This is a genomic window from Micromonospora sp. NBC_01655, from assembly GCF_026339755.1.
Lineage (GTDB): Bacteria > Actinomycetota > Actinomycetes > Mycobacteriales > Micromonosporaceae > Micromonospora.
This window is the reverse complement of record NZ_JAPEQF010000001.1, coordinates 2,926,301-2,982,887: the sequence shown is the minus strand read 5'-3', so window position 1 is coordinate 2,982,887 and position 56,587 is coordinate 2,926,301. Positions and strand designations below refer to the sequence as shown.

General features: G+C 69.3%; 56 protein-coding genes and 5 pseudogenes (2 of these 61 cut by a window edge). 26 read left to right on the top strand and 35 right to left on the bottom strand.

The annotated features are described in order from the left end of the window. From OOK41_RS14095 to OOK41_RS14075, 5 genes are all read left to right on the top strand, one after another. On the top strand, positions 1-350 hold the 3' portion of the coding sequence (locus OOK41_RS14095) for a hypothetical protein (protein WP_266265215.1). 253 nt of this gene lie to the left of the window's left edge; 350 of the gene's 603 nt are visible here — the last part of the coding sequence; its start codon lies off the left edge, out of view; it ends in the stop codon at positions 348-350. A gap of 2 nt (positions 351-352) precedes the next feature. Then, positions 353-694: a nuclear transport factor 2 family protein gene (locus OOK41_RS14090; RefSeq protein ID WP_266265213.1), complete on the top strand. Its 342-nt coding sequence runs from the start codon at positions 353-355 to the stop codon at positions 692-694. A gap of 192 nt (positions 695-886) precedes the next feature. Continuing rightward, the gene (locus OOK41_RS14085; RefSeq protein WP_266265211.1) at positions 887-1,717 is read left to right on the top strand and encodes a TIGR02452 family protein; all 831 of its coding nucleotides are present in this window, start codon (positions 887-889) and stop codon (positions 1,715-1,717) included. Positions 1,718-1,907: 190 nt separating this feature from the next. Next, positions 1,908-3,917 (top strand): hypothetical protein, encoded by a 2,010-nt coding sequence (locus tag OOK41_RS14080; RefSeq protein ID WP_266267825.1) that lies wholly within the window; start codon positions 1,908-1,910, stop codon positions 3,915-3,917. A 32-nt stretch (positions 3,918-3,949) separates the two neighbouring features. After that, the gene (locus tag OOK41_RS14075) at positions 3,950-4,345 is read left to right on the top strand and encodes a hypothetical protein (RefSeq protein WP_117672512.1); all 396 of its coding nucleotides are present in this window, start codon (positions 3,950-3,952) and stop codon (positions 4,343-4,345) included. A 297-nt stretch (positions 4,346-4,642) separates the two neighbouring features. On the opposite strand, the gene OOK41_RS14070 is transcribed toward OOK41_RS14075, so the two are convergent. Both OOK41_RS14070 and OOK41_RS14065 read right to left on the bottom strand, forming a co-directional pair. After that, the gene (locus OOK41_RS14070; RefSeq protein WP_266265209.1) at positions 4,643-4,801 is read right to left on the bottom strand and encodes a hypothetical protein; all 159 of its coding nucleotides are present in this window, start codon (positions 4,799-4,801) and stop codon (positions 4,643-4,645) included. Between the two features lie 432 nt (positions 4,802-5,233). Next, the gene (locus tag OOK41_RS14065; RefSeq protein WP_266265208.1) at positions 5,234-5,425 is read right to left on the bottom strand and encodes a hypothetical protein; all 192 of its coding nucleotides are present in this window, start codon (positions 5,423-5,425) and stop codon (positions 5,234-5,236) included. A gap of 424 nt (positions 5,426-5,849) precedes the next feature. Here OOK41_RS14065 and OOK41_RS14060 point away from each other — a divergent pair, with 424 nt between their 5' ends. The 3 genes from OOK41_RS14060 to OOK41_RS14050 are packed head-to-tail and all read left to right on the top strand — an operon-like array spanning position 5,850 to position 7,172. Further along, positions 5,850-6,083: a transposase gene (locus tag OOK41_RS14060; protein ID WP_266267824.1), complete on the top strand. Its 234-nt coding sequence runs from the start codon at positions 5,850-5,852 to the stop codon at positions 6,081-6,083. Next, complete coding sequence (locus OOK41_RS14055) at positions 5,984-6,280, top strand: hypothetical protein (RefSeq protein WP_266265206.1); 297 nt, start codon at positions 5,984-5,986, stop codon at positions 6,278-6,280. The genes OOK41_RS14060 and OOK41_RS14055 overlap by 100 nt, the downstream gene beginning before the upstream one ends. A 40-nt stretch (positions 6,281-6,320) precedes the next feature. Then, the gene (locus OOK41_RS14050) at positions 6,321-7,172 is read left to right on the top strand and encodes an ATP-grasp domain-containing protein (protein WP_266265203.1); all 852 of its coding nucleotides are present in this window, start codon (positions 6,321-6,323) and stop codon (positions 7,170-7,172) included. A gap of 105 nt (positions 7,173-7,277) precedes the next feature. Here the strand turns inward: OOK41_RS14050 and OOK41_RS14045 are convergent, their stop codons facing one another. From OOK41_RS14045 to OOK41_RS14035, 3 genes are all read right to left on the bottom strand, one after another. Beyond that, positions 7,278-7,790, bottom strand: coding sequence for a DDE-type integrase/transposase/recombinase (locus OOK41_RS14045; RefSeq protein ID WP_266265201.1), 513 nt, complete (start codon positions 7,788-7,790; stop codon positions 7,278-7,280). Positions 7,791-7,821: 31 nt separating this feature from the next. Beyond that, positions 7,822-8,283: a DUF5956 family protein gene (locus OOK41_RS14040; protein ID WP_243640130.1), complete on the bottom strand. Its 462-nt coding sequence runs from the start codon at positions 8,281-8,283 to the stop codon at positions 7,822-7,824. Positions 8,284-8,382: 99 nt separating this feature from the next. Then, complete coding sequence (locus OOK41_RS14035; RefSeq protein WP_165878260.1) at positions 8,383-8,646, bottom strand: hypothetical protein; 264 nt, start codon at positions 8,644-8,646, stop codon at positions 8,383-8,385. A 550-nt stretch (positions 8,647-9,196) separates the two neighbouring features. On the opposite strand from OOK41_RS14035, the gene OOK41_RS14030 reads away from it, so the two are divergent. Continuing rightward, positions 9,197-10,543 (top strand): helix-turn-helix domain-containing protein, encoded by a 1,347-nt coding sequence (locus OOK41_RS14030; protein ID WP_266265197.1) that lies wholly within the window; start codon positions 9,197-9,199, stop codon positions 10,541-10,543. A gap of 871 nt (positions 10,544-11,414) precedes the next feature. Here the strand turns inward: OOK41_RS14030 and OOK41_RS14025 are convergent. Beyond that, positions 11,415-11,987, bottom strand: coding sequence for a hypothetical protein (locus OOK41_RS14025; RefSeq protein ID WP_266265195.1), 573 nt, complete (start codon positions 11,985-11,987; stop codon positions 11,415-11,417). A gap of 167 nt (positions 11,988-12,154) precedes the next feature. Between OOK41_RS14025 and OOK41_RS14020 the strand changes: the two are divergent. After that, positions 12,155-12,247, top strand: a pseudogene (locus OOK41_RS14020) (IS5/IS1182 family transposase); the annotation flags it as partial. A 37-nt stretch (positions 12,248-12,284) separates the two neighbouring features. Here the strand turns inward: OOK41_RS14020 and OOK41_RS14015 are convergent. Continuing rightward, positions 12,285-13,097 (bottom strand): annotated as a pseudogene (locus tag OOK41_RS14015) (IS5 family transposase); the annotation flags it as partial. Positions 13,098-13,140: 43 nt separating this feature from the next. Then, positions 13,141-13,581, bottom strand: a complete 441-nt coding sequence (locus tag OOK41_RS14010; RefSeq protein ID WP_266265193.1) for a hypothetical protein — start codon at positions 13,579-13,581, stop codon at positions 13,141-13,143. Positions 13,582-14,019: 438 nt separating this feature from the next. On the opposite strand from OOK41_RS14010, the gene OOK41_RS14005 reads away from it, so the two are divergent. Continuing rightward, positions 14,020-14,856 carry an IS5 family transposase gene (locus tag OOK41_RS14005; protein ID WP_266265192.1) on the top strand — a complete coding sequence of 279 codons (837 nt, stop codon included), beginning with the start codon at positions 14,020-14,022 and terminating at the stop codon, positions 14,854-14,856. Between the two features lie 56 nt (positions 14,857-14,912). Here OOK41_RS14005 and OOK41_RS14000 read toward each other — a convergent pair whose 3' ends face one another. Then, positions 14,913-16,625 carry an ISAzo13 family transposase gene (locus tag OOK41_RS14000; RefSeq protein ID WP_266262960.1) on the bottom strand — a complete coding sequence of 571 codons (1,713 nt, stop codon included), beginning with the start codon at positions 16,623-16,625 and terminating at the stop codon, positions 14,913-14,915. A gap of 409 nt (positions 16,626-17,034) precedes the next feature. Continuing rightward, a complete protein-coding gene (locus OOK41_RS13995; RefSeq protein ID WP_266265190.1) occupies positions 17,035-17,574 on the bottom strand; it encodes a DUF6528 family protein in 540 nt (179 codons plus the stop codon). 786 nt (positions 17,575-18,360) lie between these two features. Between OOK41_RS13995 and OOK41_RS13990 the strand changes: the two genes are divergently transcribed. The 7 genes and pseudogenes from OOK41_RS13990 to OOK41_RS13960 all read left to right on the top strand — a co-directional run bounded on the left by OOK41_RS13990 (position 18,361) and on the right by OOK41_RS13960 (position 22,905). Next, on the top strand, positions 18,361-18,588 hold the full coding sequence (locus OOK41_RS13990) for a hypothetical protein (RefSeq protein ID WP_266265188.1): 228 nt from the start codon (positions 18,361-18,363) through the stop codon (positions 18,586-18,588). 76 nt (positions 18,589-18,664) lie between these two features. Further along, positions 18,665-19,201: a hypothetical protein gene (locus OOK41_RS13985; RefSeq protein WP_266265187.1), complete on the top strand. Its 537-nt coding sequence runs from the start codon at positions 18,665-18,667 to the stop codon at positions 19,199-19,201. Beyond that, on the top strand, positions 19,092-19,760 hold the full coding sequence (locus OOK41_RS31905; protein WP_323136260.1) for a tyrosine-type recombinase/integrase: 669 nt from the start codon (positions 19,092-19,094) through the stop codon (positions 19,758-19,760). The genes OOK41_RS13985 and OOK41_RS31905 overlap by 110 nt, the downstream gene beginning before the upstream one ends. Beyond that, positions 19,757-20,008, top strand: a pseudogene (locus tag OOK41_RS13975) (helix-turn-helix domain-containing protein); the annotation flags it as partial. The gene OOK41_RS31905 and the pseudogene OOK41_RS13975, both read left to right, overlap by 4 nt. A 76-nt stretch (positions 20,009-20,084) precedes the next feature. After that, positions 20,085-20,318 (top strand): hypothetical protein, encoded by a 234-nt coding sequence (locus OOK41_RS13970; protein WP_266268066.1) that lies wholly within the window; start codon positions 20,085-20,087, stop codon positions 20,316-20,318. After that, a complete protein-coding gene (locus OOK41_RS13965; protein ID WP_266268065.1) occupies positions 20,285-21,241 on the top strand; it encodes a hypothetical protein in 957 nt (318 codons plus the stop codon). Before OOK41_RS13970 ends, OOK41_RS13965 begins: the two co-directional genes overlap by 34 nt. Positions 21,242-21,936: 695 nt before the next feature. After that, the gene (locus OOK41_RS13960; RefSeq protein WP_266265184.1) at positions 21,937-22,905 is read left to right on the top strand and encodes a pentapeptide repeat-containing protein; all 969 of its coding nucleotides are present in this window, start codon (positions 21,937-21,939) and stop codon (positions 22,903-22,905) included. Positions 22,906-23,214: 309 nt separating this feature from the next. Here OOK41_RS13960 and OOK41_RS13955 read toward each other — a convergent pair whose 3' ends face one another. Then, positions 23,215-24,084 (bottom strand): hypothetical protein, encoded by an 870-nt coding sequence (locus OOK41_RS13955; RefSeq protein WP_266265183.1) that lies wholly within the window; start codon positions 24,082-24,084, stop codon positions 23,215-23,217. Between OOK41_RS13955 and OOK41_RS32045 the strand changes: the two are divergent. After that, positions 23,991-24,392: pseudogene (locus tag OOK41_RS32045) on the top strand (glycosyltransferase); the annotation flags it as partial. The gene OOK41_RS13955 and the pseudogene OOK41_RS32045 overlap by 94 nt on opposite strands. 179 nt (positions 24,393-24,571) lie before the next feature. Here OOK41_RS32045 and OOK41_RS13950 read toward each other — a convergent pair. The 5 genes from OOK41_RS13950 to OOK41_RS13935 form a co-directional block, all read right to left on the bottom strand. Further along, entirely contained in the window at positions 24,572-25,669 is a 1,098-nt protein-coding gene (locus OOK41_RS13950; RefSeq protein ID WP_323136259.1) for a DUF6882 domain-containing protein, read from the bottom strand. Beyond that, entirely contained in the window at positions 25,561-26,406 is an 846-nt protein-coding gene (locus OOK41_RS31900; RefSeq protein ID WP_323136165.1) for a hypothetical protein, read from the bottom strand. Before OOK41_RS31900 ends, OOK41_RS13950 begins: the two co-directional genes overlap by 109 nt. Before the next feature lie 212 nt (positions 26,407-26,618). Beyond that, positions 26,619-26,912, bottom strand: a complete 294-nt coding sequence (locus OOK41_RS13945; protein ID WP_266265178.1) for a hypothetical protein — start codon at positions 26,910-26,912, stop codon at positions 26,619-26,621. 960 nt (positions 26,913-27,872) lie between these two features. Then, complete coding sequence (locus OOK41_RS13940) at positions 27,873-29,738, bottom strand: ABC transporter permease (RefSeq protein ID WP_266265162.1); 1,866 nt, start codon at positions 29,736-29,738, stop codon at positions 27,873-27,875. After that, positions 29,738-30,466 (bottom strand): ABC transporter ATP-binding protein, encoded by a 729-nt coding sequence (locus tag OOK41_RS13935; protein WP_266265159.1) that lies wholly within the window; start codon positions 30,464-30,466, stop codon positions 29,738-29,740. The genes OOK41_RS13940 and OOK41_RS13935 overlap by 1 nt, the downstream gene beginning before the upstream one ends. Before the next feature lie 106 nt (positions 30,467-30,572). On the opposite strand from OOK41_RS13935, the gene OOK41_RS13930 reads away from it, so the two are divergent. Beyond that, entirely contained in the window at positions 30,573-31,244 is a 672-nt protein-coding gene (locus tag OOK41_RS13930; protein WP_266267823.1) for a phosphotransferase family protein, read from the top strand. Positions 31,245-31,838: 594 nt separating this feature from the next. Here OOK41_RS13930 and OOK41_RS13925 read toward each other — a convergent pair. Then, positions 31,839-32,852 (bottom strand): hypothetical protein, encoded by a 1,014-nt coding sequence (locus tag OOK41_RS13925; RefSeq protein WP_117672531.1) that lies wholly within the window; start codon positions 32,850-32,852, stop codon positions 31,839-31,841. A 67-nt stretch (positions 32,853-32,919) separates the two neighbouring features. Here OOK41_RS13925 and OOK41_RS13920 point away from each other — a divergent pair, with 67 nt between their 5' ends. The 3 genes from OOK41_RS13920 (at position 32,920) to OOK41_RS13910 (ending at position 34,794) form a co-directional block, all read left to right on the top strand. Further along, positions 32,920-33,501, top strand: coding sequence for a TetR/AcrR family transcriptional regulator (locus OOK41_RS13920; protein WP_266265157.1), 582 nt, complete (start codon positions 32,920-32,922; stop codon positions 33,499-33,501). Between the two features lie 469 nt (positions 33,502-33,970). Beyond that, complete coding sequence (locus OOK41_RS13915) at positions 33,971-34,264, top strand: hypothetical protein (protein ID WP_266265156.1); 294 nt, start codon at positions 33,971-33,973, stop codon at positions 34,262-34,264. After that, positions 34,162-34,794 carry an IS701 family transposase gene (locus tag OOK41_RS13910; protein WP_266267822.1) on the top strand — a complete coding sequence of 211 codons (633 nt, stop codon included), beginning with the start codon at positions 34,162-34,164 and terminating at the stop codon, positions 34,792-34,794. The genes OOK41_RS13915 and OOK41_RS13910 overlap by 103 nt, the downstream gene beginning before the upstream one ends. A gap of 382 nt (positions 34,795-35,176) precedes the next feature. Here OOK41_RS13910 and OOK41_RS13905 read toward each other — a convergent pair whose 3' ends face one another. The 4 genes from OOK41_RS13905 to OOK41_RS13890 all read right to left on the bottom strand — a co-directional run bounded on the left by OOK41_RS13905 (position 35,177) and on the right by OOK41_RS13890 (position 38,317). Next, positions 35,177-36,064, bottom strand: a complete 888-nt coding sequence (locus OOK41_RS13905; RefSeq protein ID WP_266265155.1) for a hypothetical protein — start codon at positions 36,062-36,064, stop codon at positions 35,177-35,179. Between the two features lie 101 nt (positions 36,065-36,165). After that, positions 36,166-36,399, bottom strand: a complete 234-nt coding sequence (locus OOK41_RS13900; RefSeq protein WP_266265153.1) for a hypothetical protein — start codon at positions 36,397-36,399, stop codon at positions 36,166-36,168. 381 nt (positions 36,400-36,780) lie between these two features. Further along, positions 36,781-37,419 (bottom strand): transposase, encoded by a 639-nt coding sequence (locus OOK41_RS13895; RefSeq protein WP_266265152.1) that lies wholly within the window; start codon positions 37,417-37,419, stop codon positions 36,781-36,783. Next, positions 37,301-38,317 (bottom strand): LuxR family transcriptional regulator, encoded by a 1,017-nt coding sequence (locus tag OOK41_RS13890; protein WP_117672538.1) that lies wholly within the window; start codon positions 38,315-38,317, stop codon positions 37,301-37,303. The genes OOK41_RS13895 and OOK41_RS13890 overlap by 119 nt, the downstream gene beginning before the upstream one ends. A gap of 192 nt (positions 38,318-38,509) precedes the next feature. On the opposite strand from OOK41_RS13890, the gene OOK41_RS13885 reads away from it, so the two are divergent. Continuing rightward, positions 38,510-42,553 carry a S8 family serine peptidase gene (locus OOK41_RS13885; protein ID WP_266265150.1) on the top strand — a complete coding sequence of 1,348 codons (4,044 nt, stop codon included), beginning with the start codon at positions 38,510-38,512 and terminating at the stop codon, positions 42,551-42,553. A 178-nt stretch (positions 42,554-42,731) separates the two neighbouring features. Beyond that, on the top strand, positions 42,732-42,911 hold the full coding sequence (locus tag OOK41_RS13880; RefSeq protein ID WP_266265149.1) for a hypothetical protein: 180 nt from the start codon (positions 42,732-42,734) through the stop codon (positions 42,909-42,911). Here OOK41_RS13880 and OOK41_RS13875 read toward each other — a convergent pair. The 3 genes and pseudogenes from OOK41_RS13875 to OOK41_RS13865 form a co-directional block, all read right to left on the bottom strand. After that, positions 42,879-43,058 (bottom strand): hypothetical protein, encoded by a 180-nt coding sequence (locus OOK41_RS13875; RefSeq protein WP_117672542.1) that lies wholly within the window; start codon positions 43,056-43,058, stop codon positions 42,879-42,881. The genes OOK41_RS13880 and OOK41_RS13875 overlap by 33 nt on opposite strands. A gap of 78 nt (positions 43,059-43,136) precedes the next feature. Then, positions 43,137-43,942: pseudogene (locus OOK41_RS13870) on the bottom strand (transposase family protein). A gap of 140 nt (positions 43,943-44,082) precedes the next feature. Next, on the bottom strand, positions 44,083-44,508 hold the full coding sequence (locus tag OOK41_RS13865; RefSeq protein WP_266265145.1) for a hypothetical protein: 426 nt from the start codon (positions 44,506-44,508) through the stop codon (positions 44,083-44,085). 219 nt (positions 44,509-44,727) lie between these two features. On the opposite strand from OOK41_RS13865, the gene OOK41_RS13860 reads away from it, so the two are divergent. Continuing rightward, entirely contained in the window at positions 44,728-45,168 is a 441-nt protein-coding gene (locus tag OOK41_RS13860; RefSeq protein WP_266265144.1) for a hypothetical protein, read from the top strand. Positions 45,169-45,305: 137 nt separating this feature from the next. Here the strand turns inward: OOK41_RS13860 and OOK41_RS13855 are convergent, their stop codons facing one another. From OOK41_RS13855 to OOK41_RS13805, 11 genes are all read right to left on the bottom strand, one after another. After that, complete coding sequence (locus OOK41_RS13855) at positions 45,306-45,587, bottom strand: hypothetical protein (RefSeq protein ID WP_266265143.1); 282 nt, start codon at positions 45,585-45,587, stop codon at positions 45,306-45,308. A 518-nt stretch (positions 45,588-46,105) separates the two neighbouring features. Beyond that, the gene (locus tag OOK41_RS13850; RefSeq protein WP_266265140.1) at positions 46,106-46,759 is read right to left on the bottom strand and encodes a choice-of-anchor M domain-containing protein; all 654 of its coding nucleotides are present in this window, start codon (positions 46,757-46,759) and stop codon (positions 46,106-46,108) included. Beyond that, on the bottom strand, positions 46,756-47,403 hold the full coding sequence (locus OOK41_RS13845) for a choice-of-anchor M domain-containing protein (RefSeq protein ID WP_266265138.1): 648 nt from the start codon (positions 47,401-47,403) through the stop codon (positions 46,756-46,758). Before OOK41_RS13845 ends, OOK41_RS13850 begins: the two co-directional genes overlap by 4 nt. Positions 47,404-47,553: 150 nt before the next feature. Continuing rightward, positions 47,554-47,691 carry a hypothetical protein gene (locus OOK41_RS13840; RefSeq protein ID WP_266265136.1) on the bottom strand — a complete coding sequence of 46 codons (138 nt, stop codon included), beginning with the start codon at positions 47,689-47,691 and terminating at the stop codon, positions 47,554-47,556. Positions 47,692-47,754: 63 nt separating this feature from the next. Continuing rightward, a complete protein-coding gene (locus OOK41_RS13835) occupies positions 47,755-48,696 on the bottom strand; it encodes an anchored repeat-type ABC transporter permease subunit (protein WP_266265133.1) in 942 nt (313 codons plus the stop codon). Further along, positions 48,696-49,439 carry an anchored repeat-type ABC transporter ATP-binding subunit gene (locus tag OOK41_RS13830; protein WP_266265131.1) on the bottom strand — a complete coding sequence of 248 codons (744 nt, stop codon included), beginning with the start codon at positions 49,437-49,439 and terminating at the stop codon, positions 48,696-48,698. The genes OOK41_RS13835 and OOK41_RS13830 overlap by 1 nt, the downstream gene beginning before the upstream one ends. After that, positions 49,436-50,428 carry a choice-of-anchor M domain-containing protein gene (locus OOK41_RS13825; protein ID WP_266265129.1) on the bottom strand — a complete coding sequence of 331 codons (993 nt, stop codon included), beginning with the start codon at positions 50,426-50,428 and terminating at the stop codon, positions 49,436-49,438. Before OOK41_RS13825 ends, OOK41_RS13830 begins: the two co-directional genes overlap by 4 nt. Further along, entirely contained in the window at positions 50,428-52,029 is a 1,602-nt protein-coding gene (locus OOK41_RS13820) for an anchored repeat ABC transporter, substrate-binding protein (protein WP_266265126.1), read from the bottom strand. The genes OOK41_RS13825 and OOK41_RS13820 overlap by 1 nt, the downstream gene beginning before the upstream one ends. Before the next feature lie 154 nt (positions 52,030-52,183). Next, positions 52,184-53,776 (bottom strand): TIGR03773 family transporter-associated surface protein, encoded by a 1,593-nt coding sequence (locus tag OOK41_RS13815; protein WP_266267820.1) that lies wholly within the window; start codon positions 53,774-53,776, stop codon positions 52,184-52,186. Between the two features lie 273 nt (positions 53,777-54,049). Continuing rightward, positions 54,050-55,126 (bottom strand): DUF916 domain-containing protein, encoded by a 1,077-nt coding sequence (locus OOK41_RS13810; protein WP_266265124.1) that lies wholly within the window; start codon positions 55,124-55,126, stop codon positions 54,050-54,052. Between the two features lie 128 nt (positions 55,127-55,254). Beyond that, positions 55,255-56,587 carry the 3' portion of a choice-of-anchor M domain-containing protein gene (locus OOK41_RS13805; protein WP_266265122.1) on the bottom strand. Its footprint extends 140 nt past the window's final position, so the window shows 1,333 of its 1,473 coding nt (coding positions 141-1,473); its start codon lies beyond the right edge, outside the window; the stop codon is at positions 55,255-55,257.

The following is a 56,587-nucleotide window of genomic DNA, read 5'->3' as shown; positions in this document are numbered from 1 at the left end:
CCGACGAGCGCGGGATGTGCGCGTTCAACACGATCTACCCGGGCTGGTACGCCAGCCGCACCGTGCACATCCACCTCATCGCGCACCTCGGCGACCGCTCGGTGACCACGCAGCTCTACTTTCCCGACACGGTCACCGACGAGGCTTTCAGTCGCCCGCCCTATCAGGGCCGGCCGCAGCGCGACACCATCAACGCCACCGACAGCATCTTCGCCGACGGCGGTGAGCAGATGATCCTGGACCTGCGAGGAGATCCGACGACCGGCTACACCGGGGTCCTCTGCGTCGTCCTCGACAGGCAAGCGCGACCTGCCTCGGCTGCGGGTCCTTCGGCGGAAAGCGACGGTTGATCGTGGCCAGCACGGAGCAGATCAGGGCCACCATCGAGGCTCACCTCGCCGCCGTCGGCGCCGCCGACGCTACCGCGCTGGCAGATCTCTACACACCGGATGCCCGCCTGCATGACCCCGCTGGCGGACCCCCAGTCACCGGCCGAGCGGCCATCGAGCAGCACTTTGCCGGCGTGCTCACCGAGCAACGGACAATGGAACTCGTTATGGTGGCGATCGCCGACCACCACGCCGCGTTCCACTTCCGCGCCACACCAGCCGACGGCCCCACCAGAGAGGTCATCGACACCATGACCTTCGACGACCAGGCCATGATCACTTCAATGCAGGCGTACGCGAGCTAAACCACGTACTCAACTTGGCATGTCCGGACACTCCGAGGGCTGCTGCTGGATGGTCACGCTTTGCAGCACTCGGATCGCGGCATGACCGGATGCTCTTGTGCATCCTGCACCGCAACGGCGGGTGTTGTTCCCGGAGCCGAGCCGTGGCAATACCGGTCGCGGAAAGTTGGACTCACCGCGATGATGCCGGTCGTGAGTAGTCGACTGCGGGCGATCGCCCGCGACACGGTGGCCATTGTCGGGCGTGGCGCCTACCGTAGCGCTGACGGCGAGGTGGCCATCGGATCGCAGGTCGCGCGGGCGGTGGCCAGCACCCGGCTATACCTACCCGACGACGCCATGGCGGCGTCCTCGCCAATCGACGCCGCACCCGCCATCGAAGTGACCAACGAATCGACCCTGGAAGCGACCCGCCGGCTCGGCGGCAACCTCGCATGCTTGGTCTTCGCCTCGGCACGCAACCCCGGTGGTGGCTTCCTCAACGGCGCCCAGGCACAGGAGGAGAGCCTGGCCCGCGGTTCAGCGCTGTACCCCTGCCTGCGCGCGGCCGGCGACTTCTACGCCCACCACCGCACCCACCCAGAGCTGACTTACAGCGATCGGGTGATCTACTCGCCGGCCGTGCCGGTGTTCCGCGACGACAAGGGGGCTCTGCTGCCGGCGCCGTACCCGGTGTCGTTTCTGACTGCCGCCGCACCCAATCGCTCGGCGATCGTGCGCAGCCAGCCGCAACATCTGCCCGACCTACCAGTGGTGTTGACCCGCCGGGCGATGCGGATCCTTCAGGTAGCCGCCACCAACGGCCACCGCAGGCTCGTGCTCGGCGCATGGGGCTGCGGCGTGTTCGGCAACGATCCGGTCACCGTCGCCAGCGCGTTCGCCACCGCCCTGCACCACAGCCCCTGGTTCGACACGGTGGTGTTCGCCATCCTGGACCGCCAGCCCGCCACTCCGACCCACGCCGCGTTCGCCGGCGCCCTGCATCATCCGACGCCCGGCCAGCCGCCCCCCACGACACCCTGATGCACCAGCCACCCGAGAACACCACGCACCCCAGGCAGTCGACGCCTTCGGACCCCTACCGCCGTACGCGAAGCCGGTCGACTGACCGCCGGCCACCGGCGCCCGTCCGTGACCGTGCGGACAGCCGGAAATGCGTTTGTCCGATTGCAGGCACTCCATAGGATCTCCGGTGATCAAGGAGGATGACACGGTGGGCGATTTCCAGCAGTTCGTGACGGATGTGACTATACGTCTGTCCGCGATGTCCAAGGGCGAGTTGTACGTCGTCGGCGACGGTCTCGACCGGGACTCACTCTGGCTCACCTTTCTCGATTCCTTCCCCGCCGGCACCAATCTCCGGTTCCGTGAGCGGTCCGAGTACGACTGCTCGACCTGCCGCGGGTTCATCAAGAGCTTCGGTAACATCGTCGAGATCCACAACGGACAGGTTCGCTCCGTCTGGTCCGGGGTGTCTGCGTCCGACCCGGTCTTCTCCGTCGTCGCCGCCGCAATGGACGAATTCGTCAGCACGCTGCCGTTGTCCACCATTTTCCGGTCCACCGAGGCGCAGTACGGGACGAGGACGACCCGGACGCTGCGCGACGGCCAGGTCGAGGTGTGGCACCACCTGCACGGCCGGGTGGAGAAGCGGCATCGCATCAAAGACGTCGGCGCGGCACGGGGCACCTTCGACGCCGCGGTGCAGGTGTTCCAGCGTGGCCTGGCCGAGCTGACCCAGCACGCTCTGGACACCGTCGTCGACCTCATCGACGACAACGCCCTCTACCGCGGCACTGAGCATCGTCGGGCGGTGACCGAGTTCCGGTCACTGCAGAACCGGTGGACGAAGGCGACCGACGGACAGGCCTTCATTTTCGCCAACGCCATGAATCCGGCGGCTCGGTTCCGCAACACGGTGATCGGCACCCTCGTCCAGGATCTCTCCGCGGGCGTCGACCTGGAGCAGGCGGTCCGGTCGTTCGAGACGAAGGTGGCACCGCAGAATTACCAGCGCCCCACGGCGTTGATCACCCCGGCCATGGTCAAGGCTGCCATGAAGACCATCGACGAGTTGGGCATCGAGGAGTCGTTGCAGCGACGGTTCGCCCGGCTGTCCGACGTGTCGGTCACCAACGTGCTATGGGTCGACAACGACACACAGTCGCGAATGAAGGACGGCATCGAAGGGCTGCTCATGCAGGCGGCCACCATGAGGTCGGCAGGTGCGCGCCTTCGTGACGCGAAGCCGGAGGATATCCCCGTGGTCACCTTCATGAAAGACATCCTGCCTGGCGCCGCGACCATCGACCTGTGGGTCGCCAACAGCCACGAACCGCACTTCGTCAGTCTCACCACCGGCCGGCACCCGGCCGCCCCGCGGCTGTTCACCTGGGACAACGATTTCGGCTGGTCCTACAACGGCAACGTCACCGACTCGATCAAGGAGAAGGTCAAGCGGGCCGGCGGCAACGTCACCGGCAAGCTGCGGGTGAGCCTGTCCTGGTTCAACCACGACGACCTCGACCTGCACGTGTTCGAACCCAACGGCGACCACATCTGGTACAAGGACAAACGCAACAAGCTGGACGTCGACATGAACGCGGGCGGGACGTTCTCGCGCGAGCCGGTGGAGAACGTTACCTGGACCGACAACGTCCCCGACGGCGAGTACCGGATCGAGGTGAACCAGTTCAACAAGCGGGAAAGCACCGAGTTCGGCTTCGTGATCGAGACCGAGAGCAACGGGAAGATCGAGCATTACAGCCACGAGCGGGCGGTCGGCCACAAGGAGACCGTCGAGGTGGGCCGGATGACGGTCGCCGACGAGGTGATCACCGCTTTCCGGCCGGGTAAGGACATGCAGCCGGGCAGCGCAGGCAAGGACCTGTGGGGAATCACCACCGAACAGTTCGTGCCGGTGTCCACCATCATGTACTCGCCGAACTACTTCGACGACGGCGAGGTCGGCAACCGCCACTACCTCTTCATGCTGAAAGGGTGCGTGAACGACCAGCCGACCCGGGGAATCTACAACGAGTTCCTCCGCGGCGACCTGCAACCGCACCGCAAGGTGTTCGAGGTTCTCGGCGATCGCACCAAGTGCGAGCCGTCCCCGGATCAGCTGTCCGGCCTCGGCTTCAGCTCCACGGTCCGCAGCTCTGTGGTCGCCAAGGTGACCATGACCGACGGCCGGCGCCACCTCATCAGTATCCAGTTCTGATTTCCTACCCAGAAAATCTGAGAGAGGCCATCGTGACCATTTTTGAAAAAGCCACGCGGGAGAAATTCCGCTACCCGTCGGCCAAGGGACTGCTGACCACGGAACAGCTGTGGGAGCTTCCGCTGACCGCCAAGTCCGGCTTCAGCCTCGATGACGTGGCCAAGGCGGTCAACGCCGAACTCAAGGCCATCGACACCGAGTCGTTCGTGGCCACCGAGACCAATCCGGCCAAGGCAACCTTGGAGACCAAGTTGGAGGTCGTCAAGCACGTCATCGCCATCCGCCTCGCGGAGGACCAGTCGGCGAAGGCAGCGGCAGCCAAGAAACTGGAGAAGGAAAAGCTGCTGGCAGTCCTGGGCCGCAAGCAGGACGCGGTCCTGGAAAACCTGACCGAGGCAGAGCTGCTGGCCCGAATCAACAACCTGTAGCCCGCTGACAATCAGCGTCTGCCAGCAGGCCCGCACATCGCCGAGAAGTACGGTCGCCATGCAAGACTTGCGCGACCAGGCCGGCGCCCACGGCCACTTCTCGGCGAACTCACATCGGTACGACAGCGAGCGCGACGCCCTCTCATCGGCTACTTGTTTCATTGACCTGCGACCGTGGCCCGGCCAGGCTTCGGTCGAGGCGCCCGGGCTGTCGCTCTCACATCGGCTGCTCACGTTGGTCGTGTGGCTCTCATCTGGCCTGCGCGGCCCGGGCGTCGCCCCAGGGCGGGGAGAGGCTCAAGAGCGGCGTTGCGGCCAGCGGGCGGCCCAGTCGGTCAGCGTCTTGTATGCGGCGGTGTTGACGGTGATCCGCCTTGTCGCCAGCAGGTGACCGGTCTCGTCGAGGGCGACAGCGGTCAAGGAGGACTTGTGCGGGTCGATACCGATCGTGATCACGGAGAGCCGGGTTCCTCCCGTCAAAGCGAACGAGGATCACCGTGGCGGGCAGCCTGACTTGGGGAATCCTTGAGCACGCCTCTGTTGAGCCACGCCACGGCCGGTCGCCGGCCAGCGGCGGCACGCTCTTGAAGCGCCAACCCGAGGGCGGCAAGGGGTATGCGAGCCAGTGCCGATCGGCGCCCTGACGCTACGGGCTGCAGACCCGCGCATCTGACTCCAGTAGACAAGTCAGGGGTTTGCTCGGCTCGAAGTAGCGTTGCCCTCCCGGCTCGACAACCCAGGTGGATCGAGCATCGGAGGACCCATTGAGCGGCACGTCGACCGTGTGGTCATCGGTATGGATCCGCACAAGCGCTCTGCCACTATCGAGGTCATGGCCCGCGACGAGGCCGTCGGCGGCGGCGGCCGATTCGACACCGACCACGACGGCTACACGGCGATGAGGAAGTACGCCAGACAGTGGCCGAACCGGGTCTGGGCGATCGAGGGCTGCCAGGACATCGGCCGGCACATCGCCAACCGGCTACTCGCCGACGGCGAGCAGATCGTCGACGTGCCACCGAAGCTGTCCGCCAGGGCGCGGATGTTCGCCACCGGGCAGGGCCGCAAGACCGATGCCACCCGGCGCCCACTCCATCGCGCTGGTCGGCACCCGCATGGCCGGGCTGCGCCCGGTGGTCAACGACGAGCAGCTGGCCCTGCTGCGGATTCTGGTCGACCGGCGCCGTTCCCTCGGCGAGGACCACACCCGGATGGTGTCCCAGCTGCATCAACTGCTGCTGGAACTGATTCCGGGTGGGGCGAAGAAGAGTCTGTCCGCCGCCCAGGCCAAGGTACTGCTGGCCACTGTCCGGCCCCGTGACGCGGTCGGCAAGGCCCGCCGCCGGGTCGCCGCGGAGCTGATCGGTGACCTCGAACGGGTCTACCGGCGCTCCAAGGACGCAGACAAGGAACTGACCGAACTGCTCGCCTCTACCGGCACCACGTTGATGGACCTGCACGGCATCGGGCCGTCCGGCGTCGCCCGGCTGCTGGTCGAAGCGACATCACCCGGTTCCCGAACCGGGCCCACTTCGCCTCCTGGAACGGCACCGCCCCCATCGACGCGTCCTCGGGCGAGCAGGTACGACACCGGCTCTCCGTGCCGGGAACCGGCAGATCAACCGGATGCTGCACATCATGGCCACCGTCCAGCTGCGCAATCCCACCGAAGGACGCGCCTACTTCGACCGCAAGAAGGCCTCCGGCAAGACATCGATGGAAGCGGTGCGCGCCCTGAAACGACGCCTGTCCGACATCGTCTACCGGCGCATGATCAGCGACGCGGTGGCCACGGCGACGGGCCCGAGAGGACAGCAGGGAACGGCAACTGGCTCCAGCGTGACCGGCTCGCATCCCCAAGCCGGCTCTTCGGAGAAGTCACTTCCCGGACCCGCCGAGACCCAGGATAGAACTCTACGGGCGGCGGTAGGATAACAGTTCGAGGTCGAACGGCCGCGCGTGGCAGGATGTAAGCGTGATCCTGTTGGTTCCCGCGGACCCTCTACGGCCGCGCCACCCGGACGAGCACTTCGCGGCGGAGGCGCAGGCCGCACGTGCTGCCGGGCTCGATGTGGCGGTGGTCGACCACGACGCGTTGGCGCGGGGCGGAGATGTGCGTCGGGCGGTCGCATTGGTCTCGGGCAGCGGGATGGCCGTGTACCGCGGCTGGATGTTGCGTAGCGAGCAGTACGCTACGTTCGCCGAGTTGCTCGCTGAGCGCGGTGTGGTGTTGCGGACTGGTGGTGAGCAGTACCGGCGGGCACATGAGCTGCCTGGCTGGTATGCCGCTCTGGCTGCGGTCACCCCGCCGTCGGTGTGGACCACGGGCTCGGAGCGGGCGGACTTCGACCGCGCGCGTGTCGAACTGGGCGCGGGACCTGCGGTGCTGCGTGACTACAGCAAGTCGATGAAGCACTACTGGGACGAGGCCGCGTTCATCCCCGACCTCGAGGACGGCGCGGCTGCGTGGAGCGTGGCGAGCCGGTTTCTGGAACTGCGCGAGGACGACTTCGTGGGCGGGTTCGTGCTGCGGCGCTTCGAGCGGTTCGCCTCGACCGAGATACGCACGTGGTGGGTCGACGGCGTATGCGTCCTGATCGGACCGCATCCCGACAGCCCGAACGATTCCGCGCCGGTCGAGGTCGACCTGGCCCCGATCGCACCGTTGATCGCCGGGCTCGGCCTGCCCTTCGTCACCGTGGACCTCGCTCTCCGCACGGAGGGCGTATGGCGGGTCATCGAACTCGGCGACGGGCAGGTTAGCGACCGACCAACCACCATCGAACCCCAAACGATGATCACAGCCCTGCTTGCTCAAGCCCGCTGATCGGCAACACTGTCTGCCTGAACATTCGCTCTTGCGGCTCTGTTGCATTGGCGGGTCGGTGGGCACACCGAGCCGCGTCAGCGGGCATTGGTCAGATCGCTCGCGTCAGTTCGGTGAAGGCGGCGGCTGCACGTAGCGCGGGCGGGACGTCGGGTCCGAGTTCGTAGTGTCCGCGTCGGAGGTTCTGCACGAAGGCGCGTGGCCGGTGATGATCGTCTGGGCGGTGCGGTCGGTGTGTAGCCCGCGCATCGGTCTGAGCCGGTGCGTGAGCTGGCTGTGATCAGTCTCGATCGGATTGTTGGCATGCCGCTCGACGTGGTGCCACGCCGACGGAACCAGGTCGTCGAGCACCCTCGGGTAGACCGGGTTCGCGTCGGTGACAACCTCGCTGGGCGTGGCCTTCTCGGTCGAACTGGGCTCGGACGGCGTCGGCGTCAGGCTGATCGAAAAGGCGCTGAGGTCTCGTCCGGGGTAGAGCTGCGTGAGGGCGGAGTTGATGACGTCAGCCAGCTCAGCCCGAGACATGGGCTGCTCGGGTCGCTGCGGGGATGGAAGCTGTTCGCGGGCCTTGATGAGCAGCGTGTTGGGCGTGATGATGGTGTCGGGGTGGCGGGCCATCCCGTACCTCCCTCCGAAGCCTGGGGCGCAACTACCGCCCGGCGTCGGCGTAGATCCCGCGCACGATGTCGTCGACCCGGGGGGCGATGTCGGCCGGGTGGATCGCCGATGAGGGTAGGCCCCCGATCAGGTCGGACCACAGCCGGTCCTCGCTGTAGCCGGCGGGTAGGCGCAGGAACCACCGGTAGCCGGTCGGGCGGGCGGGAGCACCGCAGGCGTGCAGGTAGTCGTTGATGTCGGCGTCGGCGATGGCCTGCTCGTCGTAGGTGCGCGGCCGGCTGTACTGCTCGTCGCCGGCCGGGCTGCTACGGGTCACAGTCGTAATGTGCGCCTCAACTTGGTCGGGGACACGAATGAGCCTGGCCGGGCCTGCGCACCAGCCCACCAGCCCGCCCCAGCCGCTCTCGGGCAGTTCGATGTACTCGTCGCCTATGGGGGGCGCGGGTGACAGCGGCACGTCGTCCCAACGGCCGGCGTTCGGATGGCTGTTCATGATCACCTCTTGGCACGAGGGCTGGGGCCGCCGTGTGGCGGCCCCAGCCCCAGTGTGACCGCGCGGACTGCGAGGGTTACGGGAAAACGCAGATGAGGGTTACGGGAACACGCACCCCACGTTGCCGGTGCCGCAGTGCCAGGACTGCGACCGGAGCTCCGCCGCCGTGTAGGACGGGTACCCCTGGGGGGTGAACTGCCCGGTCACGGTCGCGAAGTAGTCGTTGGCGTCGACCAGCTTGTTGCCGTAGGTGAGGCCGCTGTCCCATCGCGGGGTGGACGGGCTGATCACCGGCCCGCCGACGGGGTGCTGGCCGCAGTCGGCGTCGGGGCCGACCTGGTCCTCACGGCAGTTGACCCTCATGTTGTTGAAGTCGAGGTTGGGGCCGCTGTCGTAGATCAGGGTGACGCGCCACTGGGCCTGCCGGCCGTTGAGGTTGGTGCGGATGACGACGTCGTAAGTGCCGAGGACGCCGGAGCTGTTGCCGTAGGCGGCGTTTCCCTTCGTCTCGGCGATGTAGTCGGTGATGGTGCGGCGGCAGATGGAGCCGGTCTCGCACCAGGTGTCGTAGTCGTCGTTGGGGGCGTGGTCGGTGGCGACGGGGGCGACGGGGGTGGCGGGGGCGACGGGGGTGAAGGTGGTGGTGGTCAGGCCGTCGGGGGTGTGGGTGGTGGTCAGGCCGTCGGGGGGTGTGGGTGGTGGTGGTCAGGCCGTCGGCGGTGCAGACCCACTGGGGGGCCTGCTCCTTCGTGGCGAGGGTGATGCACGGCGCGAGCGCCGTTGTGGTGCTGTCGGGCTTCGGGGGTGCTGCGGTGGCCACGGTAGGGGCGGTGAGTAATCCGGCGGTGATCAGGATGGCGGCGAGCATCGTTGTAGCCGCCTTGTGCATGTTGATCCCTTCTCGTGAGGGAAAGTGCTGATCAAGGGGGTTTTCTGGCTGGCCGGCCGTAAGATGAGCATCAATCAATTCGGCGGGGAGGTCCATGTGTTGCCTGCTGCCAAAACCCCGGCAACCGGTGGCAACCAGCCCATCGTCAGCGACACGCTCGGCGAGGAAGTGCGGCGGCTCCGCACCGTGAAAGGGTGGGGGCTGGCGGCCCTCGCGGCGGCGGCGCACTGCGACCGCGGCTACCTCAGCCGGGTGGAGCGCGGGCTCCGGCGGCCGTCGCAGACCGTGGTTGCGGTGCTGGACACGGAGCTGGACGTCAACGGTCGGCTACTGGCGCTGGCGAGAGAGGGGGACGACATGCGGCGACGAACAGTCCTCACCGGAGCGTCGGCGGTGGCCGCCGCCGTGCTGGTGCCCTCGCCGGCGGCGGCCACCGCCGGCGGCTTGGGTGAGGTGCTGTTCGCCTCGAGGCCCGAGGTAGGGCCGGTAGGTGTTGGTCAGCTCCGCGCGGCGGTGACCGCGGCCACCGCTGAGTTCCATCAGGTGCGGTATGGGGAACTCGCCCGCCGCCTGCCCGGGCTGGTACGCGCCGTTGAGGCAACCCGCGACGCGGCGGTGTCAGATGATCGGGCCCAGGTGGAGGGCGTGCTGGCCACCGTGTACGGGGTAGCGGCCAACCTAGCCGTGAAGCTTCACGAGACCGGCCTCGCATGGTCGATGACGGACCGGGCCGTGCAGACCGCGCGGGCCGCCGGCAATCCCCGCGCGCTCGCCGAAGCCCACCGGACCGCCGCCGTGGTGCTGCGCCGGTCAGGGCAGCACGACGAGGCCCGGCGGGTGATCGTCACCGCCGCGACGGGCCTACGCGCCGACACCCGGCTTGCCGACGGCCGGGACAGGTCGCTGTACGCGTCGATGCTGGCGACGGCCGCGTACACCGCCGCTCTGGCCGACCGGCGAGACGACGCCTGGACGCTGGCGGGCGAGGCCGGCGCGGCGCTGGCATCCGGCCGGCAGATCGGATTCGGACGCAACGACTTGGAGCTTTACCGGTCGGGCATCGCCCGGGCCCTGGGCGACTACGGCCAAGCCGTCGACCACGCCAGGCAGGTACGCCTCGACCTGTGCGCCACTCCGGAACGGAGGGCCCGCTACTGGGAAGACACGGCGCTCGCGTGGATGGGGCGCGGCCGGCCGACGCAGGCGTGGGAGGCGCTTCGGGAAGCCGAGGCCGCCGCCCCGCAGGAAGTGCTGTACCGGCCATGGGCGCAGCAGCTCACGGCCACGCTGCTCGCCGCCGACGTACGCGGCGGGCTACCGGGCCTACGCTCGTTCGCAGCCCGCGTCGGCGTGCCCGGCGCCGCCCGCTGACCGCCGGCCTCTCCGGCTGTCGCCCATGCGACATCCTCCCGCCGCCGCCGAGGGGCGCCCGATGAGTCACAGAGTGCCGGAACCGCCCATCGGCCTCTGTTGCCAGCGTGGTACTTACGGCGACGTCGTAGAGTGCGTGGGCCGTGTCTCCGTGGTGTTGGGCGTCGTCATAGAAGCGCATCCAAGGAGGGTCTTCACTTGGCTGCGAGTGGGCGAATGCCTCATCGGCGGCCCCGACGGCGGCAAAGACCTCCTGAGCCCGGGTTGGCCCGAACTTGGCCAAGGCTCGAGCCCGCACGGTGTGAAGCATCGCCCGTTCCGTCGGCGTTAGTCGGTCAGCCCGGTCGGCCAGCAGCACAGCACGTTGGTGCCAGTTCCCGCCGATCTCAGCGCACTGCAACGCGAAGGCAAACCGCCGCCGGGCATCGGCGTGCTCGTAGGCGTCGAAGAGCATGAAGGCCACCACGCCAGCAAGTTGCGCCATCGCCGTATGAAGATCCGCTTGTAGCGATGGAGGACACGGCCGGTCGAAGGCGGGTGGGCGGCCGCCTTTGGAGCCTTTGGCCTTGCGACCGGCAGTCATCGAACTACGGCAGTTTAATAACCGAAAAGATGCACGCCGGTGGTACTACGGGATGCACCAGCGAGCGGCAACCAGGCGCAGCGCATCGCTGCCGCCGGCTGGCGCAGGTTGACGCCCCGCCGTGGAAGTCGGCCTGCACCTCGACCGCTTTTGTACTGCTCAGACGCCGCAGATGTATGCGGTTGGGGGCGCGTCGGCCGCGCCGAGGCAGTGGGCGTCGGGCACCAACCTGCTCCCCCACCCAGGACTCCCGGCCTCTGTGGGGCAACGGCCTCTGCTGTGGCACGGTCAACGGTGGACCGTCGTTCCGCGGGCCTCCAAGCGGGTCAGGACATCGGGGTCGTCGAGGTGCGCCAGCGAGACGTCGAGGGTGTGTAGCGCAGGCAGCGACTCCAGCGCCGCCGCTCCCGTGCATTTCCCGATCAGTACCAGTTCCGACAGGGCCGGGTGGCCGGTCAGCGGGGTCAGCTCCAACGGCCCTCGACGGTAGCCGTGGCCGTCCAGGTCCAGGGACCGCAGGCTGGACAGTGCGTGAATGCCCTCCAGCGACGTCACGTTGTAGTCGTCGGACTCGCCGCCGGTGTCGATGTCCAGGGTCTGCTCGATCAGCATGTAGATGTCGCTGCCGCCGTCGAACTGCAAGTGGGTGATCGCTGCAGCCTCGGCCGACGGTACCGCGACGGCATGTAACAGCTCTAGTGACGCCTCCAGGCGCGGGCCTGGACCTGGGTAGCCGTCCTCCGGGCCATCGGGGCCGGTCGACTCGATGAGCGCCTTGAGGTCGTCGGCAGCGATCGCGTCATCCAGCAGGGCGTCCAGGACGCCCAGGTGCAGGCCGAGGTCGGCGAAGATGAGGGTCATGATCCCGACCGTATCTTGTTACCGGCTTGGCTTAGGACGCGGAGCGGGTCGTCGTTCGAGTCAGGCGGGGCTGGTGACGGTTCGGAGGCGGCCGGTGCGGTGGAAGCGGACCAGCCGTCGGGTCAGGACGACGACCATGGCCCACTGCGCCATCGCGGCGGTGCACCCGATGACGTTGTCACCGTGGTGTCGCCACCCGCTACGACAAACTCGCCGTCCGCTTCCAAGCCGTCCTGACCGTCACCATCATCACCGAGTGACTCTGACCGACTTGTGAAACACGCCTGAGCCCGTGTTTCACAAGGCCCGGAGGTACTGGTTGATGGCCGCGATGGTCAGCGTGGCCTCGTAGCGCACGGCGAGTTTGTCGTAGCGGGTGGCCATGGCGCGGTGTTGCTTGAGCTGGTTGATGCCGCACTCCACGGCGTGACGCCGGCGGTAGGTCTCAGGGCTGAAGGCAGGTGGCCGGCCGCTGCGGGAGCCTTTCGCGAGGCGGTGGGCGTCTTGGTCGCTCTTGCTCGGGATGCAGGCCTTGATTCCTCGGCGGCGCAGGTAGGCGCGGTTGGCCCTGGACGTGTAGGCCCGGTCCGCCAAACCTGCAGCGGGCGGGTCCGGGGCCGACCGGGCCCGCAGCGGGCAACCCGGATGCGGTCGAGGACCGTGGTGAATTGCGGGCTGTCACCACGGTGCCCGGCCGTGACGACGGTGGCCAGGACCTTACGGCCCTGTTCACAGGCAAGATGCGTCTTGGTGCTCCACCCGCCCCGCGAACGGCCCAGCGCGTGATCGGCAGGTTCGGCATGGATCCCGCCCGGTGGTTCTTTCTGCCGGTCGCCGTCACGACGGGCACCGGCCGCGTGGTGATGGGCACGGCTGATCGTGGAGTCGACGCTGACACTCCAGTCGATGCCCGGCAGCATCGGCGGCGTCCTGCAGCCCCGCCAAGACGCGAGCCCATGTGTCATTACGCTGCCAACGGCGGAACCATCGATACAGCGTCTGCCACGGGCCGTAGTTCGCGGACACGTCACGCCATGGCGCACCGGTGCGTACCCGCCACCGTATGCCGTCGATGATCTGTCGTCTGGTCCACTTGCACGGTCTTCAACCTGTGCCGGACACGCCCTAGCCGCACCCGGCCAATGGCTTCGGGTCAGGCCCGCTTGCGGCTCGCGATCTCGTCAGAGAGCTGCTGCACATGGGCGGGGTCCGCGTCCCGGGCAAGGGCGACGTAGTGGTCCATGACGGTCGGCCGGTAGCGCACGGGCAACGTCTGTCCTGGGGCGAGTCGGGTGAGCTCGGTGATCGTGAGGTCTTCGTCTGCGATACCGCGGAACGAGATGCCGTCGGCGGTCTCCACGTCGAACATCAGGACCACGCGTGGACTGCCGTCGCTGCTGACCTCCCGCCAGTCGACGAGAACGCCGAGCGCAAGCGCCCCCGTACGCAGTTCCGCATTGCGCTTCCATGCATCACTGCTCAGGAGCGGGTTCGGGGCGACGCCCGGGAAGTCGGGCCCGACGCCGAGCGATTCCCGACTCAGGTCGGGCCTGAGCTGCGCCATCAGATCGTTGAGCTTCTTCGAACCGAACATCCTGACCCCTCCCTCACACCGGCGCCGGAATCTCGGCCTGGCGCTTCGCCCTCACCGCGATTGTAGGTCGCGGCCATTCCCTTCCGGCCCGGGCGTCCCGTCGGTTTCGGGAGCGTCCCTCGATCAACGACCACTGGGCATCCGAGAGCAACTGAAGACGCGACACGGGACCAGAGTTCCAGCCAGAACGCTCAACCTTTGTCAGACACGCCCTAACTGGACGTTTGTTTCACCTTCGAGCCAGTAGGGACCGATTCGCGCCTCAACTTCGGTAGCGCAAGATGTCCGACCCGATCCGGAAAGAACACATTGCGGCTGACTCAACCCTGACCGGAATCGGAGCACTTCACCCCGCGATCGTGTCTGGCTCACTTTCACCCCGACATCGACGGACATGACGTCCGTCGAGCCGGCACCCGGCTGCCGTACTCCTGCACCATGACCGAACGGCGAGCCTATCCGTCCGACCTGTCCGACGCCCGTTGGGCCCTGATCGCACCCCGCCTGACCGCCTGGCGACAGGCCCGCACCGACGCCGGCGTCAGCGGCCGCGCCCCCACCCACGACCCACGCGAGATCGTCAACGCCATCCTGTACGTCAACCGCACCGGCATCGCCTGGCGCTACCTGCCCCACGACTTCCCGCCCCACGCGACGGTCTACGGCTACTTCGCCGCCTGGAGCAAGGAAGGCATCTTCACCGAGCTCAACTACCAGCTCACCGGCCTCGTCCGCGACCACCACCGCCGCAAGACCCAACCCACGGCATCCATCATGGACAGCCAGAGTGTGAAAACCTCCACCAACGTCCCACTGTCCACACAGGGCACCGACGCCGGGAAGAAAACCGTCGGCCGCAAACGCGGCATCATCACCGACACCCTCGGCCTACTCCTCGCCGTCATCGTCACCGCCGCCAGCGCCAGCGACAACGCCATCGGCATCGACCTGCTCGACCAGGCCACCACCACCTACCCCACCCTGACCAAGACCTGGGTCGACGCCGGATTCAAAAACCGCGTCGTCGAACACGGCGCCCAACTCGGCATCGACATCGAGATCGTCACCAAGGACCCACAGGTCAAAGGCTTCAGCGTGGTCAAACGCCGATGGGCCGTCGAACGCACACTCGGCTGGCTCATGCACCACCGCCGACTCGTCCGCGACTACGAAGCCCGACCCGACAACTCCGCCAGCATGATCACCATCGCCATGATCGACAACCTCGCCAAAAGGCTAACCGCCGAAACCACCCCAACCTGGCGATACGGCTAAACCAACATAACCGGCAAAATACGTGAATCAGACGTCCTCTAAGGGCTCGCAGAGAATCAACCTGTTCGTTTCGTCTTCCTCGGGGGCTGGTTGCCGTACATGTCGAGGTGGGCGGCCACGTCGGCCGGGGTGCGGAATCTGGCGGTTGAGGGCGGGATCGCGTGTTCGGCCAGAAGGGGCCGTACCTCTTGGACGGCCCGCGTGAGCGTGCTTCCGGCGACGCCGAAGATCCGGGCGAGCAGGTCGTGGGTGCCGATCTTGCGCAGGCAGAGGACGGCGGCCAGGATCCGGTCCGTATCGGAGAGCTTGTCCTTGGCGCCCGCGCCTCGCGCGCGGAGTCGCTCACTGCCCCGGCGTTCGTGGCGAAGCCGCTCACGTTGGTGTGCCAGTGCCGGGATCAACGAGCAGACCAGAGCGTCCAGTTGCTCGATGGTCATGCCCGTCAGTTCCGGGTCGCGGAGCAGGGAGGTGCTGAGTCCGTCCGGGCATCCGGGCTGCTCGGCGCTGTTCGTGGCGGCGGCTTGCGGTCCTGCCTCTCGGTCGTCGGCCAGCTGGGACCCGACGGGCTGGAGCGTGTAGTTCCAGTCGCCGTGGAAACGGTGGCGGGTCATCGGAAGCGCATCGATCTCGTCGTCGGTGACCTTGACCCCGGTGTCGTAGGTGCCCGGATCGAGTTCGGCGTGGACTCTCAGCCCGGTGCGGGTGGTGGTCGCCGCGATGCTGTTCACGATCACTTCGTGGCTGGTCAGCGGCCTGCCGCGCCAGTTCATGCTGATGTGGGAGAACAGCCGGTGTTCCACCTTGTTCCACTTCGATGTGCCGGGCGGAAGGTGACAGACGGTGATGTCCAGGTCGGTCTCGGCGGCCAGGGCCGCGAGTTCGATCTTCCAGGCGCGGGTGCGGTAGCCGTTGGAGCCGCCCGCGTCGGCGGTGATCAGCAGCCGGGCGGCACGCGGGTATTCGTGGCGACCGACTGCCTGCCACCAGCGGCGGATCGAGGCCACCGCGAACGCGGCGGTGTCGTGGTCGGTGCCAACGCTGACCCAGCCGGTGTTGGCGGCGATGTCGTAGATCCCGTACGGGATTGCCTTGCCCAGCCCCTGCCGGTCCAGGAAGTCGTGCGTCTTGACCAGCACCGGCTCACCTTGAGGCCGCCACTGGCGCCCGCCGTTCTTGTAGTCTCCGACCAGCTCTTTCTTCTTGGTGTCCACGCTGATCACCGGGTCCCCGGCACCCATGTGGTCCTTGGCCTGGTCATTGATGTAGCGGAACTGGGCGCCGCGGTCGGGGTGTTGCGTGCCTTCGACGGTCTTGGCATTGGCCTGCAGGCTGAAGCCTTCCTCACGCAGCAGGTCCCCGGCCGTGTCAGCGCTCACCTTGTGTCCCTGACGGGTGAGCTCGGTTGCGAGATTCCGGGTCGACTTCGTCGTCCAGCGCAGCGGCGACATCGGATCCCCGCGCACATCCGGCTCGACAAGTGCCAGCAGCGCGGGTCGCAGACCTGGGTCCACGTCCGCAGCCTTCTTCCGACCGCCGCCGGGCCGGCGCACCCGCCCCAGCGGTTCCTCGCCGGCCTCCAACTCGTCCACACCCTTACGCACCGTTGTCTCACTGACCCCAGCCGCACGCGCGACCGCCCGGATCCCGCCATGTCCCAGGACCCGGGCCTCGGCCCCCATCAGCAGCCGCCGCTGCCGCTCGTCCAAATGCGCGAACAACACCTCAAACTTCACCGCGAGTTGGCGACAGACCGAACCGGAGACGCACATACCACACCAACGAGCCGAGTCACCAGAAGCAACAGGTTGATTCTCTGCGAGCCCTTAGCCTCGTTCCGGCCCGACGCGACGACCAGGCCGCCATGCAAGACCGGCTTACCCAGCTCCCGCCAGCCTGATGTACATGCCGAGCCAGGGGGTGACTGCCATTGCCCCTGGCTCCGCTCGTTACCGGGTCTCTAGGCCCGCATCGATCGGCCGGGCGGCAAGCGGTGAGCGCCGACCCCGACGTGCAGCCCCGGTAGCGGACCTACCCGTGGGCCACCGGCGCGTCCGGTGCCCCGGCGGGAGTGGCCCGACCCGGACCACGTGGGTGCGCCCCCACCACTCTCCTCCCCGAAGGGCCTGCCGGCAGGCCTAGGAGACCCGGCGGGCACCCGCCACCGGCTCCGGGGCGTGGCTACCGGTAGCTCCAGACCACTGGCCGGGCCTTGTAGATCGCCGCCCCGGAGAGGTAGCGGTTGCCGACGTAGGAACCGTTCAGCCGATACAGCCAGACGTTGCCGTTGCCGTAGGTGCCGTCGCCGTTCGCACCGCCGACCTTGGTGGTAAAGACCAGCCCGCCGGAGTGGTTACCGACACTCTTGATCTTGCTTGTGTCGATGTACCCGGGTGCCCGCTGGAATCGGTTGCGGTTGATGTCGTACCGGTAAACGTGGCTGGTGTTGCTCATCCACAGGTTGGCGGAGGTGCCGTAGACCGGTGACAGGTCGTGCACGTTTCCGGTGACCGTCCGGCAGGCGGCGTTGGTGAGTTTAGGAGCGATGGCCGTGCCGCTCACCTTGTAGCTGCACAGCCGGGTGCCGCCGGCCGCCCAGAGGCGCTTGATGGCGCTGTCCCAGTAGACGGCGTGCGCCTTGGCGAACGCCTTCGTGGCGGCCGGGCTGGTCCGGCCCTTGCCGTAGAGGGTGAGCTTGCCGGGATCGGAGGAGGCGACCACGACAGCGCCGTTGGCAGCAGTTCGATGGCGTGCGGGTTGCCGCCTGGCGTGACCTGGTACCGCACCTTGCGGGTGGCGTAGTCGATGATCCCGGCCCGGCCGCCGGACGCGGCCACCAGGACCACGTACCGCGAGCCCTGCTTGCGGAACTTGACGTCGGAGAGGTTCTTCCAGCCGCTGCCGGCGGGTCGCTTCCACGACCACTGGGCCGAACCAGCCGTCCACCGACTGGCGCCGGCGCTGAAGATCCTGACCCCGTACCGCTGGTCGACCACCGCGACCCGGTCGCTGGCCGCCTGCGCGCCGGTCGGCGCGACCAGCACTCCCACCATGCCCACCGTCGCCGCGCCGAGGGTTGCGCCGATCGCGCGCCACCGCCGTCGCGCCCTGTCTGCCGATCGCATCATCGCCATGAACCTTCCCGTTTTACGAGCCCCGTCGGGGGGCGTTGACGGGTGCGGCCCACGGAATGTCGGCCTGCACCACGACTGATGGTGTTCGAGCGTATGCGACTGGTAACCGGCTGCCAATGATGGCGTTGGATGGGCGACAGCGTGTCACGGTCGACCACGTTCAGGGTGTCGCGCGGCGTACCGGACAGCACCCGGGCTGCGCGCACGGCTGTTGCGCCAGCCGATCCAGGAGCCCCATCCCCGCCACGCCGGGGCCGGGCGACGAGCGGAGAAGACGTCTCAGACTCAGCGCCTCACCAACTCTCACCGCTGTCGGGCATGACCTCGTGTCGGTGGGATCGGGCGTGGGCGCACCCCGCCGAGAAGCGAGCTGATGATGCCGAAGACGAACCGCAGGCTCACCCGCGCGGTGATCGAGCGCCGCGACAGCACCGGGGAGACCTACACCCAGGCCCGCGAGGGCGTGCTGGCCACCCTGACCCTGCCGGAGACCGAGCGCCAGGCGCACGCCTTCCGTGCCGCCGTCGCGCTGCTGATCGATTGGTTGCGCAAGTTCGGCATCGAAGGGCGTGGGTCTTCGTCTGGTCGGGCAGGGTGGTGACCTGGGGCTTTCCGGGGCGACCGCATCTGGTGCGGGAAAGTCGCATCCAATGCGACCGTCGTCCGTTACACCGAGCGTGACGATCAAGGGCGCGGCCGGCATCCACGTGGTCTCCGGGGTAGCGCTGCTACGGCCAGAAGAGCAGGTGTTCGCGGCGATGCTCGACGGCTGGCAGGCCCAGCAGACGGCGCGGAACCTGTCGTTCGCCACGATCGCGGCGCGGCTGCGGGTGATCCGGGCGTTCGCCGAGCACGTCAACAACTACCCGTGGCAGTGGCTGCCGCAGATGGTCGACGAGTGGAGCACCGACCTGCGGGCGGTGCGTGGGCTGGCACGCTCAACGCTGCGCGGCTACCAGGAGGCCGTGAGGCTGTTCTGCGAATACCTCACCGACCCGGCCTACGGCTGGGCGGGCCAGTGCCAGCAACGGTCCACTGTCGCAGGATGTCCTCCCCCATGGCCAGATGGTCAGGACGCTGCGCCGTTTCGGCGCCGAGCCGGCCATGGCCTTGCCGTGCCGCACGTGGCAGACGCCGAGATCACCGAACTCGGGGGCGTGCGGATTGGCGCTGGAGTCGACGACGTCGAGCATCCTGGCCTCGTTGCGGCGTAGCCCGCGGGCGTTTCAGCAGCGTCGCGTCCCGAAACGCAGGCAGCCAGCCCTTGCGGCCCGCGCCGCGGATCCGCATGACCTGCTCGTCGGCGTGATCGAACAGCGCCTGGAGCTCGTCGACGGTGAACGCGCGTTTGCGTGGGTCGGACTCGTTGCTCTGCACGTGCACCGCGGTGTTCCACTCGTGGCAGACCTGCACCGGGTGCGAGCCCCGATCGCCGAGGTGCGACCGCTGCTGGCCCACGATGGCAACCCGGCGTTATGGCCGTCCGAGCGCCGCGACCGCATCGGCCTGCAACGGATCAACAGCCAGCTCGCCACCTACCGCGACGCGCTCGGCCTCGGCCCGGGCCTGGACTTTCACTCGCTGCGCCGCTCCTACGTCACCCATCTGATCGAGGCCGGCTGGGACCCGCTGTTCGTGCAGCAACAGGCCGGCCACGAACACGCCTCCACCACCTCGATCTACACCTGCGTCTCCTCCGACTTCCGCACCCGCACGTTGCGAGCCGCGTTGGACCAGACCATGCGCCAAGCCCTCCCAGGAGCGACCGGATGAAGCGCCACGTCACCTACCAATGGCGACTACGACAGATCATGGCCGAGCACCACATGTTCGCCACCACCGAACTGGTCCCGCTGCTCACCGAGCGCGGGATCGCCCTGTCCGCGTCCCAGGTGCACCGCCTGGTCTCCGGCACACCCGAGCGGCTGTCCCTGCCGGTCCTCGCCGCACTTTGCGACATCTTCGACACCACCCCCGCGCACCTGATCACCACCAACGCCGAGAACCTCGCACCCCGGCGCATCGCCGCGGCTGGCGAGCCCGCCCCGGCAACCCGCAGGCGATCCGCCCCAAACGGGCGACACTGCGCTCCACACCATGACCAGCGCAGAGATCGCGTGCGGCGACTGCGGCACCGTGCCGCCGGGCCGCCCCGGCCGGCGACCGCTCTGCCCGGCCTGCAAGCTCAACCGGCGCATCGCCCTGCTACTCGACGACGGCACCGGCCACATCCGTCCCGCACTGCGGCCGCTGGCGACCGCGCTGCGCAACGCCCCGAACCTGTCCACATCACGGCTGTGGCTCTACAAACCCAGGCCGCCGAACTGCTGACCGCGCTCGCTACCGGCCGCGTCCCGCTCAGCCACGACGGCCTCTCCACCTGGCCACGCCCCGGCGCCGCCCGCCACCTACGCCACCGGCTGATCGCCTACGGCATCGTGCCCCCGGTCGACCCGAACCTGGCCGACATCGAGTCCTGGCTGCGCCACCGTCTCGCCCAACTCACCGAGCACCCACACGAGCAGGTACTACGCCAATACGCGCTCTGGCACCAACTCCCCCGGCTACGCGCAACCGCCGCCAGCCGACCGCTGCGCTCCACCGCGAAGCCCTACGCCACCCAACAGTTCACCCAAGCCCAACTCTTCCTGACCTGGCTACACGACAGCGGCGTCGAACCGGCCGCGCTCACTCAGACCCAACTCGACACCTGGTACGCCACCCACCGAGTCCACCAACGCTACCGAATACGCGGCTTCCTCACCTGGGCCACCTCGCACGGCCACCTCCCCCGCGGACTGGTCGTGCACCAGGTCACGTTCAAACCCGGCACCACGATCACCCAGCAACACCGCCTCGAACTACTCCGCCACTACCTCACCGACGACGCCGCGGCGCTACCAGCGCGGGCCGCAGCCGTACTGATGCTGCTCTACGCCCAACCACTCAGCCGAATACACCGACTCACCCACGACGACCTGCTCACCATCGACGGCACCCCACACCTACGCCTGGGCGACCCGCCCATCCCACTACCAACCCCGGCCGCGCACCTACTCCACCGCCTGATCGACGAAGCCGGCCACGGCGGTCAGTGGCTGTTCCCCGGCCGCCTGCCCGACCAGCCCGTCGCCTACGCCACCCTGCACCGCCGACTACGCGCATCAGGATTCCCCCTCGGCGAGGCCCGAATCTCAGCGCTCCGCCAACTCGTACTGCAAGCCCCCCGCACCGGTCTGTCACAGGGCGGCTGACCTGCGCTGTGAGCGGCTGAGCGTGCCCGCTGGTGGGTGCTCGCCGACGCCCGGTCGACGAAGCCTTCACGGAACCCCCTATGGAAGGGGTTAACGCCGTCGGGAGTCAGAAGGCGCCGGCGTCGGCGGCCGGCGCTGACAGACCGCCGAATCGGGCTGACAGACGCGGGGTGACCTGGGCTGTGAGTCGCTGTGAGCGGGGGTCACCAGTCGTCCTTGGACATGAAGTTGATGTCGCCGCCGTAGACGGTGCGGTGGACCGCGTCGTCGATCGCGGCCTGCTCGCGGTCGGCCCGGCTCTGCGCGGCGCGACGTTGCCGCTCGGTTGGGTCGTTCGCGGCCCGTTGCCGGGCGGCTTGGCCCTGTGCGGCGCGGCGCTGCCGCTCCGCCGGGGCCTCGCCGGCGGCCGGCGCTCTGCGCCATCCGTCGCTCCCGCTCCGCCGGCGGCAGCTTCGCCCACCGGGGCCGTATCGGCGCTTGCACGAGGGTCGGTCGGGGCCGTCTGGTCGTGATGCCTGGGTGTGACTGTGGGGTTTTCGTTGGTGGTTGTGGTCGGCTGCAATGGATGCATGTCGTTTCGTGGTCGGTCGGATGCGGTAAGTGGTCGGCGTGGTGTGCCTGTTCCGGGGAGGCGGTGGAGGGTGGCGAGTGGGCCTGCGGTCAGGCCTCGGGCGTTGCGTCCGGCCCAGCCGGCGGTGGCCCGGCTGGAGGTGGTGCCCGCGGGGTCGATCGAGGGCAAGCCCGACTGGGGGCAGCGCCTGGTGGGTATCGGCAGCATCCTGTCGGTGCTGTTCGTAGCCATCGGCTTGTACTTCACCGCCGATGCCAACCGCGAGACGAGCGACGCCAACCGGGAGCAAGAGCGGCTCACCGAGCAGGGGCAGGTCACCGACCGGTTCACCAAGGCGGTCGAGCAGCTCGGCCAGCCTGGTCCTGAGAAGGTAGACGTACGCCTCGGCGGGATTTACGCCCTGGAGCGCATCATGCGCGACTCGGGCGACGACCAGCCCGCCGTCGTCGACATCCTCACCGCGTTCGTCCGGGTCCACTCTCCCGCGCCCGAACGGCTCACGCCGCCGTCTCCCTTGGCGGTCGACATCCAGGCCGCGCTGACTGTACTGGGCCGCCGCGACAGCACCCACGACAACAAGGGTGGTTCGAAAGAACGACTCGACCTCGCCAACACCGGCCTGACCAGGGCGGACCTGGCCGAAGCGAACCTGACCGAAGCGAACCTGACCGAAGCGAACCTGACCAGGGCGGACCTGACCGACGCGAACCTGACCGACGCGGACTTGCGCGCCGCGATTCTGAGCGGCACGGACCTGACCGACGCGGAGCTAGACGGCGCGGACCTACGCGGCGCGATCGTCTACGCGAACCTGACCGACGCGAACCTGATCAGCGCGGACCTGACCAGGGCGGACCTGAGCAGTGCGCGGCTGACCAACGCGAACCTGACCCGCGCGGACCTGTCCACCATAGATCTGAGCGGCGTGTACCTGAGGGGCGCGAACCTGACCCGCGCGAACCTGAAGGGCGCGGACCTGACCGGCGCGGACCTGACCAGGGCGGACCTGACCGGCGCGTACCTGACCTGCGCCCGGACTGATGACCGCACCCGGTTACCCGAGGGGGTGGCCCGGCCGGCACCGTGTGACTGACGCCTACGGACCCTGCGCCCGATACACCAAAAGGAACGTTTCTGCGGTTCGGCATGACGGGTGGTGGTGGCCGGGCGCAGGATGTGGCCATGGCCAAGAGTGGTGGCGGGAAGTCGTCCGCTGGTAGCGGCAAGGCTGGAAGGTCGACTGGCGGCGGGGGCAAGTCGTCGACGCCGATGACGCCGGCGGCGGCGGCGCGAATGCAGTCCGCTGGGGACAAGAACCCGGACAGCCTGACCGGCCGAACGGGCGCGGCGAGGCGGGCGCAGTCCGCGGCGGCGAAAAACGCCGAGAGGTAGCCGGCGAGGTTCAGCCGGCCGGCGGGCGGGGTGGGGGCAAGGTTGCCTTGCCCCCGGCGGTGAGGCGGGCGCGGATGGCGGCGAGCCGGTCGTCGAGGGCTGGAACCTGGCCGCGGCGCTCGTACGGCATCGGAGTGCCGGCGTGGCAGTGTGGGCAGTGCTCGCCGGCGTACCAGTCGGGGCCGGTCGGGTCGGGGCGGGGGTAGGCGATCGCGCAGGTGTCGCAGGCGAGCAGGTGCTCGTGGTCGTGGTCGTCGCCGAGCTGGGTCGGGCTGGTGTGGCGGCGGGCCAGCCAGCCTAACCTGGCCAACACTGCGGCGGCCTGGTCGTCGCGGCGGGCCTGGTAGTCCTGGAGTGCCGCCTGCTGAATCTGCGACCAGGTCCTCACCGGAGGTTGACCGAGCTGGTCGATGACGTGCCCGTCGAGCAGCCGGCCGACGGCCAGGGTGGCCGCGGCGGCGCGCAGCCGGGGGTGGTCGCCGTGGTGGTGGGCGGCGTCGAGCAGCGGCTGGGCCTGTCGTGTCCAGGCGGTGGCGTGCCGGTCGGTCAGCGCCTGGTGGGCCTGGTCGACCAGGTTCGGGTCGTCGCGGTCGGCCCACCAGTGCAGGAGCGCGTCGACGAGCTCGGGGTCGTCGTCGAGCAGCGCGGGCAGGTCGGCCGGGTACCAGTGGGCGACCAGGTCCCCGGCGGACGTACCCAGGAGTTGGGTGACCAGGTCGGCGGCGTCGCGGATCGTGTCGAGCTGGTCGACGCGGTCGTGGCGGGCGGCGTCGGCGTCGGCTGGTCGTGGTGCTGTTGGGCGCGGGCCTGCGCGGCGATCCGCCCGGCGAGCAGCTCGGCGAGACTCACCCGGGCGGCGGCTTCGCCGGGCAGCAGCCACACCGGGTCGCCGGTCACCGCGGCGGCCGGGTCGCGGACCAGACCGCAGGCGGCCACGACGAGGGTGCGAGCGTCGGCGATGTCCCGGCCGGCCTGGCCGTACGGGGCGACGTTCTGGCCGAGATCGTCGTCGTCGATGACGGCTCCACTGACCACACCCCCGAAGTCCTCGACCTCTATCAGGCCACCCCCGGTGTCCCACTACGGGCCGTCCGGCTGCCCGCACACGCTGGCGCTCACGCCGCGCGAAACGCGGCGGTGGCGGCGGCCTCGTGCCGGTGGCTGCTCTTCGGCGACGACGACTGCGTCTTCACCCCGCACGTCGCCGCTGGTGCCGCACACACCATGCGCGTCGTGCGTGAACAGGACCGGGACGCCGGGGCGGTAATTCTGCCGTTCTACTACCGGGCGCTGCGCCCGTACCAGTCCCGTCCGGTGGCAGGGATCGGCCGGCTCGACCCAGCACAAGCCCTGTTCACCACGCACTTTCACACCTGGCCCGCCGCGTACGGCGGCACCCCGCCACGGCTGGACTCCCCCGCCGGGATCGTCGCGCCGCTTTCCGTCGAGCTGATCGGTAGCACCGCGCTACTCGACGCCGATGCGCTGCGTCGTGCCGGCGGGTTCGTGGACCTGTCGAGCTGGGCCAGCATCCGGCCGTCGGCGGGGCCGGCTCGACCTGATACGGGAGCCGGAACCAGAACTCCCGGTCCCCTGCCGCATTCGTCGCACGCCCAGGCGTATCGCCTCAGGAACACGCCGTCCTGGTCGGAGTACGACGGGTCCTGGACGTCGATCCCTGAGCTTCCGCAGGCGCACCTGTGCAGCTCCATGTAGAGGAACTCCTCGCTGGGGGTGCGGGCGAGCACCGGCAGTGCCGAGCTGATGCGCCCGTGCTCGTCGAACGCGATCTTTATGCGGTTGTCGATGTCGTAGAGCGTCACCGTGCGCGGCGGCGGCCCGTCCCGGAACTCGCCCCAGCCGATGCCGCCGTCCGTCCGCGCGGGGCGTCCACCCTCGTCCCGGGCGAAGACGGCGTCGAACGCCAGGTCGCCGTCCTTGCCGGTCGGCGACAGCCCCCAGTCCGCGAGGCGCGCCAGTCCCTGCACGGCGGCCCACGGGTCGTGGACCGCCTTCTCGCGCAGCAGGCCCGGCAGCAATGCGATCGCGTCGGCGACGGTCAACGGCGGCAGCTCTGGGTCCAGAAGGAGCACGGTCACTCCGCTCGAGCCGTTGCTGCCGACGTAGTACGGCCCGCGGCCGGTGATCTGCACCGCTGCTTCACCGAGCTGGTGCGCCGCACCGGAGGCCCAGTCCACCGGGTCCAGAGGCGTGGGCGGGAACAGCACGGTCCGCCCGGTGAGCTCCGGGATGCGGTGCTGCTCGCCGTGCGTCCGGAGCTGGTGCGAGACCTCGTCGCCGTCGTCGTAGCTCCATCCCGGCCAGAGCTCCCGGCGGTCCGGATGGAAGATGCCGATCAGGTGCGGCACCGCCTCGACGACCCGTGAAGGATCCTCCTCAGAGGTGGCCCGGAAGACCCCGTTCGCCGCGTCGACGAACACGGTCGGGGTGTCCAGCGGGTCCAGCAGCCGCTGGAACTGGGCCTGCCGGAGCAGGGCGTACAGCGCGCCCCGGTTCGCCAGCGGCTGCAATGACGCCCAGCCGTAGCCGCGGGCCCCGTACTCGCGGCGGTGGACGCCTGGGCGTGCGCCTGCAGCGAGGGGACGAAGTCGGCCAGCCCCGCGAACGCCGGGTCGACGACGACCGCCGGGAGCGACCGGGCCGCCCAGGCACGGACCCGGCTCAGCGGGTGGTCCGGGAACATCGTGTCGTAGATCGGGTCGTCGAAGCCGTTGTACGGCACCGCCGACTCCAGGCCGGGGTCGTACGGGTGCGGCGGGTACAGGTCCCGCGACATGCCGAGCTGGGCGACGAGCCTCGCCTCCCGCATGCCGGTCGTGCCGGACTCGGCGGCGAAGTACTGCAGCAGGGCGAAGCCCGACGCCTTGGCGACGTACACGCTCGCGGTGTAGACCATCCCCGCGGTCGGGACCCCGGGCTGAGTCGGGGCCGGGAATTTCGCCAACTGGTACACCGCCGGGACGTCGCCGCCCAGCTGCACGGGGACAGCCTCGATGAGGCAGCCAGACGCGGCGTACTCCCGGGCCAGGTTCCGCTGCATGGCGGGCACGTCCTCCAGCCAGACCGGCTCGTTCAACGGCGACCCGGACAACGAGCCCCTGATCATGTCTCCGCTGCGCGGGTGCCGCCACGTGGCCGGTTCCTCCTGCCGGAACCTGGTCGTGTCGAAGCCGCTGATCATGTTCATCCCTCTCGGCCCCACCCGCTGGCGCTGGTCCGCCTACCGCGTCGTTCTCCACGAACCCAACAAGACCCAGCCGACAATCCGGGGACCAGAATCCGCGGGAGTCCGGACGCGACGATGCGCGCACCGCCGGAAACGGGATGCCCGTAACCCACGAGATCATCCGGCCGGGTCCAGGAACGGACGAGACCTGAGATAGCCCCTGTTGCTCAGGTGCGAGAGCTTCGCGCGACCTGCCCGGGCCTCAGCAGAGTCCTGTCGAAGTCGCCGAGACTGAGGCTGATCAGATCGCTCGCAGGTCGCGGTGCGCCCGGCCTGCAGACGAATTCGATCGAGGCCCGTGCGCTTCCGACCACCTGCTCGCCGTCCCACACGTCAACCGACTCGCCCTGCTGGAGCACGCCGGTCTCGACGCGGCCGACGACGACCGTCCTGCGTCCGGTCAAGGTGAAGATGTCCTCGATCCTCAGGGCGAACCCCTGCTTGCTGGCCTCTGCCGACATACCCCCATCCTGACAAGCCGCAGGGATGCGAGCCACCCCAGTTCGAGCTCGAGCAGTTTCTCCACCCGCCGCGTCGAGACTCCGAGTAGATACGACCGCTAAGCGACTGTTCGAGGTCGGGAGCCCGGTGGCCGCGCTGGAAGCGCCTGAGGTCTTCGTCTGGGACGACTACGTGGTCACTCTGTGGACCTACTACGAACCGGTGACTAGTCAAGCGATCCCACCCGCGGACTACGCCAGAGCGCTCGAACGTCTGCACGCCGGAATGCGCCGGGTCGACCTGCCCACCCCGCACTTCACGGACCGGGTTTCCGAGGCCCAAACGCTCGTGGCGGACCACGACCGGACGCCGAAGCTGGCCGACGCGGACCGGATCTTTCTCGCCGACACGTTGGACCGCCTGCACCGAGCGGTCAGCGATAGCGGCCGGCCCGAACAACTCCTGCACGGCGAACCTCACCCGGCCCGCCGCCCCGCCAGCAGGACACCAGTTGGCGGACCTTCCTCCGCAACCAGGCAACGGGCCCCGCACCGGCCGAGGTACGCCAGCGACCCGCCGCCCGGGGCCTGTTCGCCCAGGTCACCCGCGACTCCCGCGCCCCAGCCACCCTGACCCAGCTCGCCTTCACCCTCGGGGTGGACTGAACGGTGACCGGCCCACACCTGTCCCTGGCCCAGATTCGCAACCGACTGAATCCCGCAGCCCGAAGCCGGAAAGCTTGAACCTACCCATCAGTAAGTTTTCGGCTGGGGACGGCTACTCGAGCGGGGGCCTCGAACGTGATGACGTTCTGCGACTCCGTCGGCCTGGGCCTGCTCGCCGGCGCCGCCCACGACCTCGCGGTCCACGGCCAGCGCGTACACCTGACCGGCACCGCCAGCCTGAACCTGATCGGCTTCGACGAGCGCTTCGACGCTGACGGGCCCAGTTGTCCAGCAGCCGTCTCGCCGTGTTCGGGGTCAGTTCCCGGCGCCGGCCAGGCGGATCGCTGGGATGCGAGTCGCTGCGAGGGTGGACAGGGTACTGGCGGTGGTGACCAGCAGTACCGCGGCCAGGGTCAAGGAGCTGATCAGGGCCCAGGGCACCTCGGCGTGCCAGTGGCCGGTAAGGTCGGCCAGTGAGCGGCTGACGCCGTAGATGGTGCCTGCGCCGGCGAGTCCTCCGAGTGTCAGGCCGATCCCGACCACCGCCAGGCTCTCCAGGAGGGCGGTGCGCACCACCTGGCGGCGGGTGAGTCCGGTCAGTCGGGCGGCGGCGAACTCGGCCCGCCGGTCGGCGGCCCCGATCATCACGGCGTTGACGACGGCGATGGCCGCGTAGAGCGTGCCGGCTCCGAGCAACGCCAGCAGCACGGCGTTGCTGTCGCGCCGCTGACTGCGGCGGAAGTCCTCCAGCCAGTCCGCGCGGCTGGTTACCTCGCCGAGTCCGGCGGCTCGGATCGCGGCGGCGACCTGGTCGGGCTGGTCGGTGCGTAGCCAGTAGCCGGTGCCCGCCTGTTCGGTGCCCATGGCGGCGGGCACGAACATGCCGATGTCGTTGAGGACCGGGGGCAGTAACGCCACTACCCGCAACCGTCGGCCGTCGGGGGCGAGGAGCTCGTCACCGAGGCTGAACACCCGGCCGGGCGTGGCGTTGGCGCGCACGGCCACCCCGTCGCCGACCACTGCGGCGAAGTCCCCGGCGGTGACCTCGACCCGGTGGGTGGCCTGGTAGGCGGCCGGGTCCACGGCGATCGCGGTGGGATTGTCCGGGCCGAGGTTGACCCCGGCCTCGGCGGATACCGCCCGCATCCCGGGCAGGGCGGCCAGTTCGGCGCCGACCGGCCGGTCCGCACGGACCCGTAGTTCCCCGGTCAACGACTCGGTCCGCTCACGGAGCATTGCGGTGGACACCGTGTCAACGCTGCCGGCGAGTCCACCGACGATGGCGACGAGCACGAGCACCGGTGCCGCGATGGACGAGGTCCGGCGGACCCCGGCCCGCAGGTTGGCCATCGCCAGTTCGCCGAGCGGGCCCCGGGCGATGACGCCGAGTACCCGACTGGCCAGCGGCACCACCAGCGGCGCGAACGCGTTGAGTGTCACGGCCAGGGTCATGCACAGCCCCAGGTACAGCGGTAGCGCGTAGTCGGCCGGCACGCTCGGCGCGCTGGCAACGATCGCGACCGTGCCGGTGAGGAACAGTCCGCCGACCACCCAGCGGGACGCGGTCATCACTCGGCGGGCGGCGCCGGTCTCGCGGAGCGCTTCGAGGGGCTCGACCCTGGCCGCCCGTTGCGCCGCGCTGAACACCCCACACAGTCCGACCACAACCCCCACTCCGACGGACACCACCGGCGTCCAGCCCCGCCAGGGCGCGTCGAAGGAGTCCGGCACGAACTCGAAGGACCGCAGCACTGCGAGCTGGCCACGCAGTACCGGTTCGGTGCACGCGATCCCAGCCGCCGAGCCGAGCAGGCCGAGGATCAGTGCCTCGCCGAGCAGCAGCCGGCGCAGTTGCCATCGGCTGCCACCATTCAGCCGCAACGTGGCCAGTTCGGTCCGGCGCTGTGCGACGGTGAACGCGAAGGTGGAACCGACGACGAACACTGCCAGGAATCCGGCGATCGTCAGCACCATCGCCAGCAGGGAGCTGGTTCCGTCGTAGCCGGCGCGCAGCCGCTGGACCTCGGTGGCCGACAGCCCGGCGGGTAGCACCGGGTCCACCGCGGCCATCAGCAGGAGCAACGACGAATGTACGAGGGCGACGCCGAGGGCCACGGCCACGAAAGCGCCCGCGAACAGTTGCCACCGGGCGCGGAAGGTCTGCCACGACATCTGCAGCATCAGACCGTCACCTCGAGCTGGGCGAGCCGTGCGGCGACCTGGTGCACGGTGGGCGAGGTCAGGCCATCGACGATCCGACCGTCGGACAGGAACAGCACATGGTCGGCGCTGGCCGCCGCAGCCGGGTCGTGGGTGACCACAACGATGGTCTGCCCCTCCTCGACGAGCTCCCTGAGCAGGCCGAGCACCACGCGGGTGGACCCAGTGTCCAGCGCCCCGGTCGGCTCGTCGCCGAACAGCACTGCCGGTCGGGTGATCATGGCCCGGGCCAGGGCGACCCGCTGCTGCTGCCCGCCGGACAGTTCCCTGGGCAGGTGTTTGAGCCGGTCGCCGAGGCCGACCCGGGTCAAAATCTCCCGCACCTTCCGGCGGTCGGGCCGTTGGCCGGCCATCCGCAGCGGCAGGGCCACATTCTGCTCCGCCGTCAAGGCGCCCATCAGGTTGAAGCTCTGAAATACAAATCCTATTTTGGTACGCCGCAGTCGGGTCAACTCGTCATCACTGGCCCTGGTGATGTCCTGCCCGGCCAGGCTCACCGTGCCGGACGTGACCCGCTCCAAACCCGCCGCGCAGTGCAGCAGCGTCGACTTGCCCGAACCCGAGGGGCCCATCACGGCGGTCCAGGTACCGGTAGGAAAGCTCAGATCAATCCCGTCGAGAGCGCGAATGGTGGTGTCGCCCCGGCCGTACACCCGGTGCACGGCGCGGAGTTCGACTGCGTGTGTCATGCGCGCAGCCTGCCCGACGATCGGCCCGAACCGCATCAGGGGACGCACCCGCAGCCGACCCTGAGGACCGACCCGGCGATAGGGGACGACCACCGTCCCCGCCCCGCTGTGGCTCGACGAGACACCGGTCGAGCCCGCGATCGGCATGACCCGGCTCCACGGCCAGCCGCTGATCGAGGCCGCAGACCAGCTGGCCGCCCTGCGCGCCCTTGCGCACGCCACCACGCAGCTGCAGGCCGTGCCCCTGACCGGCCTGATGGCCGGACTTCCTCGGATCGACACCGGGGAGCACTACATAGTCCGCCTGACGCAAGCGTGGCCGGAGCTGCTGGCCAGCCGGCCCGACGACCCGCTCACCCCCGTCATGCAGCAGCTGCTCGCGGCATGGCAGCGCAGCGGGGACGCGGACCTGGTCACCGCGCCAGCCACGCCGGTACTGTCCCGCGGTGATGCGAACCTGCTCAACTGGATGACGACCGACGACAGCGCCGCCTGTGTCGACTTCGAGTACGCCGGCTTCAGCAACCTAGCCTTCGACGCCGCCGACCTCATCGAACACATCTCCGGCCGCGCGGTCCCGGACAGCAAGTGGACCCAGCTCCTGCCCGACCTCGGCGTCACCGATGCCAACCGACACCTGTTCGCCGCGAACCAGCGCACCTGCGCCCTACGATGGCTGGCGGTCTTGTGGAAACAGCGCGACCGCCGCCGCGAGGAGTTCACCATCCAGCACGAGCGAGTCGACATGCCCTACAGCAGCGCCAACCCCTACGCCTGACCGCCAACCTCAAGACCCGGCCAACCGGGTTCACGCGGACCCCAAAGTCCCCTGCGAACGCCTCCTCCCAGGTAGGCAGCACGTGCGCACAATCGTGAGTCGCCGCCAGGTCACGAGCCGCCTGCGCCATCCTCTCCAGACACGAAGGATCCTCGCGCAGCAACACGACCCGGTCGGCAAAGCGCCGGGCCACCGCAGGGACCGCCGGGTCCCCGTCGATCAGAAAACCCGTCACGTCGTCCACGACCCGGTCCGACAGCGCGCCCGCCGGCGAGCACACACACATCGAGTGCGGGTGGCGGCGAGTGGGCCGATATGCCATCCTTGTCCCGGTTGTGATGGGTCTAGCTCGGGTCAGTGTGTGTATTCCAGGGTGGTGCGGGACAGGTGGCGGAGCGTGTCGGCGAATTCCGTCGGGTTGAGGTTCTGCAGGTGGGCGAGAAGGTCGTTGCGGGTCTTCTCGGCTAACGTGCTCGAACTTGAGAACCACGAACTGCGTACCGGCACCGCCAGATCGGGCCGCTTGGTCGCCCTACCTTCTGGCAGGAACCAGCTCCCGGACTGAGGCGTCACCGAGATGCTGGAGTCCGATGTCTAGGAGGCAGACCGGCTCAGCGTGCGGGAACGACCGTACTCGGCGAGGGCGCGAAAAGCGGCCTTGGGTGTCCATGAGCCGTCCGGCAGCACTCGCACAATCCCACGCGCAGCCAAGTCGTAGTCGTGCTCAGGATCGCCGGTGGTCGGTAGGTGCCGATTCGCGAAGGTGTACACGAACGCCGCTTCCACTCCGCCAACCTCGTAGTCGCGCAGCAGGTCGACGATGTAGCGCGCTTGGCCTTCCTCGTCGCGCTCCAACTCCGCAGTCAGCTTCACGGCACGGCCATGCTCGTCGAAGGTCACCGGCTCGGCCCCGCCCGCCACGTCGGGGGCGCCGCGGAACGTGCAGCAGCCGAACTCGGTCGCAGCGTACGGCTTGCCCTGCCCCACCGCCGCCGCCAGGGTCTGCGGGAACACCGAGGAGTTGGTCGCGTCGCGGTAGCCGGCGTCGCTGGCGATGATGTCGAACTGGGCCCAGTCGACGTCCTCGAGCGGGATCGAGGCGTATCCGACCAGGCCACCGAACCGCTCGCGCACCGCGGGCACCGCCTCGGCGAAGAAGTCGCGCACGGCGGCCCGGGCGGCCGGGATCGCCTCCCTCATCCGCATCGGATCGGTGAACAGCGCCATCCGCTCCGCCAGGTCCCGGCCGGGCAGGAAACCGTCGGTGAACATCGAGATCTCCGAACCGGCGAGATACACGACCGAGGCGCCGCCGCGCCGCAGCCGTTCGGCCCGCTCGGCGCCGTCGAGCACGAACGCCATGAGCCCGTCGCGGTCGAGGCCGTTGGTGAACGGGCAGTACCACACCTCAAGCCCAATCTCGGCCGCGAGCCGCGCGGTCAGCTCCAGCCGGTCTTGGACACCGCCGGTGATACGGACCGCGTCGCAGTGCAACTCGTCGCGGATGACACGCAGGTCGTTCCGCACCGTGTCGGGGTCGAACGGCTCATGAGTGGTGGATCCGGCGCTCACGAAGCCGGTGTCGTAGTTCATGCCGAAGACGCGCATCAAGAGTTCCTCTCCCTCTTACGGTACGTCGCGTACCCTATAGGGTACGTCCAGTACCCTACAAGGCATGAGCACGAGGCGCCGGGGCGAAGAACTGGAACGGGCGATCCTGCACGCCGCAGCGGACGAACTACGCGAGTCCGGCTACACGGGCATGACGATGGACCGGGTCGCCGCCCGCGCCGGGACCAACAAAAGCGCCATCTACCGCCGATGGCCGCACCGGGCAGCCCTCGGCATCGCGGCGTATCGCCACCTGTCCGACGCCGCCATGCCAAACCCCGACACGGGCACCCTGCGAGGCGACGCACTCGAGATGCTCCGACAGGCCAACCAGACATGGTCGTCGCCACACGGAACAATCCTGCGCGGTCTGCTCGCCGCCGCAGCCGACGACCCCGAGCTACTCACCCTCATGCGCGAACGGTCCGGCGCAGACACCATGGACCGCGCTTGGCTCGGAATGCTCGAACGGGCCGCAGCCCGCGGCGAGGCGCCGGCAGCGGCCGCCCATCACCGGGTGGCGACGACACCGACAATGCTGCTACGCGCCGAGTACGCGATGCGCGGTATCCCCTCGGTCCCCGACGAGGTGCTCGTCGAGATCGTGGACGAGGTGTTCCTCCCCCTGGTACGCGGCCGCGGCTAACGCAGCACCTCGGCCGCATCGGCACGGCGAATGACGAAATCGAACTTCGCCAAGGTCGCGCTGCTACCACCGGTGCACACTCCACGCCGGACAAACGGCGCTGGAACAGCACTTGACGTCAGAACCCGCCGGGATAGGCGATCGGCCGGAGCGCCGACGCAACACGCTGGAACTTGACAGGGAAGTGGGATACCCGTTTCACGACGACGGCTTCTGGGCCGACCTGCGGGCGAACAGCCCTGCGGAGTGGGCTGACGCGGTCGCCTTCGACCGCGCGATCCGCAACGGCTCCGCGAAGGCCAACGTGGAGGGGCACCCGCTGCGTGGCAGTTCTTCTTGCACAGCGCCCGGGTGCCGCTAGACGAGGTGGTACTGCGCCCACGCCCTCCGGTGGATGCGCCTGGCTGTGGGCCGTGGACCTGCAGCACGACGCGGCGGCACCCGCCGCCGCGGGGCCTGGGGAGGTGGCGTGAACGTTGCACACGCCGCCGCACCACGAGTCAGCTCGGTCTGCACCGGCTACGGAGGACTTGACCTGGCCGTCGAGCTGGTGCTCGGCGGCCAGCTCGCCTGGTACGCCGAGACCGACCGGCACGCCGGCACCGTCCTCGCCCATCACTGGCTCGGCATCCCGAACCTCGGCGACATCCGCACCGTCGACTGGGCCCAGGCCGAACCGGTCGACAGCCCGACCGCCTCGCCGCCGCCGGCGGCCCCGACCAGGTCGAGTTCGCCACGAAACCGGCCCTGGCCCGGCAGATGATCGCCGCCGTGCTCGACGCCGGTGTCCCCGCCGCATTCGTGACCGGCGACGAGGTTTACGGCGCCGACCCCGGCCTACGCGCTGACCTCGAGCACCGCGGGATCGGCTGCGTCCTGGCCGTCGGCAGTGACCGACGCGTGGCGGTCAACGACGGCCGCACCCTCGTGCGTGTCGACGAGGTCGCTGGGCGGATCCCCACCCGTGAGTGGCAGCTGCACAGTTGCGGGCCGGGTGCGAAAGGTCCCCGCGACTACCTGTGGGCCTGGGTCACCACCGCCACCAGCCGGGGTGAGTATCGGTGGCTGCTCATCCGCCGCAACCGCACCACCGGCGAACTGGCCTTCTACCTGTGCTGGTCACCCCGGCAGGTGCCGTTGCACACCCTCGTGACCGTGGCCGGTGCCCGCTGGAGCATCGAGGAACTGTTCCAGACCGGCAAGGGCCAGGTCGGCCTGGACCACTACCAGGTCCGCGGCTGGACCGGCTGGCACCGATTCATCACCCTGGCAATGCTCGCCCTGCCGTCCTGACCATCCTCGCCGCCACCACCGCCCAGCAGCCCAACGCCGACCCGGAGATCATCGCGTTGACCGTCGCCGAAATCCGCCGACTCCTCAACGCCTTCGTCCTCACCCAACCGTTCCCGCCAGCGCACACCCTGCACTGGTCAACCTGGCGCCGAACATCCCAAGCCCGAGCCCGACGGTCCCACTACCAGCGCAGACTCGGTCACCACAGCAGACCAAAGATCAGATGACGTTGGAGTATTAGGAAGCGTTCAGGACCAGGGATCTCTTCAAGATGTGCGCGAAACTGCGCGCGAAGGCAGGCATCAGATCGCGACGCCGCAGCTTGGCCGCACGGTGTGCAGTTCTCTACAACCAGTCCCACTGACTCGCGCTCTGGCCCGGTTTACGCTGAGCCCAATCCCAGGTTTCGACGAGATAACGCCTTGGCGTTGTCCTCGTCGCCGGTTCGGCGCTGGCGGAGGGCGGCCTGGACCCCGGCCTGGAAGCGGGTGTGCGCGCCAAGTTCGCTCATCAGGACGGCGATGCGGCGCTGGACGGTCCGGGCGCCCACGCCGATCTGCCGGGCGATGGCCTCGTCGGTGAGCCCGGAAAGCAACAGCATGATCAGGCGATCTTCGTCGAGGACGGTGGCGGTGCGCTGCCGTCCGTTGGGCAGGTGCAGCGGGACGGCCCTGTCCCAGAGGGTGTCGAACAGCTTGCGCAGCGCATCGAGCAGCGAGCACGGGTGCACGATGATGGCCCGCTCCCCGCCACCGCTTTCGCCACCGTCCGGCAGCGGCAGGACTGCCAGCTGGTCGGCAAGGTAGAGCCGCACGGGCAGTTCGGAGACCACCCGGACCTGCTCGCCGGCCCGGATCAGGTCCTCGATGGCGGCCAGGCCACCGGACTCCTCGACTGCCGCCCGGTCGTAGACGCGGCGGCACGGCACCGCGGCGGAGACCGGATCGATCCCGTCGACACCGGCCCGATGGGAGAACGGCCCAGTTTCGAAGCAGCACAGCTCCTGGTGTGCTGACCGGTAGACGTGGGTAACGGCCTGCCGGACCGCCAGCCTGCCGATGATCAGCTCCACGACGTGCGATTTCCCACCAGCGCGGGCATTTCGGTAGGCGTCGGTGAGGTGGCCGATGTGCTCGTGGACCCGTTCCAGCGCGGCCTCGCGGTCGTCGAGCAGCTGCACGGCGGTGTCGGTGGCGTTGGCCGAATAACGGGCCGGCGAACCGGGCAGGACACTGGCCAGCCCGGCCGCTTCGAGCCGGGCCAGCGCCACCGCCAGCGGAGCCGGTCCTGGCCAGAGCGGGGCAAGCTCGGCCAGGGTCGCGCCCGGCCGTCCGACCAGGATCTCGTACGCCCGCTCCTCGGCCGGGCCGATCACGCCGCCCTCGGCAGGGGCGGCCCGTCCGCGGTCAGCCAGTCGCGCTGCACCGCCTGGTATCCGGCCTTAAAGCGGGTGGTGGCGCGGGCCACGAGACCGAGCTCTGCCAGGCGGCCGAAGTCGGCCCCGGCGATGAATTCCTCCGGAATATCGCCGGGACGCGCAACAAGAGATTCATAAAGCATTTCCTGGGCGCCGGAGAGGCCTAGCGTCGATAAATGAGCTTTCACTCTCGTGTTTACCCTCCAGCAATGAGCCCGTAATCGCGATGATGCTAGGTATACAACTACCGGCCGCGTGGCGCCAGCCCTGGTCCACCAAGTGAGAGGGCAGGACTTCCGCAAGGTAGTCATATGACCGTCTTAGGTAATTCTGAGGAGTTGTAGGGATCGCTGGGGTTGGCGGTTGTTGCGGCGTAGAACGTGGGCGATGGTGGTGGTTGCCGGTCAGGCGGAGCAGGCTGATCGCGGTGTTGGCGAGCCGAACATCATCGGCGGTAACGCGCTCGTGGAGTCGATTACGCCCACCGGCAAAAGTAGGACGCCTTTTATGATCTTGAAGATCTCACGAGCCAGGTCTCGCTTCACGTAGCGCAGGATCTCGCGTTTGGTTCACCCCTCGGACGTTCGTTTCTCCACGTAGGCCCGGGTGCGCGGGTCGGCTCGTAGCCTGGTCAATGCGATGCGGAACAGAGCGGCGTTGGCCTGTCTGTTGCCGCCACAGTCGAGGCGGCGGCGCTGGGTCCTGCGCCACGAGCGTTCGACCGGACTGACGCCGCAGAGGGTGGCGAAGGAGGCTTCTGCGGTCAGCCGCTCGGGGTTGTCGCCGGCGGCGATGAGCAGGACGGCGGCACGGTCGTGGCCGACACCGAAGAGGTCGAGCAGCCCCGGGTGCTGTGTCGGTGACCGCCGCGGGCGGGAGCCGCTCCAACTCGCGGATCTCAGCGGACAGGTGCCGAAGGTGGATATCGGCGATCGCGTCGTGTGCTCGACGCCACGCTGCGGCGGTCGACTATGCCGGTGCTCGCCGTACTGGGCAGGCAGGACGTCATGCTCGACGCCGAAGGGTCGGCGGCTGCTGGGCGCCGTGCCGCACGCCGACGTCCGGCTGCTCCCGGAAGCCGGGCACCCGCTACCCGACCAGACGGCTGCGGTGCTGGACTTCCTGCGGAAGTGAGGCGGTCCGGTCGTCGGCAGCGATCCAGCCGCGCTGAACTGCCTGGTAGCCGGCCTGGAAGCGGGTCGTGGCACCGAGGCGGGTGAGCAGCTGACGGATGTGGCGGCGCGTGGTGCCGACGTGGTAGTCGAGGTGTTTGGCGATGGCCTCGTCGGTCAACCCGGACATCATCAGGGCCAACAGGTCGCGTTCGAGACCGGACGGCGCGTCGGCGTCGGGCAGTTCATCCAGTCTGATCCCCACGCTCAGTGGGACCGCCTGTTCCCAAAAGCTCTCGAACAGTGCCGTCAGCGCCGCGAGCAGCACCAGGTCGTGTACCAGCAGGAATCTGTCCATCTCGAGGGGACGCAGTCGCAGCGGTACCATGGCGCGCCGTCCGTCGCAGATCATGAGTTTCATCGGTACGTCGGTGACCCGGACCTCCTCGCTGGCTTCGATCGAGGCGGCGATGTAGGCGAGCGAGCCGGGGAGGGCGAGGCTCTCCCGGTCGTAGAGGGTGCGGACACGCACGCCCCGTCGCGGGGACACGAAGTTGGCGGGTTGTTTGCGAAGGCCGTTGAGATACGGCGGCGCGTCGCAGATCAGCACCTCCCGTTCGGTGTGTCGCACCAGGTCTTCGAACATGGCGCGGGAGGTTTCCGGGCTGTGGGTCACCTCGACCAACGCGGTGCTGTCGCTGGCGGTGACCCGCTTCTGTCCGGTCATCTGGTCCAGCCGTTGCCGCAGTTCGTAAAGGCGCAGGCGGTGGCGGGCGATGTGGGGTCCGAACGCGGCGTCGGGCGGCGTCACCCACCAGCCCGGTGGTTGCCCGGGCAGCCGGGTGACCAGGCCGAGCTCCAACAAACGCGCGAAGTCATCCGTCCCCGTGACCTCCGCCGGCACGCTGACCGGGCCGGCCACGAGTGTCTCGTAGAGCGCCTGCTCGGTTTGCGACAGACCGAGTCCCGGTAACGGGTACCGCACCTCCTGCATGCCCTCATCATGCCGTTGACCAGCCGGTCTGCAAAGGCGAGGCGTTCGCGGTGGCCCGGTTCACTTCCCGCCATGTCGACAAGTGCATTGGGCAGATTCCTTCCCCGAGACCAAGACCTTTTGCGAGACTGCCCGCGGACGTGCACCCCTCGTACGTCTTTGCCATCCTCATCCCCCTTCGGAGGAATTGGTATGCATAGCGTAATCCGCTGGCGAACATGGCGCGGCCCGGCCGTAAGCGGTCTGGCCGTCGTCGCTGTCGCCGCCACCACCGTCGGTGTGACGCCGCTGGCAAACGCCGCCCCGACGGCGGCCACCACGACGACGCCCAGCGAGACCGCGACCCCGACACCGGGCGGACCCGGCGGGACCAGCGCTGTGATCACGTTGATCTCCGGTGACAAGGTGCGCTACACCGAGGGTCCGGACGGTCGTGGTACGGCCACCGTAGTCGGTGGGTCGACCGGTCCGAACGCGTCCCGGTCGTTCCAGGCGTACTCGGACCCGACCGGCGTGTACGTGATCCCGCAGTCGGCTCAGGGCCTGGTGGCTTCCGGTGTGCTGGATCGGGAGTTGTTCGATGTGCAGTATCTGGCCCGTAACGGGTACGGCGACGACAAGGCGACCTCGACGCCGGTGATCGTGAGTTACACGGCGGGCGCGGGCACGTCGGCTCGGGCGGCGGCGAGCCCGTCGCCTGCGGCGTTGCCGGGTGCGGTCAAGCGTCGTGACCTGCCCAGCGTTTCGGGTGCGGGGATGGCGGTGGACAAGGCCAAGGCCGCCGACTTCTGGTCGACGCTGACCGGCACCGCCACCGCCACCGCGAAGACCAGCGCGCCCAGTGCCACGGCTGCGGGGCCGAAAACGTTGGGTGCCGGGGTCAGCAAGGTGTGGCTGGACCAGCGGGTGCAGGCTGACCTGTCCGAGAGTGTGCCGCTGATCGGCGCTCCAGAGGCCTGGGCCGCCGGGTTCGACGGCACCGGGGTGAAGGTCGCGGTGCTGGACACCGGGTTCGACGCCACCCATCCGGACCTGCAGGGCAAGGTGGTGGGGTCGAAGAGCTTCGTGCCGGGTGCATCGGCGGTGACCGATGGGCACGGGCATGGCACGCATGTGGCGGCCACGGTCGCCGGCACCGGTGCGGGTTCCGGCGGTACGCGTAAGGGTGTCGCTCCGGGTGCGGACCTGATGATCGGCAAGGTGCTCGCCGACGACGGGTTCGGCGACATGTCCTGGATCATCGACGGGATGGAGTGGGCCGCGACCAACGGCGCCAAGATCGTCAGCCTGAGCCTGGGCGGCGGGCGCAGCGACGGTACGGACCCGGGCAGCCAGGCGGTCAACCGGCTCACCGCTGAGACCGGGGCGCTGTTCGTCATCGCCGCCGGTAACGACGGTAGGGCGTCCAGCATCGGCTCGCCGGGCGCGGCGGATGCCGCGCTGACCGTGGCCGCGACCGACAAGAACGACCGGCTGGCATCCTTCTCCAGCCGTGGCCCGCGGAGCGGGGACCGGGCGCTCAAGCCGGACATCGCCGCCCCGGGTGTCGCCATCGTCGCCGCCCGGGCGGCGGGTACCACGATGGGCACCCCGGTGGACGACCTGTACACCTCGGCGAACGGCACGTCGATGGCGACCCCGCACGTGGCGGGCGCCGCCGCCGTCCTGGCGCAGCGGCATCCGGACTGGACCGCCAGCCAGCTCAAGCCGACGCTGATGAGCACCAGCAAGGACGCCGGGTACACCGCCTACGAGCAGGGTGCCGGCCGGGTCGACCTAGCCCGCGCCATCCGCCAGCAGGTCACCACCAACACGGTGAACCTCGACTACGGCCTGGTCACCCCCGACGCCCAGCCGCGGGTGGACAAGCAGCTCACCTTCAGCAACCCCACCACGGCGCCGGTGACCCTGACCCTGACCCTCAAGCTGCGCCGGGCCAACGGTGACGACGCGAGCAGCGGGCTCACCGCGCCGGCCACGGTCACCGTCCCGGCGGGCGGCAGTGCCCAGGCGACCGTCACGCTGGACACCAGCGTGGTCGACGACGGCAGCTACACCGGATCGGTCGTGGCGGTCGAGGAGAGCACCGGCACCAGGCTGACCCTGCCGGTCAGCGCGACGCGCCGGGGGCCGTCGCGCCAGATCACCGTGACCATCACCGAAGGTCCGCAGCTGCGCCTCGGCGGGCAGGTCATCTGCAGTTTCGGCAAGCTGAACGACGAGGGCGGCGGCGGCCGGGAAAGCTACACGCAGGTTCTCTTCTCGAGCAACGGCGTGGCCACCGGCACCGTAGACGTCCCCGAGGGCGACTACCACTTCTACTGCAACGCGCCGGGGGCGTTCGCCACGGGCTCGTTGGAGGCCGCGGTCTGGATCGAGGAGCCGCAGTACACCGTCGCCGGGGACGCCACCATCGAGTACAACCTCGACACCGACGTGGTGCCGATCAACAAGATCAACACGCCGCAACCCAGCGAGGTCGTACACAACCTCATAGCCAGCAGCTACACCACCGCCGCCGGCCTCACCTACGCCAACTACTTTGTCACCACGACCGGCTTCGGCTACGGCCTCCGCCTCTTCGCGACACCCACCAAGACCACGGCGACCATCGGTAAGTACCGATTCTGGTACGAACAGGTGCTCGCCGCACCCGAGGCGGCCATGACCGTGAACGGCAACGGGAAGGCCCAGGTCAACCCGCTGTACAACAACGACAGCGAGCTGGTCGAACCGTGGAATCTGACCTCGCCGAGGCTGCTGAAGTTCGAAACCGACCAACGACTCAAACTGGCCAGCTACGACGACGTGCTCGGCGGTAAGGACGTGCGCGGCAAGCTGATCCTGCTCGAAACCGCCAACGCCACCACCGCAGACGAGTACTGCGCGGCGCAGGAGCGCAGCGCCGACGCCGGTGCGGCTGGAATCCTCAACCACAACAAGGATCCGTTCTATAGTCGAATGATCGGGAGCTGGTTCGCCCAGTACTGCGGACAGCGCCTGCCGTTCCTCTGGCTGGACGGGCAGCAGTGGAAGCAGGTCGCCGACGTCCTCGCCGGTGCGAGCGCGCCCTACGTGGACATCAAGGCGCAGATCGCCAGCCCGTACGAGTACAAGTTGCGCCCGTTCTACTCCGACAAGATCCCCAGCACGTTGGTCACCAAGGTGCGGCACAAGGACCTGGTCCGGGTGAACACCGAGCAGCACGTGCAGTTCCCGGTGGAGAAGAACCTGCCGGTCATGTCCGAGGTCAACCACACCTTCGGCCCAGACGACACCTTCAGCTTCAACGCGGGCCACGTCTACCAGGCACCCATCAACCGGGTTGACTACTACAACGTGGTCGGGCCCGACATTCTCTGGAAGCGCAACTTCGTCCTCACCAATCCGGCCACCGGCATCACGCGGACCATCAACGCACGCAACAACGGGTTCCTCAAGTCCGAGACGCGGGTCGAGAAGATCAACCAGGCACCGTACGTGTTCGGGCAGCCCGACTTCGGCTACCGTCCGTTCGAACACCAGTGGGCTGGGTTCTGCACGGTGTGCCGCCAGACCGACACGCTCGGCATCTACCAGTGGGCGGTGTCCGCAGCCGATCCGGGGCTGGCCACCGGTGACGTGCCGCTGCGCCGGATGGAGGTCTCGCTCACCCGCGACGCGGTCCCGATCACACCGATGCCGTCGTCGTTCCCGGCATACACGCAGTACGCCCTGCCCGCCGAAGCCGGCACTTACCAACTGAAGACCGTCTCCTACGACGACTTCTCCGGACAGCACCTGGCCGAGCGGGTGACCACGGACTGGACGTTCCGCTCGCAACGTGCCGCGGTCCAGACCGTCAAGAAGCCGGTCTACTGCTCGTCGGCCGAGCTCGGTCAGGCCACCGGCCCGTGTGAGTGGCAACCGCTGATCCAGCTCAGCCACGACTTCGACCTAGCCCTCAACGACACCACGAAGGCCAACCAGCTCTACCGGTTCGACGTCACCGCACGGCACGTCATGCCGAACGCACCCGGGATCACCGGACTGCGCAGCTGGGTCTCCTACGACGACGGCAAGACCTGGGTCGCGGCGCAGGTGAAGAAGAACCGCGACGGTAGCTGGCAGGTGCAGGTCAAGCACCCGAAGCTGGAGAAGACCACCGGCGCGGTCTCGGTACGCACCGAGGCGTGGGACAGCGCGGGCAACCGCGTGGTCCAGACCATCGACCGGGCGTACGGCCTCACCGCCTGACACTCGCGCAACTGGTCCGACCCTTCCCGAACCCTGCACACCAGGCCGCCCTTCACGCCACCGGCGCGGAGGGCGGCCTCCTGCCTGCCCACGGTGCACGTCCGGTGGGTCGATCCGTACCCCCACCGGACAACCCACCGAGCGCCCGAGGCCGATACCACCGCCCCGGCATGGGGCGATGGCCTTCATGACGCGCTGCTGGCCCTGGTCCGAGCGGGTGTGCCACTTCGACACGATCCTGCCGCGACGCCTGTACCTGCTGGTGGTCATGGAAGTAGCCACCCGACATGTCCACTTCCTCTGCATCACCGCGCACCCCACCGGCCTACGCGGGCTGGCGGTCGGCCGGGACGCCTAGGCGCAGCAGCGGCAGGCAGGAGAGGAGCAGGCCGACCGCACCCACCCACAGGGCCACCCGGGCGCCGGCGGCGGCCCCCAGCACGGTGCCCAGCAGCGCGCCCAGCGGCATCGCCCCGCCGAGCAGGAACCGCATGGTGGCGTTCATCCGGCCGAGCAGTTCGGGCGGGCACAGCTGCTGGCGCAGACTGAGCCATTCTCGGTAACGTCTCGTGACGGTGGGTGATTATGTGGTTCGGCTCTGATCGACGTGCAGGAGCACGAGTGCGGCAGCGACGATTTTGCCGATCTGGCTGGGGTCGAGGCTGACGCGGCGCAGGGCTTTAAAGGTCATCTTGAGCAGGGCGTTGGCTTGTTCGGCGCGGGCTCGGGGGTGGGCCTGTAGCCAGTTGAGCTGCTTCTGGGCGTCGGTTAGTTCGACGCCCTTCGTCTTCTTGATCGGGACGGTGACGATGGTGGCTTCGCCTTCGTAGCCCAGGTCGGCCAGGGCGTGCAGGCCGTCGCCGGCCCAAGCCGTCAAATCGGGCAAGATCTGCGGGTGGGCGCGTGCGCAGGTCGTGTCGTGTGTTCACGTCCTGGGCGGACGTCGGAGGTCCACAGCGGCCACCCGTCCGGTGACGACACGACCTGGATGTTGCCGCCGTGGTGGTGATGCTTGCCTGACCACCAGAGATCCACGCCGGGGGTCGGTCCGGGCGCCGCGCACCGGTCGGTGTAGATGAGCGTGCCGTCGATGTTGACGTGAGGATGTCCGGCGATCTTCGCCGCCAGCAGGGCCGCGTGCAGGGACGGCTTGAGGCCGGCCAACACGTCGATGCCCTCGTGGAGGCAGCGATAGACGTTCGGGACCGAGATCGCGTTGTCGACCGCCAGCTGCCGCACTCGGGTGCCGTCGAGAAACCACCGCATGACCAGGACCGCCTGTTGGAAGCACGTCAACGCCCGACGGCCACGGCGGGTTCCCAGACGCTGGCGCCGGGCGTGGATCAAGGCCGACACGAACAGGACGGTCTCCTGCCGTGCAGGAAGCACACAGCTATATGTGACACTGGCAGACACGTGAGGCCTCTGTGGAGTTGATCAGTGAGATGACCACTTCCTACAGGGGCTTCACTCCTTTTCTGGCGCAGCGCGACACCGTCGGCGTGTCATTCACCGCCTACAACCGCCAGTCACACACCGTCACGCCTGGTTACCGAGAACAGCTCATTAACCCGCGCTGGCACCCAGTGGCACGGAATCCCGGCCGACACAGGCAGAAAAATCTTGGCCAGCAGGCTCAAGGCCAGGTTCCCGGGCAACTGGGCCACACCCGGCCAGTCCAGCGCATTCAATCGGCCGCCCTCCTGATTGACGCTCAGCAGCAGCGGGAGCGAACCTGCCGAGCTCTCACTCGTTCTCCGGGTGAGCTGATCCAACCGGGCCGGGCTGCCGACGATGGCCTTACTGATCCAGCCCGGCTCCGTGATGACCGGGCCGTGCGGTAGCGGGATGCAATCGTCGGGACGTAGCGACATCCGGCCAGGACGCACCAACAGATCGATCTCAGACGAATCAACGCCGCCCTGATGGCACGCGGCAGCAGCCGCAGAGTCCACCCCCAAGACCCCCTACAAGTGGATCTCCGACGGCGCCGTGCCCCACGGCGACATCCCCGAACTCGTTGTCGAGGTCCTGTCCACCCAGCTCAAGACCGACGTGGCGTTCGAAGATGTCTGGGGCACGACCGCCCCGCGTCCGCGTTCGGCGCTGCCGGCAATCACGCGATGGATCTCCCCTGGGACAGCAACGGACTGCTCAGCCTCGTAGGAGGACCCGTGCTGACCCGTCGCACCGTCATCGCTGTCACCGGCGCCGCGCTTACCGCCCCCGCCTGGTCCGCGCTCCACCAGCCCGCCCCGGACCTGGTCTCCGCCGCCCGGAAGGGCGGGCCTGTCAGCTCCCCCCTGCTGGACATGATCGACACCGTCGTTGCCCACGCGCAGCAGCTCGACGACCATCGGGGCGGCGCCGCCCGCGACTTCGTCAGCGACCAGTTCACCGCCGTGGAACGGCTCCTGCGCCGCGCGCCCTACACCGCCGCAGCCGGCCGCCGGCTCGCCGCAGCCCTCGCGCAGCTCGCCCAGACCGCCGGATTCATGGCCTCGACGCCCACGAAGACGGCCTCGCACAACGCTGGTACCTCTCCGCCCTCCGCGCCGCGCGCACGGCCACCGATCCCGGCCTCGCCGCCAGCGTCATGGCCTGAACCTGGCTAGACCAATGGGAACAAGCCGTACGCCCCAGCGCCACGTGGTTCGACACAAAGCCTTGTGCACTACGACGGAGACGAACTGCCCGGCGGAGACGGACTGCCCGGCTGGGACCTGCGGATCGACGCCAGCCCCAGCCCTGATCAGAACGGCTGGGTACCGCCACTGGCCCGAAGCTCGCCCTCACTCTTCACATCGATGATGTAGGCCATACCGTCCGAGCCCTTGCAGCGGATCGACGAGCCCTGCCGGTTGGTGAGGCCACCCTCGCATTGAAGAGTCCCATCCTTACCGAGGTCGCGCTTGACCGCAGCGGCCCCGTCCTTCTGCAACTGCTCGTTGGACCAGTCGCCCTCGTGCCCGCCACCACAGCCCGCGAGGACAAGGGCCACAGTGACGGCGAGGATCACGCGGGGTGTTCTCATAACAGCTCCTTGAGACGGGGAGGCTGACCCTACGTGTCAGGTCCGACATGACCGGGCGCCTCGCATCCCGCATCAGGGCGCCCCACGACAGACACCGCTGCTCGTCGTCAACCGCGGCCCGACCTTGGCCGCCGCGGCTGAGGCGACGTGGCGCAGGTCGTATTCATCTCGTCGGCCGTCGGGATATGGACGGTGCTCGGCGTCGATCCGGTCCAGGAGGAACTTCTTGGCGGCCTGGACGGCTTGTGAGACAGGCGCCGCGGGTGGGCATCTGCTCATCGCCTCCTCGCAGGCGTCCCTTGTCGCGCCGGGATCCAGGTCGGAGATCTCTCGGCGGACGTTCGCGGCGAGGCCGCACGAGATCGAACCGGCTTGTCGCCGCCGCTGGGCGCAGCCCGAGAGGTGGCGGTCCGGCCGGCGCGAGGCCCGGGTGGGCGTTGGGCTCGCGCCGGCCGGATCCGCCGCTCGCAGGTACCCCCTGCCTCGGCGGGCGTTCGGTTACTGCCGGATGACGGTGGTCAGGGGAGGACCTCGAAATTCCAGGTCTTCGCGCCAGAGCTGACGGTGGTGCCGTCGGAGGCGAGCCTCCCGGTGACTTCGAAGGTGACAGTGTACGTGCCGGCCGCGTCGAAGCCCCAGTTCACGTGCGCGTGGGTGTTCCGACTGACATTGAGGCTGTCGGGCAGGCCATTGCCGCTGTCGAAGAGCACTGTCGGGGTGCCGCCGGAGACGGTGTAGACGCTGAAGCCGGCTGGGCCGGTGACGTTGGTGAGCTTGAAGGCGACTCGGTTGTTCTGGAAGACGCCACTGGGTACCTCGGTGGTGTTCCAGCCGGCCCAGAGCAGCCCGGCGGTGCTGGCCTGTGGCAGTACCCAGGCATGGCCGCCGGTGCCGAGAAACGACCATGCGCTTCCGCCGGGCACGGTGACCTTGGCGCTGTTGGGGACGCGCAGGACCACGTCGGCGGGGTTGCGCTCCACCGACGGGCTGACGGTGTCGTCGAGCAGGTTGACGGTCAGTGCACCGCCGGCGTAATCGACGTCGATGACGTCGACATGGCCGCTGGACAACACGATCGGCGCCGCCGCGGCGGGAATCGCGGTGCCGACGAGCAGAACGGCGGTCAGGCTCAGGCCGGCGAGAAGTCGGCTGCGGATACGCATGGCGCTCACGCTTGCACCACGACGCGCAGGGTGGTCGCTTCGCTGGTGACCCGCTGCCCGGTGGCGGCAAGGGTGCCGGTGGCCCGGAAGGTGACGCGGTACGTGCCGGCGCGGTCGAAGGCCCAGTTGGCGTGCAGGTGGTCGCCAGCGGTCAGGGCGATGGTGTCGGGCAGGCCGTCGCCGCTGTCGACGAGCACGGTGGGCTGCCCGACGGCGTTCTCGGTGTAGATGGCGAGCTGCCCGGGCCCGCTGACCGACCGCACATGGAGAGCGAGTGCGTCGGCGGTGAAGGTACCGGCCTCGACCTCCTCCGCGGCGATGCCCGGCCATACGAGGTCGGTGTTCTGGATTTCAGGCAGGACCCACACCTGCGACACCCCGGGGGTGCCCAGGAAGTCGAAGGCGGGGTCGTTCGGCACGGTGACCTTGGCCTGCCGCTTGACGACGATCTTGACTTCGTCGGGGGCGTACTCGACGTCGTTGTCCTCGTCGTGGACTCCGAGTTCCAGCTCGCCGGCCTCGTAGGCGATGTCGACCAGGTCGAGGTGGCCGCTGCTGAACGTCACCACGTCGGCCTGCGCCGGTGGCGCCGCCGCGAGCAGCCCTGCGGCCACCATTCCGGTGGCGAGAACCATACGGATGGGCTTGCGCACGAAAGACTCCCTCCCCGCGATCCCTTGTGGACCGTTGACGCAAACGGTAGTCGTTTCCATTAACGAGCGGAAGGGTCTGCCCGGGATCGAGGACATCGCATCCGCACGCGCATCCGGGAGGTCGTGCCATCCGCCTGACCCAACCGCCGGTCACCCATCCAATGGGCCGAAACCGCCGACGCCGTGTCTGCACTCACCGGAGCCGACCGGAGCCAGCAGCTCCGGGCGTTGGCCGACGACGTGCTTCGAGGCACCCACGATCGGCACCTCGGCGTACGGCAGGGGCACGCTTTTCTCCTACCTCTGGGGGCACGCCGGGCTCGGGCGCCCCGGAGCTGGTCGCCTCCGCAGCTACACAGACGTGGTAGGTGACGGCTGGCGCGAGGCGGGGAGACCCGACTGGGAACCCGACGAGGTGTCGGCGGCGGGCTCCCGCCCGTCGGAACGTGTCCGGCGCCTGGTCAGTAGGCCGTGTCGGGGGGCGATCAGCCAGGCGGCGAGGAAGATGGCGGTGGCGACCAGGACGATGGTGCCGCCGACGGGGGTGTCGTAGCTCCAGGACAGGTAGAGCCCGACGGTCGCCGACGTGCCGCCGATCACCGGGGCGAGCAGCATCATCACGCCGAGCCGGTCGGTGAGCAGGCGGGCGGCCGCGGCGGGGGTGATCAGCAGGGCCAGGACGAGGATGTTGCCGATGGTCTGCAACGAGATCACCACGGCCAGGGTCACCAGGACGTAGAGCACGATGTCGAGCCAGAAGACCGGCAGCCCCATCGAGCGGGACATCTCCCGGTCCAGGCACACGGCGACGAATTCCTTGTGCAGCGCGAGCACCAGACCAAGGATGACCAGGCCGGTTCCCCCGACCAGGTAGAGGTCCCGGTCGGGGATGCCGGTGATCGAGCCGAACAGGAACTGTTGCAGCGAGCCGGCGTAGCCGGGCGCCTGGGAGATGATCACGATGCCGAGGGCGAACGCGGCGACCAGGAAGACGCCGATCAGCGAGTCCTCCTTGACGCGCCGGTTCTGCGAGAAGACCGCGATCAGCAGTGCGGTCGCGACGCCGGCGACGGCGCCGCCGAGCACCAGGCTGCCCTGCAGGACGAAGGCGACCGCGATGCCCGGGAAGACCGCGTGGGCCACGGCGTCGCCGATGAAGGCCATGCCCCGGAGGACCACGTAGCAGCCGACGACACCGCAGACGATGCTGGACATGACCGCGATCGCCAGCGCCTTGGGAAGGAACGCGAGGTCGGGGTTGAACAGGTCGGTGACGAAATCGGTGATGGACACTAGACCGCCTTCACGAGCTTCAACAGCGGAGACGTCGCGCTCACCCCGAAGGTCCTCGTCCACAGCTCGACGTCCTGCAGGTCGGTCGGTGCCCCGTCGGCAACGACCCGGCCGTTGAGCAGGACCAGCCGGGTGCAGGAGTCGACCGCCGCGACCAGGTCGTGCGTGGTCATCAGGACCGCGTGGCCCTCCCGGGCCAGGCTACTGAACAGCTCGCCCAGCAGTTCCTGGGTGGGCATGTCCAGTCCGGTGAACGGCTCGTCGAGCAGCAGGATCCGGGGCGCGAGCGCGAGGGCCCGCGCGACCAGGACGCGTTGGCGTTGCCCGCCGGACAGTTCCCCGGCTGGCCGGCGGCGCAGCCCGGTGAGCTGCACCCGGTCCAGCGCGTCGCCGACCGCCCGCCAGTCGGCCACGCCGGGACGGCGGAGCAGGCCGAGCCGGCCGGTGCGGCCGCTCATCACGGCCTGCTCCACCGAGATCGGGAAGTCCCAGCTGAACTCGTGGCGCTGGGGGACGTAGCCGATGTCGGACCGGCCGGGGCGCGAGGGCTTGCCCTCCACCGTCACCGTGCCGCTGCGGGTACGGATCAGTGCCAGGACGGCGCGCAGCAGGGTGGTCTTCCCGGCGCCGTTGGGGCCGAGCAGCCCCACCAGTTCGCCCCGGTCGAGGTGCAGTCGCACGTCGCGCAGGACCGGCCGGCCGCCGAGGTCCACGTCCAGCCCTTCGATGTCCAGCGCTCTCACCGCTGACCCTCCGGCAGTGACGCGGAGCGTTCCCGGTCGGCACGCCGCTTGGCGGCGCGCCCGCGCAGCAGCAGCACGACCAGTCCGACGGCGAGCAGAACGGCCGTTGCGGCAAGCGTGGTGATCAGCAGCCTCGGGGACGTGTCGGCTGGCTCGGTGGCCTTGGCACGGTCCTCGCCGGCTGGCACCTGTCCTGCCGCCGCAGGGAAGTCCGCGGCGGCGGCGTACGCGTCGTCGACGCTGGTCCCGTCGCCCACGGCGAAGCGCAGGGTGCGGGTCGCCGACACCGTCTCGCCGTCGATCAGGTCGGCTGACACCTGCACCGCGACGAGGTAGACACCGGGCTCGGTGAAGACCCAGTTGGCGTGGGTGTGGGTGTTGACCTCGGCCCAGAAGGGCTGGGCCTTCGGCTCGGTGGATCGCCAGAGCGGCTGGGGAGCGGCGAAGTTGCCCGCCTGCAGGTACGTCGTGAGCGCACCCGGTCCGCGTACGCCGAGCAGGGTCAGGGTGACGCCGCGGTCGATGGTGCGCATCACCCGGGGATCCTGGGTGTTCCAGCCGAGCCAGACGACGTCGGGGTTCTGCACCTGCGGCACCACGTACACCCGCTTGCCCGCCTGCACGCCCAGGAAGGCGTACGCGGGGTCGTCGGGCACGGTCTGCAGCGCGGCGTCGGACACCCGCAGCAGGGTCTCGTTCGGGTCGCGCCACACCGGTCGCGCCTGTGTGCCGTCGTGGATCAGCAGCGTCCACCGGTCGTCGACGTAGCGGGGACCCACGTCGACGTGCCCGACGGAGAGTTCCGCCCGACCGGTGGCAAGGGGCTGGTCGACCGCGATCGACTGGCCGAGACCCGGCGTCGGTGTCTCGGCCCACGCCGGCGTCGGCGCCGTAGCCAACACGACCGCCGTGGCCAGCGCGCATCGCACGAGGGCGGTCGTCGTGCGGGTGCGCCGTCGCGCCCGTCCTGCCGTCACTGGTTCCTCCATCAGTTTTCCGTGCTCAGGCACTCGTGCAGCGAGTCGGCGTTGAACCGCATCATCTGCGTGTACGTGGTGACGTCGCGATCGAAGGTGTCGCCGTAGATGGGGCAGACCCGCAGCCCTTCCTCGCGGGCCACCTCGGTCAGGGTGGTGGCGCGGGCCGCCAGGTTCGGTTCCAGGAACACGGCAGGGATCTTCAGGTTGCGGATCGTCTGGGTGAGCCGGCGCCGGTCGGCGAGGCTCGGCTCGGTGGCGGGGTTCGGGGTGACGAAGCCGGAGATCTGGATCCCGTACGCCTGGCCCAGGTAGCCGAACGCGTCGTGGGTGCTGACCAGGTGGCGGCGGGCCGGTGGGATCCGCGCGACGGTTGCCCGGACGTAGGTGTCCAGACTCTCCAGTTCACGGATGTAGGCCGAGGCGTTCGCCCGGTAGGCCGCCGCGCCCCAGGGGTCGACCCCGATCAGGGTGTCCCGGATGAGTTCGGTGTAGGAGATGGCGTTGCGGACGTTCTGCCACAGGTGCGGGTCGATCTCGCCGTGCACGTGCTTGCCGAGGACCGCCTGGGGAAGCTGGTGGACCTGGCTGCCGGGCCGGCCGAGGAAGCGGAACCTGCGCTCGCCGGGCACCTCCAGCAACGCCTTGTTCGGCACCTCGATCACCGTGCGGGCCGGGTCGTGCACCCGCTGGTTGGCCTCGCCGCTGCCCTCCGGATCGGCGAACAGGTAGAGCCGCCGCTCGTCGAGGTCGACGGTGACGTCGGCGTGCCCGGCGTTCAACACCGTCGCTCCGGCCATGCCGGGCACCGAGTACGGGTCCACCCCGACGGCGAAGGTGAACACCTGCTCCCCCATGGGCACGGGTGCGCTGTCCGGGGTGACCGCCAGCTGCGCACGCATACTCAGCCGGTAGACGCCCGGCCTGGTGAAGGCCCAGCTCATATGCGTGTGGGCGTCCGGGGGCAGCGTGGCGGTGTCGTCGCGGTACCCGTTGGCGGCGTCGAAGCCGTCGCCGGAGTCGACGTAGAACGCCGGGCTGCCGAACGACTCGGTGAGGTACGCGACGAGGCGGCCCGGCCCATCCGCAGCGGTCGCGCTGAGCAGCACGTCGGAGGAGCGGTTCGCGCCCTGCGCCGCACCGGTGCCCCGCACGCGCATGCCCAGCCAGATGGTGTCCAGCGACACGTCCTCGACCAGCGGGATGATCTCCGCCGCGTACTTCACCGCCCCCTCGGCAAGCGAGACGTTCGGCACGCCGTCGCGCAGGTTAGCGTCCAGCGACTTGATGACGGCCTGCTCTTCGAGGAGCAGGTAGTTGCTGAACGCTACGTCGGCGTAGACGACGTCGCGGACGTCCCGCAACGACGGCTCGTAGCTGTGCGGATCCGCCCCGTCGGGCACCAACGAGCTGACCGCGACCCGGTCGCCACCGACATTGCTCACCAGGTCTCGGAGGATTCCGGTGGTGGTGATGACCTGGAGCCGGTCGTCGTCGGCGCTCAGTGCCACCTCCGACCGGCAGCCCGCGGCCAGCACGGCGATCAGCAGCGGCAGCAACAGCGGCCACCGCCGCCGGCTCGGCCGGTCCCCACCGCTGCCAGCCTCAGCCATCCGCACCTCATCCTCCCCAGACACAGCGGTGCGACAGAGGAAAAGAACACCGTCGCCCCTGCGCACCGCACGATAACATGAAAATGGCAACGGTTATCAACTGCTGGTGGGGTGGCGTGCCCCCGTCACCGCGACCGCCCCGCTTCCACGAGGATCACGCGGGTGCCCCGCTCGTAACCTCGGACAGCCCCGTGCGGCGGCGACGGGTCGCCCACAGCATCAGGGCACCCGCCACAACCAGGACGATGCCGGCCGCCCCGGCCGTCAGCACCCACCCGGCGCCGGTGCGCGGCAGGGGCCCGCCACCACCCTGGTCCTTGTCGGCGTCACCGCCCCCGTCGCCATCGCCGGCACCGGGGCCGAACCCGCTGTCGGGTTTGGTGCTGTCGCCGACAGCGATGGTGAGCGTCTTCGTGTCGGTGACCGCCTTGCCAGCGGTGGTGGTGCCGCTCATCTGCACCGCGAGGCGGTACAGGCCGGGCTTGCTGAACGCCCAGTTGCCGTGCGCATGGGTGTTCAGCGGAACGCTCAACTTCTGCGGGAACGCCTTGGCGGAGTCGAACAGCACGTCGGCCTTGCCGAACGAGCCGGTCAGGAAGAGGGCGAACCGGCCGGGCCCGTCGACCCCCTTCAGCGTCCAGGTGACGTCGCCCTTGACGCCCGACACGACGGACTCGTGCTGCGTGTTCCAGCCGGGCCAGACGATGCCCGACTGTTGGGACTGCGGCAGCAGCCACACGGCGTCACCCTGCGCGCCGAGGAAGTCCGCGCCGGCCGGCACCGCGATCTTCGCGTTGTCCTTAACGTGCAGGACCACGTCGGCGGTGTTCCGCCACACCGGCGGGCTGGTCCGGTCGTCCTTGATCCGGATCGTCCAGCTATCCCCGGAGAGCTGAGGTCCCATGTCGACGTGCCCGTCGGCGATCACCTGGCGGGTGCCCGTGGAGGTGGTCGCGGCGGCCTTCGCGGCGGGCGGCGCGGCGGCCGCTGCGGGCTTCGGCGCAGCCTCGGGCCCCGGCGCTGCGGCGGGTGCGGCGAGTGGCCGGGGAGCGGGCTGCCCGTCGGGCCGCGTCGCCGGCCCGGGCGCGGCCGGCGTCGGCTTGACCGGGCTGATCGTGGGGACACGCACCCGATACGTCGCATCGGCGCTGACCTTCTGACCCGAGCGCAGGGTGGCCGAGCCGGTCAGAACGATCCGGTACTCGCCGGCCGTGTCGAAGGCCCAGACCACACCGCCGGTACGCGTGCCCACCGGCAGCTGCGCCGTCCGTGTCAGGTCTGGGGCGCTGCCGAGCAGCGGGCTGGCCGTCCCGAGGCCGGTCAGGGTGTAGGCGGTGAACGTTCCCGGCCCGTCGACCGCGCGCAGGGTGAGGGTGAGGGTGTCACCGGCGACGGCACCGGGACGTACGCCGGTGGTGTTTATGGCCGGAAAGCCGGTGTCGCCGGCGGACAGTGACCACAGCGGTTGTCCCGGCGCTCCGAGGAAGGCGAAGGCCTTCCCGGCCGGCACCCGGCCAGCCAGGCCGCCCTCCGGGCCGAGCACCACCTCGGCGGGGTCGCGCCCGGGCGCGTCGCCGGCCACCTGCGCGGCGTCCCGGAAGCGCAGCGACATCGCGTCACCGTCGAGCGCCACGGAGACCAGGTCCGCACCGGCCGCCGTCACCACGGACGGTTCCGCGGCCGCCGGTGTCGCCCCTGCCATCAGCGTCAGTACGGCCATGGCAAGGCCGGCGGCGCCGGCACGCATGCTTCTCATCCTCATTGCTTGCTCCCCGGATCACGTGGTGGTGTTTCTTGGTGCCGCATCAGGGCGACCTGGCGGATCGCGTCGGCGTCATCGGAGACGGTTGAGAGGGCCGGAGCGGCGCCGGCGCCCGTGGACCGGCGTGGCCGGGTCACTCCTTGTCCTCCCCATTGCGGTCAGGTCCCGGTCGTCGGTTGTCGTGGCCCTGTCCGGGACGCTCGGCCCGCGGCGTCGGGCGGTGGGCCGTCGTCGCGCCGCCACCACCGGCCCGCGTGCTCACAGCGGCAGGGAGGGCGGCGGCCCCGAGGTCTGTTGGGAGTCCCGGCTTGCCTCCGTGCGGCCCTGCTCCCGTGCGGCGGCCAGCGCCCGCGCGAGCTGTCGGGCCCGCCGGCGGCGTGCGGCGACCAGCGCCCAGCCGGCGAGGGCGATCAGGGTGATCAGGGCCAGCTGCGGCCAGGGCACCGCCCAGAGGGCAACCCGGGCCGTGTCGACGGCCGGTGGCGGGTCGAGGACCTGGTCGCCGACGGCGGCGGGCGTGACGGCGGCGGTGGCGGTAAGCCGGAACAGCGGTGGCACCCCCGTCAGGCGTACGGTGGTGGTCAGCGCGCCGCCGGGCAGGATCTCCGGCAGGGCGGCGGCGTCCACGGCGCGCCGGCCGAGGCCGAACGGGCCGGTGACGGCGAGCGCCGGCCGCCCGGTAAGTCGCACATTGCCGGTGTTGCGGACGGTGAAGGTGGCGGTGAGCGTGCCCCCGGCGAGGGGGTTCAGCGAGCCGGTGTGCCGCACCCGCAGGTCCTCGACCCACAGCGCCGGTCGTAGATCGCCGGTGACCCGCAGGTAGATCCGGGCGCCGACGCGGTGGTCGACGGCGACCTGCTTGCCCTGCGCGTCCGACGTCGTGGCCGCGAGTGACGCGACGATCCCTGCGGCGTGGTCCCCGGGCGTGGCGTCGTTCGGCACGGTGAGGGTGAACGGAACGATCAGGCGGGACGTCGAGGGGATGGTCAGGGTCCGGCGGGGCAGGCGGACCCAGGAGCCGGTGTCCGTGGGCTGTTGGTCACCGGGCAGCAGGTCGAACCCGCCCTGGGCGGTGGTGAACGCGTCGCTGGCGTAGAGGTGCAGGGTGAGCGGGCGCGACGAGTGGTTGGTGACGGCGACGTGGTCGGTCAGGGTGGCACCGGGATCGAGCTTGTAGGTGAACGCCGGCCGGCCGTTCGGGCCCTTCACAGTCGATGGCGCCACCGCCCAGGTCGCGGCGGCGGGTGCCGACGGTGTGCCTGGCGTCGGCGCGGGTGGTGCCGGGGCGGCGCCCAGCAGGGCGACGCCGGTCGCGATGACGGCGAGCAGGCGCATGGCGGGACGGTTCCGTTTCTCGGGTGCGGCGGATGAGGCGGGGTGGACGGGTCGCGGCAACAGCCCACCCACCCCGCGCCCGCCCGGTGGCGCGGGTCAACGCCGGGCCACCGGACGGCTTGCGGCGATCAGATCGCGGTGAGGGTGAGGGTCGCGGTATAGGTGCCCGCGGGCGTCTCGGTGGGCAGGCTCAGCCGCAGGCCCGCGCCCAGCTGTGCGGTGCCTCGCCCGGCGCCGCCCGGCGCCGAGCCCAGTACCGCGCTGTTGCCGAGGCCGCCGCCGCTGCCGACGGCGTACGGTGCCACCTGCGGGCCGGCGACCACGCCCTGGCCGGAGCCCTGCGTCAGGACCTGCGGGGTCCAGCCGAGGTAGCCGGCGCTGAAGGTCGCTCCGTCCGGCCCGGCGAAGTCGGCCGGGATCTGCCCGGACGCGCTCCACCCCGGCTGGCCGGCGCGGGTGTCGGTCACCGTGACCGGTCGCAGTTCACCGTTGCTCTCCCACCGGTCGCCGGAGGCGTTGAGCTGCGCGGGCGGCAGCACCACGGCCCGGTCGTCCGGGTTGACGCTGATCAGCAGCGCGCCCTGCGTCCCATCGATCGACGCGGTGATCGTCTGCGAGGTGCCCGGGTCCTGCGGCGGGAACGCCACCCAGAGGGTGACCGGTTCGCTGGTCGCGGCGACCGCGTGGTCGTCGTCGTAGAGCTTGGCCACGTACTCGCAGCCGTTGAGCTGCCGGGTGGCCGTGAACGAGTAGCTCGCGCCCGCCTCGCCCGGAACGATCGTCCAGTCGGCCGCGCCAGGGCACTTGCTGAACCAGTGGTAGTGGTCCAGTTCGGTCTGCGGCGTCTGTACCGCGTTGAGCGTGACAGTGTCGTTGGGCTGGTACTCGTCGGCCATGCCGCTGACCGACAGGCTCACCTCCGGTCCGCCGCCGGGCAGCTCGCCGACGACGAACGAGTAGTCCACAGGTCCGGTGCTGACCGTGGTGCCGTTGGTCAGCGTCGCGTCGGCCTGGAACTTCAGCGTGTAGCTGCCCAGCGCGCTGAACGCCCAGTTCGAGTGCGCGTGGGTGTGCACCGGGACGTCGATCGCGTCCGGTAGCCCGTCGTCGCCACGGAACTTGACGATCGGACCGCCGAACGAGTCCTGAGTGAACAGCGTGACATTGCCGGGCCCCTGCACGTCGACCAGGCTCAGCCGCACCTTGTTGCCCTCGAACATCCCCGACTTCAGCGTCGTGGTATTCCAGCCCGGCCAGAGCAGATCCGGATCCTGGGTCATCGGCAGCAGCCAGATCCGGCTTCCCGCCGGCCCGAGGAAGGCGAACCGGGGATCGTCCGGAACGGCCATGGCCGCCTCCGGCAACACCTGGAACGTCACGTCCGCGGGATCCCGCGTGACCGGGGGACTGACGGTGTCGTCGTTCACCTTCAACGACAGCGCGCCATCCTCGTAGTGCACG

Excerpts from the sequence above, each read along its gene's own strand:
- OOK41_RS14055 (WP_266265206.1), top strand. The coding sequence starts at position 5,984 with ATGGCCACCGTCCAGCTGCGCAATCCCACCGAAGGACGCGCCTACTTC.
- OOK41_RS14045 (WP_266265201.1), bottom strand. The coding sequence starts at position 7,790 with ATGGCCCGCCACCCCGACACCATCATCACGCCCAACACGCTGCTCATC.
- OOK41_RS14040 (WP_243640130.1), bottom strand. The coding sequence starts at position 8,283 with ATGAACAGCCATCCGAACGCCGGCCGTTGGGACGACGTGCCGCTGTCA.
- OOK41_RS14035 (WP_165878260.1), bottom strand. The coding sequence starts at position 8,646 with ATGAGGGTCAACTGCCGTGAGGACCAGGTCGGCCCCGACGCCGACTGC.
- OOK41_RS14025 (WP_266265195.1), bottom strand. The coding sequence starts at position 11,987 with ATGACCCTCATCTTCGCCGACCTCGGCCTGCACCTGGGCGTCCTGGAC.
- OOK41_RS14010 (WP_266265193.1), bottom strand. The coding sequence starts at position 13,581 with ATGTTCGGTTCGAAGAAGCTCAACGATCTGATGGCGCAGCTCAGGCCC.
- OOK41_RS14005 (WP_266265192.1), top strand. The coding sequence starts at position 14,020 with ATGACCGAACGGCGAGCCTATCCGTCCGACCTGTCCGACGCCCGTTGG.
- OOK41_RS14000 (WP_266262960.1), bottom strand. The coding sequence starts at position 16,625 with ATGTGCGTCTCCGGTTCGGTCTGTCGCCAACTCGCGGTGAAGTTTGAG.
- OOK41_RS13990 (WP_266265188.1), top strand. The coding sequence starts at position 18,361 with ATGATGCCGAAGACGAACCGCAGGCTCACCCGCGCGGTGATCGAGCGC.
- OOK41_RS31905 (WP_323136260.1), top strand. The coding sequence starts at position 19,092 with ATGGCCTTGCCGTGCCGCACGTGGCAGACGCCGAGATCACCGAACTCG.
- OOK41_RS13970 (WP_266268066.1), top strand. The coding sequence starts at position 20,085 with ATGACCAGCGCAGAGATCGCGTGCGGCGACTGCGGCACCGTGCCGCCG.
- OOK41_RS31900 (WP_323136165.1), bottom strand. The coding sequence starts at position 26,406 with ATGATCAGCGGCTTCGACACGACCAGGTTCCGGCAGGAGGAACCGGCC.
- OOK41_RS13945 (WP_266265178.1), bottom strand. The coding sequence starts at position 26,912 with ATGTCGGCAGAGGCCAGCAAGCAGGGGTTCGCCCTGAGGATCGAGGAC.
- OOK41_RS13940 (WP_266265162.1), bottom strand. The coding sequence starts at position 29,738 with ATGCTGCAGATGTCGTGGCAGACCTTCCGCGCCCGGTGGCAACTGTTC.
- OOK41_RS13935 (WP_266265159.1), bottom strand. The coding sequence starts at position 30,466 with ATGACACACGCAGTCGAACTCCGCGCCGTGCACCGGGTGTACGGCCGG.
- OOK41_RS13925 (WP_117672531.1), bottom strand. The coding sequence starts at position 32,852 with ATGCGCGTCTTCGGCATGAACTACGACACCGGCTTCGTGAGCGCCGGA.
- OOK41_RS13920 (WP_266265157.1), top strand. The coding sequence starts at position 32,920 with ATGAGCACGAGGCGCCGGGGCGAAGAACTGGAACGGGCGATCCTGCAC.
- OOK41_RS13890 (WP_117672538.1), bottom strand. The coding sequence starts at position 38,317 with ATGCAGGAGGTGCGGTACCCGTTACCGGGACTCGGTCTGTCGCAAACC.
- OOK41_RS13885 (WP_266265150.1), top strand. The coding sequence starts at position 38,510 with ATGCATAGCGTAATCCGCTGGCGAACATGGCGCGGCCCGGCCGTAAGC.
- OOK41_RS13880 (WP_266265149.1), top strand. The coding sequence starts at position 42,732 with ATGGCCTTCATGACGCGCTGCTGGCCCTGGTCCGAGCGGGTGTGCCAC.
- OOK41_RS13875 (WP_117672542.1), bottom strand. The coding sequence starts at position 43,058 with ATGAACGCCACCATGCGGTTCCTGCTCGGCGGGGCGATGCCGCTGGGC.
- OOK41_RS13855 (WP_266265143.1), bottom strand. The coding sequence starts at position 45,587 with ATGAGAACACCCCGCGTGATCCTCGCCGTCACTGTGGCCCTTGTCCTC.
- OOK41_RS13825 (WP_266265129.1), bottom strand. The coding sequence starts at position 50,428 with ATGGAGGAACCAGTGACGGCAGGACGGGCGCGACGGCGCACCCGCACG.
- OOK41_RS13820 (WP_266265126.1), bottom strand. The coding sequence starts at position 52,029 with ATGGCTGAGGCTGGCAGCGGTGGGGACCGGCCGAGCCGGCGGCGGTGG.
- OOK41_RS13815 (WP_266267820.1), bottom strand. The coding sequence starts at position 53,776 with ATGCGTGCCGGCGCCGCCGGCCTTGCCATGGCCGTACTGACGCTGATG.
- OOK41_RS13810 (WP_266265124.1), bottom strand. The coding sequence starts at position 55,126 with ATGCGCCTGCTCGCCGTCATCGCGACCGGCGTCGCCCTGCTGGGCGCC.